Source organism: Magnetospirillum moscoviense (assembly GCF_001650635.1).
GTDB lineage: Bacteria > Pseudomonadota > Alphaproteobacteria > Rhodospirillales > Magnetospirillaceae > Magnetospirillum > Magnetospirillum moscoviense.
Genome location: NZ_LWQU01000124.1, coordinates 1 through 52974, shown reverse-complemented (window position 1 = coordinate 52974; position 52974 = coordinate 1). Strand labels below are relative to the sequence as shown.

Sequence of the window (52974 nt, the reverse complement as noted above, 5' to 3'; positions counted from 1 at the left end):
GGGAAACCAACCCTGTCAGACGGGAGCCTTCGACGTCACATCAGGCTCCAATACCGCGCCAGCGGTTTCGTTCAATCCCCCACGATTCATGGCGTTCGAAATCCGCTCTAATATCACTACCGCGGCGAAAGAAACAGGCGCGACATCACAATTTTTCATACCACTTTGATCTGACGAATACTTCCGCAATTCTCCGTATTGCGCGCCACGACACTCCCGGCGCCGACCCGCTGATGATCCCCGGCGATGCCGTGGACGTTGAGATCGTCGATTATCATTGAGGTCGCCATGACTTATCCCGCCATTGACAACCTGCCCCCGGTTCATCCCGGCGAAATCCTGAGGGACGAACTGGACGCGCTGTCCATGAGCGCCCGCAAGTTCGCAGTCCATATCCAGGTGCCGCCCAACGCGGTCACCGCCATCTTGAACAAAGAGCGGGGCATCTCCGCCAAGATGGCGCTTCGTTTGGGCCAGGCCTTCGGGACCGGCCCAGGCTATTGGATGCGCCTGCAAGACACTTACGACGAAAAATGCGCCCGGGCCGAGTTGGCTGGCACCCTGGACCTGATCACCCCCCTCGCCGGCGGCGAGGGGGGTGATCCCCTCACACGCTGAAATACTTCGCCTGCGGGTGCACCGTCACGATGGCGCTGGTGCTTTGTTCGGGCTCCAGCTGGAACTCGTCCGACAGCGTCACGCCGATGCGGTCGGCACCCAACAGCGCCAGCAATTGCGCCTGATCCTCGATGCGCGGGCAGGCCGGATAGCCGAACGAGAAGCGCGAACCGCGATAGTTCTGCTTCAACAGCTTGTCCATCTCGGCGGCGTCTTCCGCAGCAAAGCCCAGCTCGGCGCGGATACGCTTGTGGACATATTCCGCCATCGCTTCCGCCATCTCGACCGACAGGCCGTGCAGGTACAGGTAATCCTGGTACTTGTCGGCCTTGAACCATTGGTCGGCGATTTCGGTGGCGCGCTTGCCCATGGTCACCACCTGCAGGCCGATGACGTCGCGCACCGGGTCGGAAACCGGCCGGAAGAAGTCGGCGATGCACAGACCACCGTCCTTGCCCTGGCGCGGGAAGGCGAAGCGGGCGGCCTCGGTCTTGCCGTCTTCTTGGAACAGCACCACCGAATCACCGTCCGACGCCGCCTTCCAGTACCCATAGACGCCCTGGGCCTTCAGGATTTCTTCCTTGGCGCAGCGCTTCAGCAGGTCGAGCGCGATGGGCTTCAGCTCCTTGGCGCCCCAGGCCTTGAACTCGTCCAGCGTGCGGCCCTGCTTCTTATAGCCCCAGTGGAACTGGTACAGCATGGTCTCGTTCAGGAACGGAACCAGGTTCTGCAAGGGCACGTTCTCGATGACCTTGGCGCCCCAGAAGGGCGGCTGCGGCGCGGGCACGTCACGATGCAGCTCGGCACGGCGCAGCGCCACCTCGTCCCAATCGACCGGGCGCAGGGTGCTTTCCAGCTTGGGCTGGCCTATGCGCTTGGTATTGCCGGACTTGGGGCCATCGGCACGGGCCTGGACCATGGCGTCGAAGCTGCCATCGGCGACCTTGCTCATCAAATCCAGCCCGTCGAAGGCATCGCGGGCATAGGCGACCCGACCGGCACCATAGGCGGCCCGGCAATCCTCCTCGACATAGCGCCGGGTCAGGGCGGCGCCGCCCAGCAGGACCGGGATGTCGATGCCCTGATTGGTCAGCTCTTCCAGGTTGTCCTTCATGATGACGGTGGACTTGACCAAAAGGCCCGACAGGCCGATGGCGTCGGGCTTGTGCTCGCGCACCGCCTTGATGATGTCGCCGATCGGCTGCTTGATGCCGATATTGTGAACCTTGTAGCCGTTGTTGGTCAGGATGATATCGACCAGATTCTTGCCGATGTCGTGGACATCGCCCTTGACGGTGGCCAGCACGATGGTCGCCTTGGCACTGCCTTGGGCCTTGTCCATGTGCGGCTCGAGCCAGGCGACGGCGGCCTTCATGGTCTCGGCCGATTGCAGCACGAAGGGCAGCTGCATCTTGCCGGAACCGAACAGCTCGCCCACCACCTTCATGCCGTCCAGCAGCAGGTCGTTGATGATGGCCAGCGGCTTCCAGCCTTCCGCCAGGGCGCGGGCCAGGTCGTCATCCAGGCCGGTGCGGTCGCCGTCGATGATGCGGGCCTTCAGGCGTTCCTCGATGGAAGCCGGCAGTTCCTTCTTGTTGTCGGCCGCCTTGCGGTCGCCGAACAGGGCGATCAGCGCCTGCAGCGGGTCGTAGCCCCCCCCCTTCTCGTCTACGCCGCGGCGGTCGAAGATCAGATCCTCGGCGGCCTTGACCTCGTCGGCGGCGATGGTGTGCAAGGGCACGATCTTTGAGACGTGGACGATGGCCCCGGTCATGCCGCGCCGGACCGCATGGTCGCAGAACACCGAGTTCAGCACCTGGCGAGCGGCCGGCTTCAGGCCGAACGAGATGTTGGAAAGACCCAGGACGATGCCGCATTCTGGCAGTTCCTTGGCCAGGCGCTCGATGGCGTCCAGCGTCTCGACGCCCAGTTTGCGGTCGTCCTCGTTGCCGGTGCAGATGGTGAAGGTCAGCGGGTCGAACAGCAGATCGCTGGCCGGCAGGCCGTGCTTGACCACCGCGAAATCGTAAAGACGCTTGGCGATGCGAAGCTTGGCATCGGCATCCTTGGCCATGCCCTGCTCGTCGATGGTCAGCGCCACCACGGCGGCGCCGAACTTCTTGGCCAGGATCAGCCGGTTCTCGGCGTCCTTCTCGCCATCCTCGAAATTGATCGAGTTCAAGATGGCCTTGCCGCCGTAAAGCTTCAGCGCCGCTTCCAGCACCGGCAGCTCGGTGGAATCGACCACCAGCGGCGTGGTGACGGCGCCACGCAGGCGGCTGACCACCTCGGTCATGTCCGACACCTCGTTGCGGCCGACGAAGGCGGTGCAGACGTCCAGGGTGTGGCTGCCTTCCTTGACCTGCTCGCGGGCCATGGCGGTGATGCCGTCCCAATCCTCGGCATCTTGCAGGTCGCGGAACTTCTTCGAGCCGTTGGCGTTGCAGCGCTCGCCGATGGCCAGGAAGGCATTTTCTTGGCGCAACGGCACCTGCGAATAAAGCGACGCCACCGACGGCACCCAATGGAAGCTGCGCTTGGCCGGATTGGGGCGAGTGCCGTTGCCGACCTTCTTCAGCATGGCATGGGTGGCGGCGATGTGTTCCGGCCGGGTGCCGCAGCAGCCGCCCAGCAGGTTGACGCCCATGGAAACGAAACGCTCGTGCCACACCGCCAACTCGTCGGGCAGCAACGGATAGCGGGTCTGACCGTCGACCAGTTCCGGCAGGCCGGCATTGGGCTGGATCGAGATGAAGCCGGGCCAGTTTTCCACCAGCCACTTGACGTGCTCCAGCATCTCTTGCGGGCCGGCGGCGCAATTGAGGCCCATGCTGGGCACGCCCAGCGAATGGACCACGGTGGCGGCGGCGGCGATATCGGCGCCGACCAGCAGCGTGCCGGTGGTTTCCACCGTCACCTGCACCAGGATGGGGATGTCCTTGGCGGCCTGGGCGCAGGCGATCTTGCAGCCATTGACGGCGGCCTTGATCTGCAGCGGGTCCTGGCAGGTCTCGACCAGGAAGGCCGAGACTTGGCCTGCGATCTGGCCGGCCGCCTGGGTGACATAGGCGGCTTCCAACTCGTCATAGCCGATATGGCCCAGGCTGGGCAGCTTGGTGCCCGGCCCGATGGCGCCCAGCACGAAGCGGGCGCGGCCGTCGGCCTTGAATTGCTCGGCCGCTTCCCAGGCCAGCTCGATGGCGGTCTTGTTGAGGTCGAAGGCCTGGTCGGCGATGCCGAACTCGGCCAGCGTCACCGGGCTGGCACCGAAAGTGTCGGCCTCGACCATGTCGGCGCCGGCCTCGAAATACCTGGCGTGGATGCCGCGAATGACGTCTGGGCGGGACTTCACCAGGATCTCGGTGCAGTTTTCCAGCCCCAGGAAATCCTTGTCCACCGACAGGTTCATCGCCTGCACCAGGGCGCCGGTGCCGCCGTCGCACAACAAGACGCGGTCGGACAGATGGTCGAGAATATTGGTCATGGTCGGTTCCTTGCTCGTCACCTCCCCTCGCCCGCGTGCGGGAGAGGGGCCGGGGGAGAGGGCCTTTGCCGGATCGCCTCGGCGATGGTCAGCAAGACACCCTCGATGTTGTCATTCACGTCGTTATTCCAAAATCGAAGAACCTGATAACCCAGGCCCTCGAGAAAGACCGTCCGCTCGGCGTCGGCCGCCGCCTGGGCCTCGAAACCATGCTGCCCGCCATCCAGTTCGACGACCAGGGCCGCCTGCAGACACACGAAATCCACCACATAGGGGCCGATCGGATGCTGGCGCCGCCATTTCCGGCCCTCGAACCGCTTGGCGCGCAGATGGCGCCACATCAGTCTTTCGACGTCGGTGCCGTCGGTGCGTAGCCGGCGGGCCAGAAGGATGTTTCCACGCGGCTTCACTGTGCCTCCGGCCCTCTCCCTCCCCGCTCCCTCTCCCGCGAGCGGGCGAGGGAGAGCCTTTGGTCAGCCCCGCGGCCGAACGCCCAGGATATGCGAGATCGCATAAGCCAGGTCGGCGCGGTTCAGGGTGTAGAAATGGAAGTCCGAAACGCCGTCGGCGGCCAGCGCCCGGCATTGTTCGGCGGCGACGGTGGCGGCGACCAGGCGCCGGGTTTCCGGGTCGTTATCCAGGCCTTCGAACAAGGTGGCCATCCAGCCCGGCACCGAGGCACCGCAGGCGGCCGAGAATTTCTGCACCTGGGCGAAATTGGTCACCGGCAGGATGCCCGGCACGATCGGCACGGTGATGCCGGCGGCGACGGCACGCTCGCGGAAACGCAGGAACACCGCCGGGTCGAAGAAATATTGCGAGATCGCCCGGGTGGCGCCGGCATCGACCTTGGCCTTCAGATTGTCGAGATCGAAGGCGGCCGACGGCGCGTCGGGATGCATCTCGGGATAGGCCGCCACCGAAATCTCGAAATCGGCGATGCGCTTCAGGCCGCGGACCAGATCGACGGCATAGCCATAGCCGCCGGGCGTCGGCACATAGGCCCCCGACCCTTCCGGCGCGTCGCCGCGCAAGGCGACGATGTGGCGGATGCCTTCATCCCAATAGCGCCGGGCGATGTCGTCGACCTCGCCCTGCACATGACCGACGCAGGTCAGGTGGGCGGCCGGCTTCAGGCTGGTCTCGCGGGCGATGCGGACCACGGTGTCGTGGGTGCGTTCCCGCGTGGTGCCGCCGGCGCCATAGGTCACCGAGACGAAGGCCGGCGCCAAGGGCTCCAGGCGCTTGACGCATTCCCACAGGGTTTCCTGCATCTTCTCGGTCTTGGGCGGGAAGAATTCGAAGGAAACCTTGACCGGCTGGGCCGAGGCGACAGCGATGGGAAGGGGTGAGTTCACCGGTTATGCTCCTTGTTTCACGACTTGCCGGGGTTTCACGACTTGCCGGGATTTCACGACTTGATGGCCCGCCACAGGACCACGGTCAATGGGTCGCCCGCCAGGCGGGTCTGGCCGTCGGACCGAAGGCCGGCCGCACTCAGCCAGCCGTCCACCTCGGCATCGGAAAAGCCCAGGCGGCGATGGGCATGCTGGTCGCGCAGCAATTCCAACGCGTGCGGGGCCAGATCGACCAGAACCAGCAGGCCGCCGGGCTTCAGCACCCGGGCGGCTTCCGCCACCACGCGGGCCGGCTCGGCGGCGTAATGCAGCACCTGATGGATGGTCACCGCGTCGGCCGAGGAATCGGCCAGCGGCAATTGGGTGATGTCGCCCTGGCGGACCATGCAATGGCGGCAGCCGGCCCGTTCCAGATTGGCGCGCGCCACCGCCAGCATCTCGCGCGACAGATCGATGCCGACGCCGCGCTGGATGTGGGGGGCCAGCACTTCCAGGATGCGGCCGGTGCCGGTGCCCATATCGACCAGATCGGCGATCCGGCGCCCGGCCATGGTGGCGACCAATGCCTGCTCGACCTGGGCATCGTCGACCTGCAGCGAGCGGATCTGGTCCCAGCGCGAGGCGTTCTCGGTGAAATAGGTCTGGGCCCGGGCCGCCCGCGCGGCGCGCACCTGATCCAGCCGTTGACGATCCAGCGCCAGGGTGGTGTCGCCCGCCGGCAACATCGGCAGCAGCGAGCGGGCCAGGTCGGCGCCGGTTCCGGTGGCGGCCAGCCGGTAGAACACCCAAGCGCCTTCGGGGAAGCGGTCCAGCAGGCCGGAATCGCACATCAGCTTCAGGTGTCGGCTGACCCGGGGCTGGCTTTGGCCAAGGATGTGGGTCAGTTCGCTGACGGTCAGGTCGCCCTGGGCCAGCAACGACAGCAGCCGCAGCCTGGTGGGCTCGGCCGCAGCGCGCAAACCTGACAGGACACGTTCCACCCGACACCTCCGACCCTATCGTCAGAAAGATATAAACATATCTTTATGCGGAATAGAAGCGGAAATGCAGCTAAGACCCGACACGGCTGTTGCCAAAATGCATCGGTGTGGCGAGGGCCTGCCCGGAATCGACTCATCCCCCCTGGCGTTCGGGTTGGGAACGTGTTACCTCAATTGCGCCGGGAACCATTCGACGGCGTTCGCCTGCTTGTGCATTCGTGCACGAGTTCGTAAAACAAGAAGGTCAATCTAGGTATCCGAAGAATCGACATGCCAACCTTCATTCCTCGCGCCGCGCTCTCCCGTATCGCCGTTTCTCTGGTTTCGCTGGCCCTGGTGGCCGGCTGCGCCGCGCCGCCGCCCGCCGACGACAAGGAGGCCGTGGCCGAGTTCGAGCAGTTGAACGACCCGCTCGAGCCGATGAACCGTGCGATCTTCGAATTCAACCAGGTTGTCGACAAGGCGCTGCTGAAGCCGGTCGCCCAGGGTTACCGCCATGTCGTGCCGGCCTTCGGCCGCGACCGCGTCCGCGATTTCCTGAACAATCTCAGAAGCCCGATCATCCTGGCCAACGACCTGTTGCAGGGCCAGCCCGACCGCGCCATGCAGACGGCGATGCGCTTCGCCTTCAACACCGGTTTCGGGGCCGCCGGCCTGTTCGACGTCGCCGCCCCCGGCGGCCTGCCCTTCCATGACGAGGATTTCGGCCAGACCTTCGCGGTCTGGGGCATCGGCGAAGGCCCCTATCTGGTGCTGCCGATCCTTGGCCCGAGCAACCCGCGCGACACCGTCGGCCTGGCCGCCGAATGGCTGGTCGATCCGCTGAACCTGCATTTGGACCATGTCGGCCAGGATTGGGCGATCTGGACCCGTGCCGGCATGTACGGCGTGGACAAGCGCGAGCGTTATCTCGACAAGCTGGACGAGATCGAGCGTGGTTCGCTGGATTATTACGCGTCGCTGCGATCGATGTACCGCCAAATTCGCGCCACCGAGGTCAAGAACGGCACCGTCGATTTGAAGACCACGCCGTCCCGAGAGAAGCGTTGATCCGATGCTGAGCCGTCGTCACCTTCTGGCCGCAATCGTCAGCACTTTCGCCCTGGTGTCGTCGCCGGCCTCGGCTTTCGCCGACCCGGCGGCCGGAGACTTCATCACCAAGCTGGCCGACACCGCCATGACCACCGTGGCGGCGAAGGGCCTGTCGGATGACGAGCGCGCCAAGCGCTTCCGCACCCTGTTCATCGATAATTTCGACCTGCCCGAGATCGGCAAGCTGGTCCTGGCCCGCCATTGGTCGGCCCCCACCACCACCGACGAGCAGCGCACCGAATTCGTGCGTTTGTTCGAGGAAATCCAGGTCCTGACCTGGGCGCGCCGTTTCAAGGACTATTCCGGCGAGAAGCTGGAAATCCTGGCCATCGAACCGGGGACGACCGGCGACCTTCAGGTCGAATCGCGCATCAAGCGCGAGAAGCTTGACCCGATCATGGTCGGCTGGCGCGTGCGCAAGGCCGGCGCCATCTACCGTGTGCTGGACATCAAGGTCGAAGGTGCCTCGATGGCCCAGACCCACCGCGCTGAATATTCCTCGGTGATCCAGGCCAATGGCGGCACCGTCGATGGCCTTCTGGCCGCGATGCGCAAGAAGATCACCCAGCTTCAGGCCGAATCCAAGACCAACTGAGCGGCACGCCGCTTATCTCACCGTCAGGCGCACCGATCCGCGGTTGTTGTCGTAGAATCCCCAGGCATCGTTGGCGTAGGCGTAGAAATAGCCTGATTCCTTCGGCATATAGGTGCAGCCCGCGCCGATCTCGAAGGTCTCGTGCTGGACCGGGGTGCCGGGCTGGCTGCCATTGGCGATGGCCCCCATCAGACAGAACCACGGCGAGGTTTCGTGGCGGCGGGTGCCGCGGAAATCGGCGCTGGGATTGCCGGTCATCGACTTGAAGGCCTCTTCCGCCAGTCCCCACAGGCTGCCGGCGACATGGGCGATCTCGCCCAGTTGGAACTTGCCGTCATTGGTCCCGGCCGGCCCGGCGGTGACCTTGGCGTCCAGCCACTGCCCCTCGGCCGCGAAGGTGTATTTGCGGCCTTTTTCCAGCCAGATTCCGGTCTCGTTCCACGGCTCGCGGGCATAGATCGCAAAGGTCAGTGCATCGCCCGGCTTGAGATCGTGCTGCACCCGATAGGGGGCCTGCTCGATCGGCGGGACCACCAGGCGGTCCAGCGTCGATGGGTGCAGGACCGAATTGGTCGGTTCAAGGCGAGGGACCGCGCGCGGCTGGGTGCCCAGCAGCTTGAACACGCCGTCGCAGGAATCATGGATGACGTCCAGGTGGCTGGCGGTGATCTGCGCGCGCATCGGCGGGGCAAATTCCAGGCCGCACATTTCCGCCTCTTCGATCATCCACAACAGGGCGCCGTTGGCCAGTCCGGCCTCGCGGTACGATCCGCCCACATCGCTGTGCACGCCGGGGAACCACATCTCCGTGGCGTCCTGCTTCGGCGCCGCGACCCAGCGGGTCGGCTGGAAGGTGGCCCGCATCTCGTCCAGAGCGATGGCGTGGCGGGCGACCTCGATGTGGGGATTGAGCGCGGTGTCGTGGAAGGTGTAGTCCTTCAGCCGATCCAGCAGATTCAGGAAGGCCATGTCGTCGGGAATGCCCAGGGCGCCGACGGTGTCCCACACCCCCAGGAAGCGGATGGGAATGTCGGCCTTGGCGGGCTGGCTGCCGCCGGGGCCGTGGAACTGCCATCCGGCGGTGTCCATGGTGCCGCCCTTGCGATAGCCGGTGTCGAACAGGTGTTGCACGCGCCGCCAGGCCACGTCGTCGGCCAGGCCGGACGTATCCAGCAGGCCGCAGCGATTGATCAGGCCAGACAGGCTGCGCACCGTATAGGCGCCGCGGCTGAAGCCGAACAGGAAGATGGAATCGCCGGGCCGATAATGATCGCACAATTCGCGATAGGCGCTTTGGACGTTGCGGTCCAACCCGGCCCCGGCCCCACCGCCCATGGCCTTTTCCCACCAGGTGCCGTCGGTGCCGACGCCGGGATGGTAATATTTGTGCTGGGCGACGCCATTCTTGTCGGCCGGCGCCAGGGCATTGAACAGGCGGACCACGTTGGTCGGCACCGGCACGCCATCGACCCGCTGGTCGGGAGTGTTCCAGGTTCCATCGCAACAGATGACGATATTCTTGCCCATAGCACCCTCCCCCAGCGCATGACAAACAGTCAATGCGCGTTTAGAGGGCCAGCGTATCCCATTACAACCCGCAATGGAAGCGCCTAGCCGCCAAGGGCCGCCAGGTCTTCGGGAGTATCGATGTCGGCCAACACCGCTCGATCGGTCATCTCGACCAGGATGGTATGGGGGCCGCCGATCAGGGCGCGCGCGCCCTGGTCGCCGGACAACGCCGCCAGAGCGGTGAAATGGCTTTTGTCGAACAAGACCGGATTGCCGCGCCGCCCATTGAACACCGGCGCGGCGATGGTGGGGCCGCAGGCATTGTCCAAGGCGGCCATCAGTGCGCGCAAATGGTGCGGCGCGACCAGCGGCATGTCGCCCAGCAACACGAACAATCGATCGGCCCCACCGACAGCCGCCAGCCCACACACCAGCGACGAGGCCTGGCCGTCGCCGGGACGGGGATTGACCATCACCCTGGCTCCGGCCGACAGCAGGGCCGAATCCAGATCGCCGCTTTCCGGGCCGACCACCGCCACCACCGGATCGCAACCGGCCTCGATTGCCGCCATCACCGGCCAGACCGGCAACGGCCGGCCGTTCCATTCCACCATCATCTTGCCGCCGCCCATGCGGGTGCCCAGACCGGCGGCCAGGACCAGGGCGGCGGTCTTCATGACGTCCGCTGCGACGGCTTGCCCCGTCGGGCGGCGATGATCTGGGCCAGGACCGAGACGGCGATTTCTGCCGGATTGGCCGCGCCGATATCCAGGCCGACGGGGGCATGGATGCGGGCCAGCGCTTCCGCGCCCACCCCCAGCCCGGCCAGGCGTTGCAGACGCTTGGCGTGGGTGCGGCGACTGCCCAGCGCGCCGACATAGAAGGCGTCCGAATCCAGGCCGCGGATCAGGGTGGCATCGTCCAGGGCGGCGACATGGGCCAGGGTGACGATGGCGGTGCGGGAATCGAGGATCAGCTCGGGCAGCGCCTCTTCCGGCTGACGACTGATCAAGGTGGCGCCGGGGAAGCGTTCCGGCGTCGCGAACGAGCGGCGCGGATCGACCACCACCACCTTGAAGCCGACCAGTTCGGCCATGGCCACCAGCGACTGGGTGACGTGGACGGCGCCGACCACCACCAGCACGGTGGCCGGTTCGTGGATGCGGGCGAACAGTCCCTCGCTCGGGCAGCCCGACTGGCCACTCGCCAAACGCTGGCCGATATCGGCCATCACCTCGGGCGACAGTGCCAGATGCCCGTGATTGCCGACGGGGTCGACCAGGGTCTGCTGGCCGCTGGCGAGGTCGATCACCAGGGCTGCCGGCTGGCGCTGGGCGGTGCGCTGGGCCAGACGGGCCAGCAAGACGGAATCAGGCCTGATCAGCGCCACCACCACATTGCCGCCGCACGGCAGGCCGGCGCGCCGCGCGGTATCGTCGTCGATGGCGAAATCCATCACCTGGATCGGCCGGCACAGGTCTTGCGCGGCCTCGACCACGGCGGCCTCGATGCAGCCGCCCGAGACCGAGCCGGCAAACAGCCCGTCCTCGCGCACCGCCATGTAAGACCCGACACCGCGCGGCGCCGAGCCCCAGGTCGAGACCACCACCGCCAGCACCACCGGGTTGCCGTCGGCCAGCCAGCCGGCCGCCGCGTCCAGCACCTGTTGGTCATCGGAAGGGGCGTGCCCGATGGCGGTCAGCGACATGATCTCAGTCTTCCCACAACCGGTCGATCAGGCGCTTGGCCAGGCCTTGCGCCACCCTGCGGCGGTACTTGGCGCCCATCACCGTGGTCTTCAAGACCAGGCTGGTCTTGCGCACGCTTTCGGTCAGGACCTTGGCGGCGTCGGCGTCCCAGGCCTTGCCGATCAATCCGTCGGTGGGAACCATGACCGGGGCCGAGTTGGTCCCGGTCACCGCCACCTTAAGCGCGGCGATGGTCGCGCCATCCTTGCGCAACGACACGGCGATGCCGGCCAGCGGGAAATCGACGGCGTCGCGCACCCGGGCCTTTTCATAGGCCGAGCGCAGGCCATCGGCCGGCGGCAGTTGGATGGCGCAAACGATCTCGCCGGGATTGAGCGACAGGTGCTGCGCCCCGGATTCGACGAACAACTGGGCCAGCGGCAGCGTGCGCTTGCCGATGGGGCCTGCGATTTCGGCGGTGGCGCCCAGCACCATCAGGGCCGGGGCGACATCGCCGTGATAGGTGGCGTAGCAGCGGTCGCTTTTGACCACCACATGGCATTTGTCGCCCTTGAGCTTCAGGCAATAGCCGTTGCCTTCCCGCCACCATTCGCTTTGGTTATAGAAGACGCAGCGGGTGTCCTGGCACAGATTGCCGCCCAAGCTGGCCGCCGCCCGATGGGTCGGCCCGGCCACCCCCAGCGCCGCCTGGGCCAGGCCCGGATAGGCGGCCAGCACATCCGGGTTCTCGGCGATGGCTTCCAGGGTGGCGCCGGCGCCCAGCCGCAGGCCGCCATCGGCGGTGGGTTCGATGGCGGCAAAGCCGTCCAGCGCGGTCAGATCGACCAGAACGGCCGGTTCCAACAGACCACGGCGCAGATTGGGCACAAGGTCGGTGCCGCCGGCCACCGCGTGGGCGCTGCCTTCGGTCAGGGCCTTGCAGGCCTCGGGCAGGCTGGCGGGGCGGACGGTCTTCAGGTCGGGCATCAGGTTCATTGGGCGGCCTCCTGGGCGGCGTCCAGCCATTCGGTGATCCGGTCGGGCGTCAACGGCAGGGTGTCGGGGCGGATGCCGACGGCGTCGTACACCGCGTCCATCACGGCGGGCAGGAAGCCGGCCAGCATGCCCTCGCTGGCTTCCTTGGCGCCGAACGGGCCGTTGGGGTCGATGCTTTCGACGATGAACACCTCGATGTCCGGGCTTTCGGCCATGGTCGGCACCCGGTAATCCAGCAGATTGCCGTGCAGCATGCGGCCTTCGTCGTAGCGGGTTTCCTCGCTCATCGCCTGGCCCATGCCCATCCACACGCCGCCCTGGACCTGGCCTTCCACCGCCAGCGGGTTGAGCGCGCGGCCGACATCGACCGCCACCCACACCTTGTGGGCGGTGACCTTGCCGGTCACCTCATCGACGCTGGCCTCGACCACCTGGGCGGCATAGCAAAAGCCCATGGTGGCGCCGATGGCGCTGCCCCGGATCTTCTTGTCGCCCATGAACTCGGTCGGGCAGGTGAAGGTGCCCTTGACGGTCAGGGTGCCGGTGTCGATCAGCGCGGCCTTGACCACCTCTTGGAAGGCCAGGCCCGGGTCCTGGCCGCCGGCGACGCGATAAAGCTCGCCCTCGACCTCGATGTCGGCGGGATGGGCGTCCAGCTTCCTGGCCGCCGCCTCGACCAGCACCTTCTTCAGGGCGCTGGCGGCGTCGATGCCGGCATTGCCGACCATGAAGGTGACGCGCGACGAGTACGACCCGTTATCCTTAGGCGTCAGCGCGCTGTCGGCGGAAATCACCTTCAGGCGGCCCCAATCGACGCCCAGCACCTCGCCGACCACCTGGGCGACCATGGTGTTCGAGCCCTGGCCGATATCGGCGGCGCCGGTCAGGATGGTGATACCGCCGTCGAAATCCAGCTTGAGGTTGACGGTGGCGTGCGGCTCGCCGGTCCAATGCTTCGGCGTCGAGGTGCCCGAGACGAAGTGCGAGCAGGCCAGCCCCAAGCCCCGGCCGCGCCCCAACTTGCCGCGCCGCTCGGCCCACCCCGACGCCGCCACCACCTTGTCGATGCATTCCGGCAGGCCGTAGCTCATCACCTTCTGGGCATAAAGGGTGGTGTAGGGGATGGCGCCGATCAGATTGACCCGGCGCACATCGGCCGGGTCCAGCCCCAGTTCCACCGCCATTTCGTTCATCAGCGCCTCGAAGGCGGCGCGGGGGTCGACGGTGCCGTGGCCGCGCTGGGCGCCGCAGGGCGGCGTGTTGGTATAGACCCGCCAGCCGTCATGCTTGATGTTGGGGATGTCGTAAAGACCGTGCAGCAGCGCGCCGGAATAAAGGATGGTGATGATGCCATAGCCGGCATAGGCGCCGCCGCGCTGGATCACCTCCATATGGCAGGCGGTGATGCGGCCGGCTTCGGTCAGGCCCAGCTTCAGCTTGATCTCGGTGTCGGGGCGGCCGCGATGGGCGATGAAGGTCTCCTCGCGCGTTTGCATCAGCCGGACCGTGCCTTGCGCCTTGCGGGCCAGCAGGGCCGCGATGATCTCGTGGTGCAAGGTCTCGGTGCGTGCGCCGAAGCCGCCGCCCAGGAACGGCTTGATGACGCGGATGCGCGCGGTGTCCATCTCCAGGCATTGGGCCACCTTCAGGTGGACGTAATAGGGAACCTGGGTGGTGGTGGTCAGCGTCAGGGTGCCGCGTTCGGCGTCGAACTCGGCCAGGGTGGCGTTGGGCTCGATATGGGCGTGGTTGATCTCGGCGAAACGGAAGCTTTTCTCGCGCACCAGATGGGCGGCCTTGAATCCGGCCTCGGCATCGCCGAACTCGTTGTGGACGTCGCGCAGCACATTGTTGGGCTTGTCGTCATGCAGCACCGGCGCGCCCGCGGCCATGGCCTTCCTGGCCTCGAACACCGCCGGCAGCGTCTCGTACTCGACGCGGATCAGCTTCAGGGCGCGGGCGGCGGTTTCCTCGTCGATGGCGGCCACCGCCGCCACCGGGTCGCCGCGGTAACGCACCTTGCCCTTGGCCAGCGGATATTCGTTCTCGGCGATCGGCAGCACGCCGTAAGGCTTGTCGCAATCATCGCCGGTGCAGATGGCCACGACGCCGTCCAGGGCCAGGGCGGCCGACAGGTCGATCGACTTGACCAAGGCATGGGGATGCGGGCTTCGAAGAATGCGCCCGACCAGGGCGTCGGTGGCCTTCATGTCGCCGGTATATTTGGCCTTGCCGGTGACCTTCTCGATGCCGTCGATCAAGGGCGTCGGCACCCCGACATTGCCGGTGCGCGCGGCCTTTTCCAGTTTGCGGGCGGTCATGGGCTGACCCCCTTGGCGGCTTCCACCGATTCGACGATCTTCACATAGCCGGTGCAGCGGCACAGATTGCCGGCCAGGGCCGCCTTGATCTGGTCGCGGCTGGGATCGGGGTTTTTGCGCAGCAGGGCCTCGGCCGCCATGATCATGCCGGGCGTGCAAAAGCCGCACTGGGTGCCCAGCTTCTCGTGGAAGGCCTGCTGCAGGGCGCTCATCCGGCCCGAGCGGGTCAGGCCCTCGACCGTCTCGACCCTTTTGCCCGCCACCTGATGGGCCAGGGTCGAGCAGGCCAGGCGCGGGCGGTCGTCCACCAGCACGGTGCAGGCGCCGCACTCGCCGCCGTCGCAGCCCTGCTTGGTGCCGGTCAGGCCGGCGAAATCGCGCAGGTAATCGATCAGCAGCATACCGTCGGGGATCAGGTCCTCGCGGCGGCGGCCATTGACGGTCAGGGCCAGGATGGATTTCAAAGCGCGCTCTCCTTGGGTTGTCAGTCGGCCAGCTGGATCAGCAGGCGGGTCAGTTCCTGGCGATCCTCGGGCGTCAATTTGGCGGCCAGCTCGGCCTCGTGGGCCAGGACCAGCTGCTCCATGCGGGCCAGCTCGGCCCGCCCCAGTTCGGTCAGTTCCAGGCAATGCGAGCGGCGATCGACCGCCGACGGCTCGCGCACGATCAGGCCGCGCGCTTCCAGCTGATCGACCACCTTGACGATGGTCGAACGCTCGACCTCCATCGCCTCGGCCAGGCGGCTTTGCGCCAGGCCGGGATTGGCGGCGATCACCTGCAGCATGCCGAACAGGCCCGGCGTGATACCCGCCACCTGGCCGACCGTGCGGGCGAAATGCTTGAACAGCGACACCTGGGCGCGACGCAGGTGGAAACCCAGCAATCCCGGCAGCATGCCGTAGGACAGCGATCCGGTTTCGATGATGGCGGGCTTGCGACGGGCGGTCATGGGCGGCTCCTGGGTGCGAGGATATTGTTCACCAAGGAAACAAAAGCCGTCAAGGAATTTGTATCCCAGGTGAACAATGCCCTTCAAATTTCCCTGGCCGTGCTATGGCCAAGGGAATACCCTTCCGGATGTATGGCGGCGTAGGGGCGTCACGATGGGTATGCGGCCAATGAAGGGACTGTTGGCGGCTTTCGCCATCTTGGCGATGGCGGCCTTTCCATGGCCCACTGGCGCCGCGCCGGCCTCGATCACCGTGGTGATGGACGACAATTATCCGCCCTATGTCTTCAAGGATGGCGGCGGCAACCTTCAGGGCATCCTGGTCGATGTCTGGGCGCTGTGGTCCAAGAAGACCGGCATTCCGGTCACCCTGCGCGGCCTGGATTGGGGCCAGGCGCTGGCCGAGTTCAACGATGGCAAGGCCGACGCCATCGACACCATCTTCCGCAATCCGGCGCGCGAGAAGATCTACGATTTCTCAGGCCCCTACGCCACCATCGACGTGCCGCTGGTGTTCGACGCCCATCTGTCGGGCATCAAGGACGCCTCGACGGTCAAGGGCTTCACCATCGGGGTCAAGACCGGCGACGCCTGCATCGACGTCCTGGCGGAAAGGGGCATCGACACCGTCAAGCCCTATCCCAGCTACGAGGCGATGGCCGACGCCGCCGCCGCCGCCGAGTTGAAGGTGTTCTGCATCGACAAGCCGCCGGCGATCTATTTCCTGACCAAGAAGGGGCTCGAGCGCCGATTTCTGACCTCGCCGCCGCTTTACACCGGCCAGTTCCATTGGGCGGTCCGCAAGGGCCAGACCGCGACCTTCCGCCTGATCGAGCAAGGCTTCGCCCAGATCACCGCCGCCGAACGGCAAGAGATCGACAAGCGCTGGCTGGGCCAGGGCCTGACCAGCGCCGAGGACGAGGAATGGCAGCATCAGGTGACCGTCGCGGCCGTCGTGGCGGTGGCGGTCGGGCTGGGCCTGGCGGCCTGGGCGTGGTCGCTGAGGCGCCGGGTCCGCATCAAGACCGCCGAGTTGCGGGGCGCCCTGGATCGGCTGGCGATGTCCGAGCAGCGCTTCCGCACCATTTTCGACAACATCAGCGACGCCATCTTCATCCACGATGCCGATACCGGGGCCATCTTGATGGCCAACCAGCGGATGCGCGACATGTACGGCGTGCGCACCGTGGCCCTGGCCGACATTCGCGTCAACGACCTGAGCGAAGGCAACCCGCCCTATGGCGAGGCCGAGGCCATGGCCTGGATCGCCCGCTCGGCCGACGGCCCGCAATGTTTCGAATGGTACGCCCGGCGCCTGGACGGCAGATTGTTCTGGGTCGAGGTCAGCATGCGCCGCGCCTTCATCGATGACGGCCCCGAGCGGCTGCTGGTGGTGGTGCGCGACATCGACGAACGCAAGCAGGCCCAGGACCAGCTGACCCGCACCATCGACGCGCTGAGCCGGTCGAACACCGACCTGGAACGCTTCGCCTATGCCGCCTCGCACGATCTGCGCGAGCCGCTGAACACGGTGGTCCGCTTTGCCCAGTTGCTGGAAAGTCGCTACGCCCCCCAATTGGGCGAGGACGGCGCCGACATCATCGGCTTCGTGGTCCGGGGCGCCAAGCAGATGGTGGCGCTGGTCGATGGCTTGCTGGACTATTCGCGCGTCAACGCGCTGGTCGAGCATTTCGAGCCGGTCAGCCTGGACAAGGTCCTGGCGGTGGTCGGCGACAATTTACGGGCCGCCATCGCCGATTCCGGGGCGCGATTGACCATCCCGGCGCTGCCGGTGGTCACCGGCGACGAAATCCAGCTGATCCAGCTGTTCCAGAACCTGATCGGCAATGCCATCAAGTACCGCAATCCCGAGGCGGCCCCGATCATCGCCCTGGAATGCCGGGCCGAGGGCTTAAGCTGGCATTTCAGCCTGACCGACAACGGCATCGGCATCGCCCCGGAATTTCGCACCCAGGTCTTCACCATCTTCAAGCGGCTGCACACCCACAGCGCCATCCCCGGCGTCGGCATGGGCCTGGCCATGTGCAAGCGCATCGTCGAACGCCACGGCGGACGCATCTGGGTCGACGAGGCGGCAAGCGGCGGCACCGTCTTCCATTTCGTGCTGCGGGCGGAACTGGATCAGCCCGCGCCGCGCGCCTTCGCGTAAAGACCGGGATCGGACAACAGCCGCCGCGCCACGTCCTGTTCCAGACTCTGACCGGCCCGGTTCGACGCCGGGCAATGGCTGCGCTGCTCCAGCCGGGCCACATCGCTGCCCAGGGCGGCCGCGCGCGCTTGTCCGGCCCGGCCATCGTCCAGTTGCGCCAACACCTCCGACACCGTCGAGGCATTGGCGGTGCACAGCGTCGGGATCATCCCGATACCATCGACCCGCCGGCCGTCTGCCGCTTCGATCCGGCCGGTGGTCAGGCGAACCGAGCCATAGGCCCCCATCGGCAACATATCCTGGATGATCGCCTTGGCCGCCGTGGAAACGCCGATCCCCACCGCGCCGGCCTTGGCCTGCAAGTGATCCGCCAACAACTCGCATCCGCCGGCGGTGTAGCGGTCCACCAGCACCACCAGCGGCACGCCACGCCCCAGCCCGGCCAACGACCCGTTTGTCGGCGATGCCGGCCAGGACTGCCTTTGTCGCAGCACGAAGGGCGAAATTCCCGGTTCGAACATGGCGGCAGCGGCCCAAAGATCATGAAGCGAGCCCCCCGCGCAGCCCCGCAGGTCCAGAACCATGCCGTCCGATTTCGGCCCATTGTCCGGGATCGCTTTCTTGATCGCCCCACCGATTGTATGCACCGATCCCTGCTGAAAGGCCTCGGCCGTCACCCAAACCAGGCGATCACGGACATCGACATCGATGGACGCACCATACGCCCGAACCAGCCCGATATTGACCGAGCCTCCGGTCTTGGCCAGCTGGACCGTCAGCGTCACCGTACTCTGAGGCTGGCCGCGCAGGCGGGCTGCCACCTCTTCCCCGGTCCGCCCGCCGACGGGAACGCCGTCCACCGCGACGATCCGATCGCCGGGCGACAATCCGGCCCGGGCCGCCGGCGAACGCGGCTGAACCCGAATGATCAATCCCCCCGTCTGCGTCTGGTCCAGCGCCACACCGACAATTCCCGCTCCCGCCATTTGCTGGACCGAGACCGGAACGAAGCGCGAGCCGGACCCCAAGCCGGACAGGGCCTTGTCGGCCATCTTGGCGAACAAGTCCGTCGGCTCTTGGGCCTTCAATCGCGGCGACGAGGAGATCGCCGCATTGATCGCCGGCTCCCACTCGAGCGGCTCGAGCGGGCGCCCATCCAGTCGCAAGGACGGATCAAGGTCACTGAGCCCGGCCAATCCGTCCGCCACGAAGCGATCCGCCGAGACCGGCTCGAGGTGGATACGAAGAACCGTGTGCATCATCTGGACGAAGTCGCGCCCGATAGTCTCGCGCAGGGCCGGCCGCGTCCTGGGCGCGGGATGGGCGACGGCCTCGAAGACCGGCTTCGGCGCCGCCCCGGCCGCAGCGGGCTTCTCCACCGGAAAGTCCAACCGCGCCACCGGAGACGTGCTGCCAGCGCACGGCAAGGATTGCGGCGGATGGGCGGCCAACATGGCATCGACCATCACTTGCTGGATACGCTCGGGAGGGGCGGCATCTACCGCGCCGGACAGCCGCGCCGCCGACCGAACCAATTCGGCCGAAATCTCTCGCCAGGACGTTTCCCCCAAGCCGCCGACCGCGTTCTTGTCAAAGGGCGGCTTGCCCTTGACCTCGACGCGGACATGATCGCGGGTGCGCGTGAACGACAGATCGGGATCGATCTCGGCCAGCCCATTCAAGCCGGCCAGCGCCAATTGCTCGGCCCGCACCGCCGTCCCATGCGCGCGGACCGTCAGTTCCAGCGCCTGCCCGAACGCGGTGCCCCTTCCGGGCGACGTATCGAAGCAGGCAAGCGGTACCGATTTCTGCGCGCAACCGGCTTGCAGCAAAACCACCAGGAACAGTGCGGCCCGAGAAACGTTCGCCATCGATGCCCCCACGACCGATCCCGGCCATGACACGCATCCGTCAGGCGAATGTCAACAGGGGAACAACCCTTAATGATCGGAGCCGTGCAGGATCTTGTCGGCCAGGCCGGTATCGTAGTCCTGGCCAGCCTTGGTCAGGGTCAGGGCATAGGGGAAGGTGCCGCGGATCAGGCCCTTCCTTTCCAGCGCCACCCACACCGCCTGATTGGCAAGGCCGGTGGCGTCGGCGGTCATCACCACCTTGCGCCCGACATGGAAATGGTTGCCGTGCGGCTGCGGCAGGGTGGTCAGCACCTTGTCGCCGCTTTCCAGCGTGTTGCTGGTCTCGTCGGACCTGGCCAGTTCCTGGAACAGCACCAGGGTCTTGCTCTGCAGGGGATTGAGCTTCAGCGGATTGATCTTCGGCGGCATGGGAATCTCCGGGTCGGGGGTGCGGATTATGCCCCTCTGGGCGGCGTCCGCCAATCCCCGACGATGGCCTGAACCACCGCCAGGGCGGCGATGGCGGCGGTTTCGGCCCGCAGGATGCGCGGCCCCAGCGACACCGGCCGGGCAAAGGCGCAGGTGGCCAACAGGGCGCGTTCCTCGGGGGCGAAGCCGCCTTCCGGGCCGACCAGCACCGCCAGCGGGCCGGATTGCGGCAAGGCCTGGGCCAAGGGCGGGCCCGACCCGCTTTCATCAAGGAACATCAAGGTGCGCGCTGGGTCCCAGCCGGCCAGCACCTTGTCCAAGGCCGCCGGCTCCGCCAGGTCGGGAACGGTCAGGCGCTCGCACTGCTCGGCCGCTTCCATCAGGTGGGCGCGCAGGCGGTCGGTATTGACGCGGGCCGCCACGGTGCGCCGGGTGAAGACCGGCCACAGGCGGCTGACCCCAAGCTCGGCCGCCTTTTCGGCGACCAGATCGGTGTTGTCCTTCTTCAACGGCGCCGCCAGCAGCCACAGATCGGGCTCGGGTGGCTGGGGGCGGGTCTGCGCGCCGATGACCAGCCGCACCGCGTTCTTGCCGACATCGGTCAGTTCGCCCTGCCATTCGCCGTCTCGGCCGTTGAACAGCAGGACCATCTCGCCCAGCTTGGCCCGCATGACATTGGCCAGATAGTGCGACTGGTCCTTGCCCAAGGTCAGGACGGCGCCCGCGGCCAGGTCGGCGGCAACGTACAGGCGGTTCATGCGTCGGCAGCCGTGACGTGCAGGCAATTGCCGTCGATGGCGGTGACCACCACCTTGGTCCCGGCCGGCAGATCGGGGCCGGCGACGCTCCAGGTGGTGTCGCCGATGGTCATGCGGCCGCGACCGTTCTGCAGGGCGCCATCCAGGACGTGGCGGCTGCCGATCAATTGCTCGCCCCGCTTGTTCAGCAGCGGCTGGTCCGAGACCGGCTGGCGCAGGCGAGCGTACAGCCGCCGCCCCAGGACCGCCGACGCCACCGTCAGCACGGCGAAGACCACCCCGTGCACCTCCCAGCCCAGACCGGGAGCCACATAGGCGAGGATGCCGGTCAGGAAGGCGGAGATGCCCGGCCACAGCAGGAAGGTGCCCGGCACCATCGCCTCGAGGGCGATCAGGGCGCTGCCCAGGATCAGCCAGTGCCAGAAGACCGGGACCATCGCTATTCCCCGGCCGGCAGGATCGGACCGCGCGACAGGGACTGCACCGGCCCCGGCTTGCCCAGGGCGTCCTTGGCCAATTCGGCGATGCCGGCGATGGCGCCGATGACGCCCGAGGCCTCGAGCGGCATCATCACCAGCTTCTGGTTGGGGGCGGCGGCGACCTTCTCCAGCGCCTGGACATAACGCTGGGCGACGAAGTAATTGACCGCCATGCCCTGGCCGCCGCTGATGGCTTCCGAGACCATGGACACCGCCTTGGCCTCGGCCTGGGCCTCTCGCTCGCGGGCCTCGGCATCGCGGTAGGCCGCCTCGCGGCGCCCTTCGGCGGCCAGGATCTGGCTTTGCTTCTGGCCCTCGGCCTTCAGCACCTCGGCCTGCTTCAGTCCCTCGGCCTCGAGGATGGCGGCGCGCTTGTCGCGCTCGGCCTTCATCTGACGGGCCATGGCGTCGATCAGGTCGCGCGGCGGGGCGATGTCCTTGATCTCGATGCGGGTGACCTTGATGCCCCAGGGCTGGGTCGCCTCGTCCACCACCACCAAGAGCTGGGCGCTGATGCGGTCGCGCTGCGACAGCAATTCGTCCAGGTCCATGCCGCCCATCACCGTGCGGATGTTGGTCATGATCAGGTTCAAGATCGCCACCTGCAGGTTGGACACCTCATAGGCGGCGCGGGCGGTGTCGAGCACCTGGAAGAACACCACCCCATCGACGGTGACCATGGCGTTGTCGCGGGTGATGATTTCCTGGCTGGGGACGTCGACCACCTGTTCCATGACGTTCAACTGGCGACCGATGCGGTCGATCAACGGGATGATCAGATGCAGGCCCGGCGACAGGGTGCGGGTGTAGCGCCCGAATCGCTCGACGGTGAATTCGAAGCCCTGCGGCACCACCTTGACCCCCAGGACCACCAGAACGACCGCCAGGACCACCACGGCCGCGGTGAAGAGTGCCAAACCGGACATGATTTCCCCCCGATGATCGCGCTTATCGCGAGTATAGGGATAAGTCCGAACTTTTGTCGCCGCAAGTGTTGCCCGCCGGACCGGCTCGGGGCATAACCCAGGCAGGGATCACGGAGGAACAGCATGGACAGCATCGGCATCGTCGGCGCGGGCGCGTGGGGAACGGCTTTGGCGGCCACCATCCGCCGGGCCGGGCGCAACGTCGTGCTGTGGGCGCACGAGGCGGAAGTCGTGGCCGGCATCAACGCCACCCGCACCAACGCCACCTATCTGCCCGGCATCGCGCTGGAATGCGGCATCCGCGCCACCATCGACCTGGCCGAGATCGCCGCCCAAGGGGTGGTGCTGCTGGTCACCCCGGCCCAGCACCTGCGCGCCACCGCGCGCGCCCTGGCGCCGCTGTGGCGCCCCGGCACCCCGGCGGTGATCTGCGCCAAGGGCATCGAGCAGGGCACGCTGGCGATGATGACCGAGGTGGTCGAGGCCGAACTGCCCACCGCCGCCATCGCCGTGCTGTCGGGTCCGACCTTCGCCATCGAGGTGGCGCGCGGCCTGCCGACGGCGGTAACCCTGGCCTGCGCCGACCAAGTGTTGGGCAAACGTCTGGTGGAGGCGGTCGGCACGCCGACCTTCCGCCCCTATCTGGCCGACGATCTGGTGGGCGCCGAGATCGGCGGCGCCGTCAAGAACGTGCTGGCCATCGCCTGCGGCATCGTCGAGGGGCGCGGCATGGGCGACAATGCCCGCGCTGCCCTGATCACCCGCGGCCTGGCCGAGCTGACCCGGCTGGCGGTGGCCAAGGGCGGCCGGCCCGAGACCCTGATGGGCCTGTCCGGCCTGGGCGACCTGATCTTGACCGCGTCATCGACCCAGTCGCGCAATTACTCGCTGGGCTTCGCCCTGGGCGAGGGCCGCTCGCTGGCCGATATCCTGGCCAGCCGCCGGGCGGTGACCGAAGGGGTGTGGAGTGCCGGCGCGGTGGTCGACCTGGCCGGCCGCCTGGGCATCGAGATGCCGATCTGCGCCGGCGTCGATTCGGTGATCAATCGCGGCCAGGACCTGGACCAGGCCATCGCCGCCCTGCTGAACCGGCCGTTTCGGGCCGAGACCCGATAAAACCAAGGAGAGCCCCCATGTATGTCGTTCATTGCCAAGACAAGCCCGGCGCCCTGCAGCTGCGCCAGGACAACCGCGCCAACCACCTGGAATACCTGAAGGCCCATCCGGACAAGGTGGTGATGGCCGGCCCGGTGCAGACCGAGGACCGCACCGGCATGGTCGGTTCGGTGCTGGTGCTCGATTTCGCCAGCCGCGCCGAGTTGGACACTTTCCTGGCCGGCGACCCCTATGCCAAGGCCGGCCTGTTCGAGACGGTCACCGTTCTGCCCTACAAGAAGGTCCTGCCCTGATGGCCCGCTGGCTGGTCAAGTCCGAACCCGGCGCCTGGTCGTGGGACGATCAGGTGCGGGACGGTGTCACCGCCTGGACCGGCGTGCGCAATTACCAAGCCAGCAATTTCCTGAAGGCGATGAAGGTCGGCGACCTGGCGTTCTTCTATCACTCGGTCGATGAGAAGCGCATCGTCGGCATCGTCGAGGTGGCGCGCGAGGCCTATCCCGACCCCACCGCCGAAGACCCGCGCTGGGTGTGCCCGGACCTCAAGGCGGTGCGGCCGGTCCCCCACCCGGTGACCCTGGCCGCCATCAAGGCCGACCCCCGCCTGGCCGACCTGGCCCTGATCAAGCAATCGCGCCTGAGCGTCATGCCCATCGACGACCAATCATGGGACATCCTGTGCGGGTTGGGGGGCGTGGGTCCGTGATCCTGTGCGCCCTGGCCGACCTGCCGAAGAAGGGCGCCAAGGGGCCGTTCCGCCTGACCATCAACGGCCAGGTCGAGGCGGTGTTCGTGGTCCGCCAGGGCCCATCCGTCACCGCCTTCGTCGATCGCTGCCCCCATGTCGGCGCGCCGCTGGAAATGGAACCCGACCACTTCCTCGATTTGTCCAAGACCGAGATTCTATGCTCGCTGCACGGCGCCCGCTTCGACCCGGCCACCGGGCTGTGCCGTCTGGGCCCCTGCAAGGGCCGCTCGCTGGTCGCCGTGCCGGTTTCCATCGAGGATGGAATGGTGGTCGCCCCAGAGTGACCATCCGCTGACAACAGCGTTACAATGTTGCGCTGCAGCACAAGGGAATCTGTCGTTTGTTGCGTCCAGGGGGTTGAGTCATTCCAACAACTTGACCATAATCCCCGCCTGCACCGGGGTTAACAACAAAGCCCGCCTCCCCCTTCCTACGGGCAAAACCATAATCGAGTGGAGACAAACCGACATGGCCGACCTTTTTCCGGTTCCCGCGGAATTCGCCAAGAATGCGCTGATCAACGAGAAGACCTACCAGGAGTGGTATGACCGGTCGGTCAAGGACCCCGATGGCTTCTGGGGCGAGCACGGCAAGCGCATCGATTGGATCAAGCCCTACACCAAGGTGAAGAACGTCAGCTATTCAGGCGACGTCAGCATCAAGTGGTACGAGGACGGCACCTTGAACGTCGCCGCCAACTGCCTGGACCGCCACCTCGAGAAGCGCGGCGACCAGACCGCCATCATCTGGGAAGGCGACGACCCGAACGAATCGAAGCACGTCACCTACCGTGAACTGCACGAGCAGGTGTGCCGCCTGTCCAACGCCATGGAAGGCCTGGGCGTCAAGAAGGGCGACCGCGTCACCATCTATCTGCCGATGATCGTCGAGGCCGCCGTCGCCATGCTGGCCTGCGCCCGCGTCGGCGCCATCCACTCGATCGTGTTCGGCGGCTTCTCGCCCGACGCCCTGGCCGGCCGCATCCAAGATTGCGACAGCTCGCTGGTGATCACCGCCGACGAGGGTCTGCGCGGCGGCCGCAAGGTGCCGCTGAAGGCCAACGTCGACAAGGCGCTGGAGACCTGCTGGTCGGTCAAGAACGTCATCGTCGTCAAGCGCACCGGTGGCAACATCCACATGGTCACCGGCCGTGACAGCTGGTACCACGACCTGACCGAAAAGGCCGCCCCCACCCACAAGCCGGCCGAGATGAGCGCGGAAGATCCGCTGTTCATCCTTTACACCTCGGGTTCGACCGGTAAGCCGAAGGGCGTGCTGCACACCACCGGCGGCTATCTGGTTTATGCCTCGATGACCCATCAGTACGTCTTCGACTATCACGAGGGCGACATCTATTGGTGCACCGCCGACGTGGGTTGGGTCACCGGCCACTCGTACATCGTCTACGGCCCGCTGGCCAACGGCGCCATCACCTTGATGTTCGAAGGCATCCCGACCTACCCGGACGCCTCGCGCTTCTGGCAGGTGTGCGACAAGCACCAGGTCAACATCTTCTACACCGCTCCGACCGCCATCCGCTCGCTGATGCGCGAAGGCGAGGAACTGGTCAAGAAGACCAGCCGCAAGAGCCTGCGCCTGCTGGGCTCGGTCGGCGAGCCGATCAATCCGGAAGCCTGGCTGTGGTACCACCGCGTCGTCGGCGACAATCGTTGCCCGATCGTCGATACCTGGTGGCAGACCGAGACCGGCGGCATCCTGATCACCCCGCTGGCCGGCGCCACCGCCCTGAAGCCGGGTTCGGCCACCCGTCCGTTCTTCGGCGTCAAGCCGCTGATGGTCGATGCCGAGGGCAAGGTGCTGGAAGGTGCCGTCGAAGGCAATCTGTGCCTGGCCGAGCCGGGCTGGCCGGGCCAGATGCGCACCATCTACGGTGACCACGAGCGCTTCGGTCAGACCTATTTCTCGACCTATAAGGGCCTGTACTTCACCGGTGACGGCGCGCGACGCGACGCCGACGGCTATTACTGGATCACCGGCCGCGTGGACGACGTCATCAACGTGTCCGGTCACCGCATGGGCACCGCCGAGGTCGAATCGGCCCTGGTCGCCCATCCGAAGGTGGCCGAGGCCGCCGTCGTCGGCTATCCGCACGAGATCAAGGGCCAGGGCATCTATGCCTATGTCACCCTGATCCAGGGCGAAGAGCCGTCGGAAGACCTGCGCAAGGAACTGGTGGCCTGGGTCCGCAAGGAAATCGGCCCGATCGCCAGCCCCGACCTGATCCAGTGGTCGCCGGGCCTGCCCAAGACCCGTTCGGGCAAGATCATGCGCCGCATCCTGCGCAAGATCGCCGAGAACGATTACGGCACCCTGGGCGACACCTCGACCCTGGCCGATCCGACCGTCGTCGATGATCTGATCGACAACCGCATGAATCGCGGCTAAAACGGTTCCGATGACTGGGAAGGGCCCGCCGCATCGTCGGCGGGCCCTTTTCTTTGAACGGACCCGATGAAAAGGACGCCGTGGGTGATCGTCGAAATCCTGGTGGCGCTGGTCGCGGGTTACCTCGTGCTGGTCGCCGCCACCGCCTTGTTTCAGCGCTCGATGATCTATCATCCCGGCCGCACCCGGCCCGAGCCGGCCGCGGTCGGCCTGCCCGAAATGGTGTCGCTGCAGGTTTCGTCGGCCGATGGCTGGCTGGTCACCGGCTGGTACGCGCCGCCCACCAAGCCCGACCGCGTCACCATCGTCTTCTATCACGGCAATTCGGGCACCATCGCCGACCGCGCCGCCAAGGCGCGGCGCCTGCTGGATGCCGGCCATGGCGTTTTGTTGGCCGGCTATCGCGGCTTTGGCGGCAATCCCGGCAATCCCACCGAGGCCGGGCTGGTCATGGACGGCCGGGCCGCCCTGCACTGGCTGATCGGCAAGGGCATCCCGCAAAGCCGCATCGTCTTGTACGGCGAATCCCTGGGCACCGGCATCGTCACCCGCCTGGCCGGTGAGCTCGAGGACTTGGCCGGCGTGATCCTGGAAGCCCCCTTCACCTGCCTGCCCGACCTGGCGCCGTCCTATCTGCTGCCCGGCCTGGCCCGGCTGCTGATGGCCGATCGCTTCGACAACCGCGTGCAGATCGGTGCCGTCACCGCGCCCTTACTGCTGCTGCATGGCGAGCTGGACGATCTGGTGCCGGCGAGCATGGGCAAGGAAATCCTGGGCCGGGCGCAGTCGGCTCGCGAAAAGCACGGCCTGTTCCTGCCCGAGACCGGGCATAACGACATCTGGGACAAGGGTGGCGCCGACGCGGTGATGGAATTCCTGGCGGAATTGACCCGGTGGTAGCGAGAAGTCGCCGCTGGCCTAGCCTTTTGTATCATGCCATAATTTATTGTGATTTCAGTAGGGAGTGGCCATGGCGGCTGGCGATCTGGCCCGCTCGCGCGAGATTTACGTAGCCTTCGCTTTCGCAGCTGCCGATCTGCTGCTCGAAGTCGACGAATACGGGCGCATCACCTTCGCCGTCGGCGCTGCCATGGCACTGACCAGCAAGCCGGCGCGGGCGTTGACCGACCTGCAATTGGTCAACCTGTTCATCCCCCAGGACAACGAACGCGTCGATCGCGCCCTGGTCCGCATGGACGAGGGCGAGCGGGTCCGCCATCTGCTGCTGCACACGCCCGGCGACCAGAACCGTCCGCCCAAGCCGGTGGCGCTGGCCGGCTATCGTCATCCCGACCAGCCCGGCGCCCGTCTGATCGCCCTGACCCATGCCGCCGCGCTGGAAGTCCCCGACGAGAACCGCAATCCGGTCAGCCGGCTGCTGGGGCGCGAGGATTTCTCGGCGCTGGCGCGGCGGATGATGGACGAAGGCAGCATGGGCGGCGACCCCGACCAGTCCTATCAGCTGACCATGGTCGAAGTGCCGCATGTCGAGCAGGTGCGAGCCGCCGTCGGCACCGTCAAGGCCGACGAATTCGTCGCTGAGTTGGGCGAAAGGCTGAAGGCGGCCTCGGTCGGCGGCGACGCGGCGGCCGAGTTGGGCGAAGGACGCTTCGGCATCATCCATTCGCCGCTGGTCAGCGCCGGCGCCATCGAGAATGCCGTCACCGATCTGGTCAAGGCTTTCCTGCCCGACGACAAGGTCCAGCCGATCCAGGCCATGACCCTGGCTCTGGACGCCGCCGGCATCTCGTCGGAGGAAGCCACCAACGCCCTGCTCTATTCGCTGAACCGTTTCGCCCAGGGCGAAAGCATCAGTCTGGACAGCATGGCCCGCGACGTCCGCACCAGCCTGTCCGACACCGTCAGCCAGATCCGCCAGATCAAGGAAACCATCGACCACGGCCGCTTCGAATTGGTGTTCCAGCCGATCATCGATCTGTGGACCGACGTGGTGCACCATTTCGAATGCCTGGTCCGTTTTCCCGGTCAGGCCTCGCCGTTCGAAACGGTGACCTTCGCCGAGAATGTCGGCATCGTCGGCACGCTGGACATGGCCATCCTGAATCGGGCCATCAATTTCATGCGCTCGCCGCAGGGCCGCCACGACGCGCTGCGCTTCGCCGTCAACCTGTCGGGCCGCTCGCTGTCCCATGCGCCCACCGCCCGGCGCCTGCTGGACGTGGTCGCCTCGTGCGCCGACCTTAGGGGCAGGCTGCTGTTCGAGCTGACCGAATCGGCCGAGGTCGATGATCTGCCGTCGGTCAATGGCGTGCTGCAGACCCTGCGCCGACAGGGCTTTCCGGTCTGTCTCGACGATTTCGGCGCCGGCTCGGCCGCCTTCCATTACCTGCGCGCCTTGCAGGTCGATCACGTCAAGATCGACGGCAGCTATATCAAGGACATCACCGACGAAAGTGCGGCAATGCCGTTCCTGCGCTCGATCGCCGCCTTGTGCGGCGAATTGAAGGTCGGCACCATCGCCGAATATGTCGAAACCCCCAAGACGGTGGCGCTGCTGCGCCTGTTGAAGGTCCGTTTCGGCCAGGGCTACATGTTCTCGAAACCGATGCAGCCGGCCCACGACGATGCCGCCCCCACCAAGGGCTGGGCCATCAACAATCTGGTCTGGCACAACGGCTTGCTGGTCTACCGCCCACCGCCACCGCCGAAGAAGGACCCCGCCAAGACCAATGGCGGCGCCGCCTGATTTCGGCTATTGCTTGGCGCCATGAATGCCCCCGTCTCCCTGAATGGCGACATCCCGGTCGGCAACTGGATCGACCGCTGGATTCCCGCCCCGGCCCGGCCCTATTTGCGGCTGATGCGGCTTGACCGCCCGATCGGCACCTGGCTGTTGCTGTTTCCCTGCTGGTGGAGCAGCGCGCTGGCCGCCGAGGGCTGGCCGGACATCCGCCTGTTCATCCTGTTCGCCGTCGGCGCCGTGGTGATGCGGGGCGCCGGCTGCACCGTCAACGACATCGCCGACCACAAGTTCGACGCCCTGGTCGCCCGCACCCAAGGCCGCCCGATCCCCTCGGGTGCGGTCAGCGTGCCCCAGGCATTGGCCTTCCTGGCGCTGCAATTGCTGGTCGGCCTGGCCATCTTGCTGCAATTGCCGCCCTTCGCCGTGATGGTCGGCGCCGCCTCGCTGCTGTTGGTGTTTCCCTATCCGCTGATGAAGCGCATCACCTGGTGGCCGCAGGCCTGGCTGGGCCTGACCTTCAATTGGGGGGCGCTGCTGGGCTGGGCGGCGGTCACCGGCGAGATCGGCCTGCCCGCCTTGGTCCTCTACGCCGCCGGCATCCTGTGGACCCTGGGCTACGACACCATCTACGCCCACCAGGACAAGGAAGACGACATCATGGTCGGCATCAAGTCGACGGCCTTGCGCCTGGGCGATTCCACGCCCGCCTGGCTGGTCGGCTTCTATGGCGGCACCCTGGCCCTGGTCGGCGTTGCCGGCTGGCTGGCCGGGCTGTCCTGGGCCTTCTGGCCGGGATTGGCCCTGGCCGGGCTGCAACTGGCTTGGCAGGTCCGGACCGTCGATATCGACGACGGCGCCGACTGCCTGGACAAGTTCAAGTCCAACCGCTTCTTCGGCTGGGCGCTGCTGGCGGCGATCATCGGGGGCAAATTGGCATGAGCCTGGACATCGACCATTGCCGGGCCTTGATGGCGTCCGATCCGGCCGCCTTCATCCGCGAGGTGACAGGGGTGGCCAGCCCGCCGGCCTGCCCGGAAATCAAACTGCACCTGGCCACCGAGATCACGCCCTTGTGGCAGGCCACCGAGGACGCGCTGGACGGCATGAACGTGCCGCCCCCCTATTGGGCGTTCTGCTGGGCCGGCGGCCAGGCCCTGACCCGCTATGTGCTGGACCACCCCGAGTTGGTGCGGGGCAAGCGGGTGCTGGATTTCGCCGCCGGCTGCGGGGTGTCGGCGGTGGCAGCCGCCATCAACGGCGCGGCCCAGGTCGAAGCGGCCGAAATCGATGCCCTGGCCGGGGCGGCCATCATGAACAACGCCCGCCTGAACGGCGTCGAGGTGGCGGTGGTGCTGGACGATCTGGTCGGCCAGGCCAATCGCTGGGACGTGGTGGTGGCCGGCGACGTCTGCTACGAAAGGCCGATGACCGAGCATATCTGGCCGTGGCTTCGAAAGCTGGCCGCCGAGGGTGCCATGGTGCTGATGGCCGATCCCGGCCGGGCCTATCTGCCCAAGATGGGCCTTCTCGAGGTCGATCGCAGGAACGTCCAGACCAGCCTGGAGTTGGAAGACAAGACCTCACGCGAGGTGGTGGTCTACCGCATCGTGGGGTAAGATGGCGCCAAGCTCCGCGCGAGGCCGCCCATGTCCCATCTGACCATCGAGCAGATCGCCGTCCTGTCGGACAATTACATCCACCTGCTGCACGAGCCGGAAAGCGGTGCTACGGCGGTGGTCGATCCGGCGGTCGCGCCCCCGGTCCTCGAATTGCTGGCGGCCAAGGGCTGGGGCCTGACCCACATCCTTTGCACCCACCATCACGGCGACCATACCGGCGGCAATCTGGACCTGAAGAAGGCGACCGGCGCCCAGGTTGTGGGCGCGCGCAAGGATGCCGAACGCATCCCCGGCATCGATCTGGAAGTGGGGGAAGGCGACACCTTCCTGCTGGGCCACGCGGCGGCGATGGTGTTCGAGACACCGGGCCACACCAGCGGCCACATCGCCTTCTGGTTCCCGGATTCGGCGGCACTGTTTTGCGGCGACACCTTGTTCTCGCTGGGGTGCGGCCGCCTGTTCGAGGGCACCGCCGACCAGATGTGGGCAAGCCTGGCCAAGCTGCGCGACCTGCCCGATCACACCAATATCTATTGCGCCCACGAATACACTGCCGCCAATGGCCGTTTCGCCAAGGTGCTGGATCGCGACAACCCGGCCTTGAAGGCCCGTATCGAGCAGGTGGCGCGGCTGAACGCCCAGGGCCGGTCCAGCATCCCGACCACCATGGAAGACGAGCGCGCCACCAATCCGTTCCTGCGCGCCGACCGCGCCGACATCGCCCAGGCGGTCGGCCTGCCCCCCGGGACCCCGCCAGCCCAGGTATTCGCTGAGTTGCGCCGCCGCAAGGACGTGTTTTGATCTGACCTCTCGGAGAACCGATGATGAAGCTACGCTATTCCCACACCTCTCCCTACGCCCGCAAGGTGTGGATGACGCTGATCGAGTGCGGGCTGGACCACCGGGTCGAGATGGTCCCGACCAACGCCTGGGCCTCGGAAGCCGATCTGACCGCCGACAATCCGCTGTCGAAGGTGCCGGCGCTGATCCTGGAGGACGGCCAGGCCCTTTACGATTCGCCGGTGATCTGCGAGTACCTGGATTCCTTGCATACCGGCCACAAGCTGTTCCCGGCCGACGGCCAGGAACGCTGGCGCCAATTGAAGATCCAGGCCCTGGCCGACGGCATCCTGGACGCCGCCGTGGCCATTCGCGTCGAAGAGACGCTGCGCCCCGAGGATAAGCGCTGGAGCGGCTGGATCGATCGCCAGAAGGCGGCCATCACCCGCTCGCTCGATCATCTGGAAAAGGATATCGGCCACTGGAGCAGCGTCTTCCTGATCGGGCCGCTGACCGTGGTGGCGACGCTGGGCTATCTGGACTTCCGCGGCGCCGTCGGCGATTGGCGCGCCGGCCGTCCGCACCTGGCCCATTGGTACGCCACCACCCATAACCGCCGTTCGGTCCAGGAAACCGAGCCGAAGGAATGAGCGACCAGGCCGATGCCATCATCGCCCGGCTGGGGCTTCGGCCCCACCCCGAGGGCGGTCATTACGCCGAGACCTTCCGCGATGTCGGCACGAACAGCGGGCGCGGCGCCTGCACGGTGATCCACTTCCTGCTGAAGGCGGGCGAACGATCACACTGGCACCGCGTCGATGCCGCCGAGATCTGGGCCTGGCACGCCGGCGGGCCGTTGAAGCTAAGGATCGACGGCACCGAGCTGATCCTGGGCGGCGACGTGCTGGCCGGCCAGGTGCCCCATGCGGTGGTGCCGGCCCATTCCTGGCAGGCGGCCGAGCCGCTGGGCGAATGGGCGCAGGTGTCGTGCGTGGTGGCGCCGGCCTTTTCCTTCGACGGGTTCGAGATGGCGCCGCCGGGGTGGGAGCCTTAGCGCCTGTCTGAGTTTGGCAGAATCCGACTTTCCTCTCGTCACCCTCGGGCTTGACGGGTGGAGGAATTGTGCCCCAGCCTAGACCAAACAGCCCCTAAAGCGGCAAAAGCCCGCGCCGCGCCGCTGCCAGGATGGTCTGGGCCTTGGCGGTGGTGCCCAGTTTTTTGCCGCAATTGGCTAGGTGGAATTCCACCGTCTTGGGCGAGATCCCCAGGATCGAGGCGGTTTCCCACGCAGTCTTGCCCTGGGCCGCCCACAGCAGCACCTCGCGCTCGCGGCCCGACAGTTCGGGCGCGGCCTGGGCGCCGCCCGTATCCGCCTCGCGGGTGGTGAACACCTTCATGATGCCGCCATCGGCCATGGCCCGGCCCTGGACCCGGATCAGGGTGCCGTCGGGCCGACGCCGGGCATAGCTATCGGTCAGGCTGGCCAGACGTTGGCGCACGATCAGCCGGCTCTCGCCGCTGCCATGCTCGCCGCGCGCGATATTGAACTCGACGAAGGCCAGGAACGGCGTGCCGGGAACCATCATCTCGGTCGGAAAGCCCATCATCTCGATCAGGGCGCGGTTCCACGCCACCAGCCTCAGCTCGGCATCGAAGCGGATGATGCCGACCTCCAACTGGTCCAAGGTGTCTTGCAGGATATCCATCACCATCTGCCTCGGAATCCCCCGGGTGGGCTCGGCCCCCATGGTGGCGCAAACTTGTCCGCGTTGCAAAGGAGGCCCGCGATGAAATCCTCGCCCCAGGTCGGTGACCTCTTCACCTTCGCCTTCACCGTCACCGATGCCAAGACGGTGCCGGCCCTTTACCCGGAATCGCGTTCGTTCACCGCCATGCCCGGGGTGTTCGCCACCGGCTACATGGTGGGATTGATGGAATGGGCCTGCATCGAGGCCTTGGCCCCCCATCTGGACGAAGGCGAGGGCTCGTTGGGTATCGCCATCGCCGTCGACCACACCGCCCCCACCCTGCCCGGCCAGACGGTGACGGTAACCGTCACCTGCGACAGGGTCGATGGCCCCCGGCTGGGCTGGAGCGTGGTGGCCCGTGACGAAATCGACCAGATCGGCGCCGGCCGTCACGACCGTGCGGTGGTGGCGTGGGACCGCTTCAACGGCCGTCTGGCGCAGAAGCGGGCGGCCCTTTCGTCCTGATCCGGGCGCCTGATCCCAGGGCGGCGCCGCCGACGATCAGGGCGGCGGCCGTCATCACCCGGGCGTCCAGCTCCCCCTGGCCGAACAGGGCCAGCAGCAGCGTCGAGGCCAAGGGCGTGCCATAGGCGAGCGTCCCCAGGGTGCGGACGTCGCCATGCTTGACGCCGTAATCCCACACGAAGAAGGCCGCCCCCACCGGGCCGGCCCCCATCAGCACCAGCACCAGCCATTCCGTGCCGGAAGGCGCCACCCAGCTTTCGAAGGCCAGGTGGGCGATGGCGGCCAGCAGGGCGGTGGCGGCGCAAAAGCCGGTGACGGCGTCGGACGGCACGGCAGCATAGCGCCGGTTGGCCACCGAATAGCCGGCCCACACCACGGCGCAGGCCAGGGCGGCCAGATAGCCCGGCCAATGGGCCGGATCGAACGAGGCACCGGTCGTCAGCAGGCCGATTCCGGCAAAACCGGCCAGCGCGCCGGCCAGATGGCGGCCCGACAGGCGCTCGCCCGGCAGCAGGGCCGAACCCAGCACGATCAACAGCGGCCACAGATAATTGATCAGATTGGCCTCGATCGACGGCGCCGTCTTCAGGGCCAGGAAGTAAAGGGCGTGATAGCCGAACAGCCCGCCCACCGACAACAGCCAGGCGCCGGCCGGCTGACGCAGCCGGGCCAGCGGGTCAAGGCCGCGCGCCAGCTGCACGGTGATGCCGATCAGGGCCGCCAGTCCGAAGGTCACCGCCACCATCTGAAAAGGGGGCAAGGCGCCGCTGGCGGCGGTCAGCAGCGCCAGGCTGGACCACAGCGCCAGCGCCGCCGCGCCGACCAGGGTGGGGTTCAACGGCCCAGAAGCTTCAAGATCGCCGCCACCGTGGCGGCGGCGCCGTCGGCGATCTGGCCGATGCTGGCATCCAGCATGTAGCAGGGCGAGGTCACCACCTTGTGGGTCTGATCGACCACCACCTCGGCATGGGTGGTCGGGCAATGGGTGGCGCCCATGGCCTCGATGGCGGCGGCGGTACCCTGGTCGGACCCGATGGTCAGCGACACCTTGCCGCCCAACACCTTGGCCAGCACGGCGGGCGCGATGCACAAAGCGCCGATCGGCTTGCCGGCCTGATGCATGGCATTGATGGCCGCCGCGACATCGGCATCGACCGAACAGCCAGGCCCATCGACGGCGAAGCTTGACAGGTTCTTGGCAGCGCCGAAGCCGCCGGGAAAGATCAGGCCGTCGAAATCGGCGGCCTTGAAGGCCGACAGCGGCGAAATCTTGCCGCGCGCGATGCGGGCCGATTCCACCAGCACGTTGCGGCTTTCGGCGGTGGCCTCGCCGGTCAGGTGGTTGACCACATGCATCTGGGCGCGGTCGGGGGCGAAGCAGGCATACGCGCCGCCGGCCCGGTCGATGGCCAGCAAGGTCAGGACCGCCTCGTGGATCTCGGCGCCGTCATAGACGCCGCAACCCGACAGAACCACGGCGAAATTTGGTTTGGTCATGGACTTGCCCCGTTGCCATCTGTACGAAGGAAGGCAGTGTAGCCAAGGAGCCCCCATGTCCGCCACCCCCGCCACTGGCCGTCTGGAAGCGATTTTCGACAAGGCCGCCACCCTGGGCGAGGCGTTGGCCGTGCTGTCGTGGGACATGTCGGCGATGATGCCGGAAGGCGGCGCCCAGGCCCGGGCCGAGCAGATGGCCCTGATCAAGACCATCATCCACCAGACCGTCACCGCGCCCGAGGTGCAAGACCTGCTGGGCGCGGCCGGATCCGAGGCGCTGGACCCGTGGCGGGCCGCCAACCTGCACGAGATGCACCGCGACTGGGTCCATGCGGCGGCGGTGCCGGCCGAGTTGGTCGAGGCCTTGTCCAAGGCGGAATCCACCTGCGAGATGGTATGGCGCGACGCCCGCCCGGCCGCCGATTTCCAGCGCGTGCTGCCGACCCTGAAGCCGCTGCTGGCCCTGGTCCGCGAGGCCGGCCAGGCCAAGTCCGAGGCCCTGGGGGTCGGCATCTACGACGCCCTGCTGGACCAGTACGAGCCCGATGGCCGCTCGGCCGACATCGACCTTGTGTTCGCCGACCTGGAGACCTTCCTGCCCGACTTCATCGAGCGGGCCTTGTCGGTCCAGGCCGCCCGCCCGGCCGCCCTGGCCCTGCCCGGCCCCTTCCCCACCGCCGCCCAGAAGGCGCTGGGCAAGACGATCATGGAGGTGCTGGGCTTCGATTTCGGCCATGGCCGGCTGGATGAAAGCCTGCATCCCTTCTGCGGCGGCATCCCCGCCGACGTCCGCCTGACCACCCGCTATGACGAGGCCCAGTTCACCAAATCGCTGATGGGGGTGATCCACGAGACCGGCCACGCCCTGTACGAGATGGGCCTGCCGGCAGCACCCTGGCGGCGCCAGCCGATCGGGCGGGCGCGCGGCATGCAGATGCACGAAAGCCAAAGCCTGCTGATGGAGATGCAGGCCTGCCGCAGCCGCGAATTCCTGACCTTCGCCGCCCCCTTGCTGCGCGAGGCCTTCCAGACTGAAGGCCCGGCCTGGGAGCCCGACAATTTGGCCCGCCACTTCACCCGGGTCGAGCGCGGCTTCATCCGCGTCGATGCCGACGAAGCGACCTATCCCGCCCACGTCATCATCCGCTATGGCCTGGAAAAGGCCCTGATCGAGGGGCGGATGGAACTGGACGACCTGCCCGAGGCCTGGGACGCGGGCTACCGGCGCCTGCTGGGCATCACGCCGCCCGACGACCGGCTGGGTTGTCTGCAGGATATCCACTGGTTCGGCGGCGCCTGGGGTTACTTCCCCACCTACACCCTGGGCGCGATGACCGCCGCCCAATTGTTCGACGCCGCCAAGAAGGCGGTACCGGGCATTCCCGCCGCCATCCAGCGGGGCGACTTCGCGCCGCTGCTGCTGTGGCTGCGCGAGCATGTCCACGGCAAGGGCTCCAGCCTATCGACCCGGGGCCTGTTGACCCAAGCCACCGGCCGGCCGCTGGATGCCAGCGTGTTCAAGGCGCATCTGGCGGCGCGCTATCTGGTTTAGGGTACGGTCCGATCGGACCAGGGCGTCGTAGAACCCATAGGCATGATGAACCGCAGCGGAGTGTCGGCTTGGTTTTGGCCATGGCAGCGGGCCTATTCAGGCGCGACAACATTCGTTTCCGAGAAATGGGCGTCAATGTCGCGGTGGCCTTCCAGAATGTTCACCACCTCCAACCAGTCCTCGACGTACCGGAAGAAGATGACGTAGCCCTTGTGGGCGATACTGCGGATATCCGTTCGCAGTTCGGGCCGGGCGCGACCGAGGGTGCCGGGCTTGGAGGCGATAGCGTGGCACCGACCACGAAGCTGGGTGATGACCCCCTGGGCGACGGCCACGCTGCCACTCTCGGCGGCGACATAATTCAGGATATCGAGCAGGTCCTGTCGAACCGAGGCTAGATAGACCAGCCGCCTCACGCCCCAATACCCTTGCCCTTCAGCTCCTCGCTGCGGACCGCAATGGCCTGATCCAGTTCGTCCTCGGTGACCTCACCACCTGCGGCAATGGAAGCGTCAAGGGTGGCACGCAGCGCCTTCAGCTTGGCTTCGCGCTCTTCCACCAGCCGCAGCCCTTCGCGCACAACTTCGCTCGCCGAGCTGTAGCGCCCGGCCTTGACGGCTTGCTCCACGAACTGTTCCCAGCGGTCTCCAATGGATACGTTCATTCCAGCGCACTCCTCGAATGGCACGGAGCCATGATAACATATAATGCGCAGATTGTGTTATCGGGCGCGATGGACATGCCCTCGCGCCGGGACGGGTTCGCGCAGGCACACGGCACTGACAGCTCACTTCCGGCCTTGTCTGCCGCAAGCGACACTGCACTCTAACATATTGAAACGATTGCAGTTCCGGTGACAGCGCACTTAATTGACTCCCTTCCCCCTTTCCGCGACACTGGGGAATGAGCCGTCTTGCCCGCCTCGTCGTTCCCGGGCTGCCGCACCACGTCACCCAGCGCGGCAATGGCCGCGCGCAGGTATTCTTTGGCGACGACGACTACGCGTTCTATCGCGCCCTGCTGGAGGAATCCTGCCGCGCCGCCGAAGTCGAGGCGTGAGCCTGGGTGCTGATGCCCAACCACGTCCACCTGATCCTGGTGCCGACGGACGGGGACGGTCTTCGTAGTTCGCTCGCCCCGGTGCATCGCCGCTATGCCGGCCACGTCCATGCCCGCCTGAAACGCACCGGCCATTTCTGGCAGGGCCGCTTCGGCGACGTCGTCATGGACGAGTCCCACCTGGAGGCGGCGCTGCGCTACGTCGCCCTCAATCCCGTCCGCGCCGGCCTGGCCGAACGACCGCAGGATTGGTCATGGTCCAGCGTCCACGCCCACCTGTCCGGAAACGACGACGGCATCACCGCAATCACCCCCATCTTGAGCCGCATTCCGGACTTCAACACCGTGCGCGAGCTGCTGGGGCACTCGGACTACCAGATGACGCTCCGCTACGCCCACCTGGCGCCCGAGCACAAGGCAGCGGCGGTGGCGAAGCTGGTGGCTGAACCCAACGGAGACTCGGGTAATGCGACCAACTCGTGATACAGTGCAACCCAAGGCCCGGACTGTCGAGGGAGGCCCCATGGCCATCGCCGACCTTATTTATGAGCAGAGCAAGAAGCTTCCCGAGCATCTGGCGCGGGAGGTGCTGGATTTCGTCGGCTATCTGGCGGAACGCCAGGAGCGCGACCAGGGACGCGACCTGATCAACGCCCAGGAATCCGCTCTGAAAGCGGTTTGGGATAATCCCGAGGATCAGGCTTGGGATCGTGTTTGAGCGCGGCGACCTTCTTCTGATCCCGTTTCCCTTCTCCGATCTATCGGCGACCAAGAAGCGGCCGGTGCTGGTGCTGACCCGACCGGACGCCTATGGCGACTTCATTGCCCTGGCGGTGACCTCCCGCCCGCAAACCGACCATGGCATCGCGCTGGCCGCCACCGACCTCGTTCAGGGGAGCCTGCCCCTCGCCAGTTGGATTCGCACCGACCGGGCGGTGATCCTCAACGCCAGTCTGGTGGTCAAGGGGTTCGGGCGGGCTTCGGAAAGGGTCATCGCGTCAGCCTTGGCCCGCCTCTGCGCCTATGTCGAGCAGGGCGGCCCGGAGGCTCAGCCCTCCTCGTCTTCGTAGTCCTCGTCATCCTCGGGCGGGTATTGCGGCGGGGCCTTGCCCTTGCGGGCGGTGACGCGGGGATACTTGCCACCGGCCTCCACCTCTCCGAAGCCCAGCACCTCGACGATGAAACGGTGATCATCGCCGTAATCGAACAGGAACTGCCACTTGTTGCCGGGTGCGGTGAATACCTGCCCGACCTTGGTTCGCTTGACGCTTTTGGCGGGCGGGCCGTCATCCATGAAGCCACCATCGCCCATGTCGGCGAACAGCTCATAGCGCACGGTACTGTCGTGAATGTGATAGCCCAGCGCGTCATAGAACCCATAGGCATGGCCGCCAACTGTTCCGGCAGCAGGATCGCCGCTTCGGTCAGGTGTCTATATCGACTACCTTGTAGTTCCGATCTTCCTCAATTTTTGACCCAGCGTCGTCAAGATCGACGCCGCCAATCCATGCGTACTTTCTAGATCCGATGCGGTAATCAACGTTCGAAGTACGGAGAGAGAGTGCGCGGTTTATAGTGCGGCGATAGCGCGTGCCTTCGCCGCGCGTAGAGGGGTACACGTCCTCGCCGGGCAGGGCGCCGAGTTCGTGGCGCAGGAGAAGTTGGTCGGCGGTGCGCTGGATAAACCCCCGCGTCTGGTCGTCTACGGCGAGCAAGGCGTCGATGTCCACCTCCGCAACAGCAGGGTCGTTAGTCCGCAAGCTGACCGGGGTGATGTGTGCCTTACCGAAGATGGCGACCAGATCGGTGGGAACGCGACGCGCGTAGTAGTAGACGCCTCTACGCTGTCGGAGGTTTTTCAGCCCACGTTTCGCCATCTCTTCCATGCCCAATGTGTAACACCAATGTGGCACACACGGAACCTGGAACCGGCAGAAACCCTAGGGCCCTAGGCGTGGAGCGCCTTTGGGGGTGGGTTGGTGGGCCCGGCAGGACTCGAACCTGCAACCAGACCGTTATGAGCGGCCGGCTCTAACCATTGAGCTACAGGCCCCACCGAATTAGGGTACCTTAACGCGAAGCGGCCGGGCGTCAAGCCCGGCCGATTTACGTCAGGACACCCCTAGGTGTCGAGGAAACTGCGCAGCTTGCGCGAACGGCTGGGGTGCTTCAGCTTGCGAAGCGCCTTGGCCTCGATCTGGCGGATGCGCTCGCGGGTCACGGAAAATTGCTGGCCGACCTCTTCCAGGGTGTGGTCGGTGTTCATGCCGATGCCGAAGCGCATGCGCAGCACACGCTCCTCGCGCGCGGTCAGGGACGCCAGCACCCGGGTGGTGGTCTCGCGCAGGTTGGCCTGGATCGCCGCGTCCAGCGGCAGAACCGCGTTCTTGTCCTCGATGAAGTCGCCCAGGTGGCTGTCTTCCTCGTCGCCGATCGGAGTTTCCAGCGAGATCGGCTCCTTGGCGATCTTCAAGACCTTCCTGACCTTCTCCAGCGGCATCGACAGCTTTTCCGCCAATTCTTCCGGGGTCGGCTCGCGGCCGATCTCGTGCAGCATCTGGCGGCTGGTGCGGACCAGCTTGTTGATGGTCTCGATCATGTGCACCGGGATACGGATGGTGCGGGCCTGGTCGGCGATCGAGCGGGTGATCGCCTGGCGGATCCACCAGGTGGCGTAGGTCGAGAACTTGTAGCCGCGGCGGTACTCGAACTTATCGACCGCCTTCATCAGGCCGATATTGCCCTCCTGGATCAGGTCCAGGAACTGCAGGCCGCGATTGGTGTACTTCTTGGCAATGGAAATCACCAGGCGCAGGTTGGCCTCGATCATTTCCTTCTTGGCCTTGCTGGCCTCGCGCTCGCCACGCTGCACGGTCTGGACGATGCGGCGGAATTCGGAAATCGGCAGCGCCGCTTCGTTGGAAATGCCGCCGATCCTGGTCCGGATCTCGCCGATCTCGGTCTTGTGCTTCTCGGAGAAGTCCTTCCACTGCTTGGACTTGACCGAAACGGTGGCGATCCAGTTGGGGTCCAGCTCGCTGCCGAAATAGCTGTCCAGGAAGTCCTGGCGCTTGACCCGGCACGATTCGGCCAGGCGCAGCAGGCGGCCTTCCTGCATCATCAGCTTCTTGTTGAGCCCGTTCATCTGCTCGACCAGCGATTCGATGCGGGCGTTGTTGAGGTGGACGCCTTCCATCAGGCGGACCATCTCGGTCTTCAGCTTGTCGTACTTCTTCTCGATGCTGGCCGACACCGTCTCGCCCTTGGACAGGGCGGCCAGGCGGTCCTTTTGCACCTTCTCCATCTTCTGATGGGTGGCGGCGATGGCCTCGAGGGTTTCCAGCACCTGCGGCATCAGCTGGGCTTCCATGGCGGCCAGCGAAATACCGCTATCCTCGCCCTCGCCTTCCTCGCCTTCGCCCTCGGCCTCGCTTTCCGGCGCCTCGGGTTCGTCCTCGGCGCCCTCGGCGGCCTCGCCCTCGGCGGGGGCCGCCTCTTCCTCGGGGCCGCGTTCCAGGTCCTCTTCGGTCAGTTCGCCGCCGGGGCCGCTGCCGTAGGTGGCGTCCAGGTCGATGATGTCACGAAGCAGCATGCGGCCGGCCTGCAGGGCATCGTGCCAGTCGACCAGGGCGCGGATGGTGATCGGGCTTTCGCAGATGCCGCCGATCATCATCTCGCGGCCGGCTTCGATGCGCTTGGCGATGGCGATTTCGCCCTCGCGGCTCAAAAGCTCGACCGAGCCCATCTCGCGCAGATACATGCGGACCGGATCGTCGGTGCGGCCCAGATCCTCTTCGTCGACATTGCCGCCGGAATAGGCCTCGGTCTCTTCCTCGTCGGCCTCGGCCGGGGCGGCTTCCTCGCCTTCCTCGCTTTCCACGACGTTGATGCCCAGCTCGGACAGCATGGCCATGGTGTCTTCGATCTGCTCGGACGACACTTCGTCGGGCGGCAGGGCGGCGTTCAATTCGTCATAGGTGACGTAGCCGCGTTCGCGGCCCCGCGCGACCATCTTCTTGACGGCGACACCCAAGGTGTCGAGCAGCGGACCGTCCAGGGTCTCTTCCTGGGTCTCGCTGACTTCCGTCGTATTCTGAGCCTTGGTCGCCATGAACTGCCTTGCTCCTGATCTTTGTCCGCTTATGTCCCGACCGGGTCAGAACCCCTGCCGGTCGTCGTCGTCGTCGTCCTTGTCCTCGGCGATGCCGCTGCCCACCTGCTTCAGGGCGGCAAACCGATCAAACGCGCCGGCCGACATGTCCTGGCCGAGTTTCTCGGCGGCCTGGCCGATGTCGTTCGCCAGGCCTCGTTTCCATGCATAGCGCTTGAAAAGACGATCCCAATGCTGCTTGGCCTCGATGATCGTTTCCGGGCGGCCGATCCTGTATTCGTCGGTGTCCAGCAGATGGTCCAGCACCGGGGTTAAACCGTCCGCCCTCAAATGGTCGCAAAACGCATCCGAGTCAAGGTCGTGGACAGTCTGCAGGTGCTTTAGAATCCCGCGTCGAAGGTTGTCAAGGGCGTTGTCCGAAAAGCCGGTCTCGCCCAGGCTTTCGCAGACCTGTTCCAGCAGGGGCGGCTGGTGCAGCAAAAGCGCAAGCAATTGTATCTCGCAGCTTTTCAACCACAAGGGGTCGCTGTCGCCCGCCGGCGGACGCGGCTTGCCGGCGCCGGGCAGACGTCCATCGGGGGCGCGCAGCGGCGGATCGTTGGGCCGACGCTTGAATTGGGCGCGTTGGCCCATGCCCGGTCCGGGATTGGCCCGCTGCGGCCGCAATATCTCGCGCAGGCGATCGCGGAAGGCCGACAGGTACTGCCAGCGCACCGTCTCGTCGGCGATGGCGAAGGCCTTGTCCTTCAAATCCTTCTCGATGGCGGCGCGTCGTTCCGGGGTATCCAGCGGCCGGCCGGCCACCGTCAGGTCGAACAAAACCTCGAACAGGCCGCGCGCCTGGTCCAGCACCGATTGCATGGCGGCCGGCCCCTTGGCCTTGATCAGCGAATCCGGGTCCTCGGGGTGGGGCAGCAATGCGAAGCGCAGGGACTTGCCGGGCTTCAGGATCGGGACCGCCCGCTCGGCGGCGCGGCCCATGGCCCGCTGACCGGCATTGTCGCCGTCGAAGCACAGGATCGGCTCGTCGGCCAGGCGCCACATTTCCTCGATCTGGGCCTCGGTCAGGGCGGTGCCCAAGGGCGCGACGGCGAAGGTGAAGCCAGCCTGGTGCAGGGCGATGACGTCCATATAGCCCTCGGCCGCCAGCACCACGCGCTTCTCGCGCGCCGATTCACGCGCATGGGCCAGGCCGTACAGGGTCGAGCCCTTGTGGAACAGCGGCGTGTCGGGGGAATTCAGGTATTTCGGCTGGCCGTCGCCCAGGGTGCGGGCGCCGAAGGCGACGATGCGGCCGCGGCGGTCGGTGACCGGGAACATCACCCGACCACGAAAGAAATCAAACGCAGCCCCGTCACCCTCGGGCTTCTTCAGCAGCCCGGCCTCGGTCAGCAGCGATTCCGGCGTCGCCTCGCTCATCAACGCCTTCTTCAAGGCTTCCCGCGAATCAGGGGCCCAGCCCAGGCGGAAGCGGGCGATGGTCTCTTCCGACAGGCCGCGATCGCGCAAATAGGCCAAGCCGTCGCGGCCGGCCGGCCCGCGCAGGGATTTCTCGAAGAATTTGCAGGCCGCTTCCATGACGTCGTGCAACGAGGCGCGTCGCGCTTCTTGCTGGCGTTCCTGCGGCGTCGCCTTGGGGACCTCCAGGCCGCATTCGGCCGCCAGCTTCTCCACCGCCTCGGTGAAGGACAGGTGGTTCGCCCGCATCTCGAAGCCGATGGCGTCGCCATGGGCGCCGCAGCCGAAGCAGTGGAAAAACCCCTTTTCCTCGTTGACGGTGAAGCTGGGGGTCTTTTCGTTGTGGAACGGGCACAGGCCCTGTTGCTCGCGGCCCTTGCGGGTCAGCTTGACGCGGCGGCCGACCACGCCGGTCAGCGGCACGCGGGCGCGCAACTCGTCCAGGAACTGGGGCGGGAAGGCCATGATCCGTCAGCCCCCGAACCGGCGAGGGGCTGGGTTCAGCCCCCCAATTCCTTCTTGGTGGCGGCGCTGGCCTTGGTGAAGTCCATGCTGCCGGCGAAGCGTTCCTTCAAGGCGGCCATCACCCGCCCCATATCCTTCAGGCCACCGGCGCCGACCTCGGCGATCACCGCGCGCACGGCGTCCAGGGTCTCGGCCTCGGACAGCTGGCGGGGCAGGAACCGCTCGATGATGGTGATCTCGTCGGCTTCCTGCTGGGCCAGCTCAAGCCGGCCGCCCTGTTCATAAAGGCTGATGCTCTCGCGCCGCTGCTTGATCATCGATTGCAGCATCGACAGGATCTCGTCCTCGGTGATGCCGTCCATGACGTTGCGCGAACGCGCCGCGATATCGCGGTCCTTCAGCGCCGCCAGGATCAGCCGCACGGTGGAAACGGTCCGCGCGTCCTTGGACAGCATGGCGGACTTCAACGCGTCGTTGAGCTGCTGGCGCAGCATGGGACCTCACGGATGAAACTCGGGAAAGGGGTCAAACTAGCCTGAATCGGCCTTTCTGGCAACACCTTTAATTGCTTGAAAACACTCGATTTTACGCAGGGCAGGGAAGTCTTGACTTGGGCGCCGGTTTTCTATAGACCACGCGAAATTTGCCTGCCGCTTCCCGGGCCGCCGGGGCTCCCGCCGGAGGACGTCGCGTCGAGAAAGACACGAGTCCTTGCGCCCGAGTGCGACCTGTAGGCACCCTTGGATTTCCGCCCTGACCGGGGCCTGCTTTTAGGACCGCCATGACCCGACCGCCCGCGCCGAATTTCGACATCCCCCGCCCCCCCCATGCCGATGCCGCCCTGGTGCTGGCCGACGGCACGGTGCTGTGGGGCAAGGGAATCGGCGCTGCCGGCATGAGCGTCGGCGAAGTGGTGTTCAACACCGCCATGTCGGGCTATCAGGAGACCCTGACCGACCCGTCCTATGCCGGCCAGATCATCACCTTCACCTTCCCGCATATCGGCAATGTCGGGACCAACGGCGAGGACATCGAGACCATCACCCCGGCGGCGCGCGGCCTGATCATCAAGGCCGACATCACCGAGCCGTCCAACTGGCGTTCGGCCCAGCACCTGGATGCGTGGCTGAAGTCGCATTCCATCACCGGCCTGGCCGGCATCGACACCCGGGCCCTGACCCGGCGCATCCGCTCGAAGGGTGCGCCCAACGGCGTGGTGGTCCATGCCCCCGGCGGCGTGCCCGATCTGAAGGCGGCGTGGGAGATGGCCGCTGTCTGGCCCGGCCTGGAAGGCATGGATCTGGCGAAAGAGGTCTCTTGTCGCCAGACCTATGGCTGGGACGAGACCGAGTGGGCCTTGACCACCGGCTATGGCCGCCAGGACAGCCCGCGCTTTCATGTCGTCGCCGTCGATTTCGGCGCCAAGCGCAACATCCTGCGCTGCCTGGCCAGCACCGGCTGCAAGGTGACGGTGGTTCCGGCCGACAGCACCGCCGAAGACGTGCTGAAACACGCCCCCGACGGCGTGTTCCTGTCCAACGGCCCCGGCGACCCGGCCGCCACCGGCGAATATGCGGTTCCGATGATCCAGGGCGTGATCAATGCCGGCAAGCCGGTGTTCGGTATCTGCCTGGGCCACCAGATGCTGAGCCTGGCCCTGGGGGCCAAGACCTTCAAGATGGACACCGGCCATCGCGGCGCCAACCACCCGGTCAAGGACCTGGAGACCGGCAAGGTCGAGATCACCAGCCAGAATCACGGCTTCGTCGTCGATGAGAGTACGTTGCCGGCCGGCATCGAGGTCACCCACCGCTCGCTGTTCGACCAGTCGGTGGAAGGCATCAAGGCCGTCGGCAAGCCGGTCTTCTCGGTGCAGTACCACCCCGAGGCCAGCCCCGGCCCGATGGACAGCCATTACCTGTTCGACCGCTTCGTCGAGATGATCGCGCGTTCGAAGTAACAGCCGCCCTTTTCCCGGCGCCGGCCCCTGCCGCGCCGAACCAGAGAATTCTTGGAAGCCGCCACCATGCCCAAACGTACAGACATCCAGTCCATCCTGATCATCGGCGCCGGCCCCATCGTCATCGGCCAGGCGTGCGAGTTCGACTATTCGGGCGTGCAGGCCTGCAAGGCGCTGAAGGAAGAGGGCTACCGGGTCATCCTGGTCAATTCCAATCCGGCCACCATCATGACCGACCCCGGTCTGGCCGACGCCACCTATATCGAGCCGATCACCCCGGACATCGTCGCCAAGATCATCGAGAAAGAGCGCCCCGACGCGCTGCTGCCGACCATGGGCGGCCAGACCGCGCTGAACACCGCCATGGCTTTGGCCGATCAGGGCGTGCTGGAGAAGTTCGGGGTCGAGATGATCGCCGCCAAGCGCGACGTCATCGCCAAGGCCGAGGATCGGCTGCTGTTCCGCGACGCCATGGACAAGATCGGCCTGGACAGCCCGAAATCGAAGGTGGTCAAGACCCTGCAGGAAGCCCGCGACGCTTTGGATTTCGTCGGCCTGCCGGCGATCATCCGCCCAAGCTTCACCCTGGCCGGCACCGGCGGCGGCATCGCCTATAATATCGAGGAATACGAGACCATCGTCTCGGGCGGCCTGGCCGCCAGCCCGGTCCATGAAGTGCTGGTCGAGGAATCGGTGCTGGGCTGGAAGGAATACGAGATGGAGGTTGTCCGCGACAAGAAGGACAACTGCATCATCATCTGTTCCATCGAGAACGTCGATCCGATGGGCGTCCATACCGGCGATTCCATCACCGTCGCGCCGGCGCTGACGCTGACCGACAAGGAATACCAGATCATGCGCAACGCCTCGATCGCGGTGCTGCGCGAGATCGGCGTCGATACCGGCGGCTCGAACGTGCAGTTCGCGGTCAACCCGAAGGACGGCCGCATGACCGTCATCGAGATGAATCCCCGCGTGTCGCGCTCGTCGGCGCTGGCCTCGAAGGCCACCGGCTTCCCGATTGCCAAGGTCGCCGCCAAGCTGGCGGTCGGCTATACCCTGGACGAGCTGGCCAACGACATCACCGGCGTCACCCCCGCCAGCTTCGAGCCGACCATCGATTACGTCGTCACCAAGATTCCGCGCTTCACCTTCGAGAAGTTCCCCGGTGCCGACCCGAACCTCACCACCTCGATGAAGTCGGTGGGCGAGGCGATGAGCATCGGCCGCACCTTCCAGGAAAGCCTGCAAAAGGGCCTGCGCTCGATGGAGACCGGCCTGACCGGCTTGAACGAGGTGGAAATCCCCGGCGCCTCGGCCGCCGACCGCAAGGACGCCGTCAGGAAGGTGCTGGCCCGGCCGCGCCACGACCGCCTGCTGGTCATCGCCCAGGCCTTCCGCCTGGGGCTCACCGTCGCCGAGGTGCAGTCGGCCTGTTCCTACGACCCGTGGTTCCTGGAGCAGATCAAGGCCCTGGTCGAGGCCGAGGAAGAGGTCCGCGCCAAGGGCCTGCCCATCGACGCGCCGGGCATGCTGCGCCTGAAGAAGATGGGATTCTCGGACCAGCGTCTGAGCCAATTGTCGGGCAAGACCCTGGTGGAAACCACGTTCCGCCGCGAGGTGTTGAACGTCAAGCCGGTGATGAAGCGCATCGACACCTGCGCCGCCGAGTTCCCGTCATCGACCGCCTATATGTATTCCTGCTACGAGGGCGACGGCATCAACCCGGCCGAATGCGAATCCGATGTCTCGGACCGCGACAAGGTGATCATCCTGGGCGGCGGGCCGAACCGCATCGGCCAGGGCATCGAGTTCGATTATTGCTGCGTCCATGCCGCTTACGCCCTGGATGATGCCGGCAAAGAGACCATCATGGTCAATTGCAACCCGGAAACGGTATCCACCGACTACGACACCTCGGACCGCCTGTATTTCGAGCCGCTGACCGCCGAAACGGTGATCGAGCTGGTTCGCAAGGAACAGACCCGCGGCCGGGTGCTGGGCTGCATCGTCCAGTTCGGCGGCCAGACGCCGCTGAAGCTGGCCCATGCGCTGGAGCAGGCCGGCATCCCGATCCTGGGCACCAGCCCCGATTCCATCGACCTGGCCGAGGACCGCGAGCGCTTCCAGCTGCTGCTGCAGGAGCTGGGCCTGAAGCAGCCGCCCAACGGCACCGCCCGCTCGCTGGACGAGGCCAAGGCGGTGGCCGACCGCATCGGCTATCCGGTGGTGATTCGTCCCAGCTTCGTCCTGGGCGGCCGCGCCATGCAGATCGTCTATGATCACGAGGCGCTGGAACGCTATATGAAGGAAGCGGTGGTGGTGTCGGGCGACGACCCGGTGCTGATCGATTACTACCTGAAGGACGCCATCGAGGTCGATGTCGACGCCCTGGCCGACGGCACCGACGTCTATGTCGCCGGCATCATGCAGCATATCGAGGAAGCCGGCATCCATTCGGGCGATTCCGCCTGCTCGCTGCCGCCCTATTCGCTGGACGCCAAGACCCAAGCCGAGCTTGAGGCCCAGACCATCAAGCTGGCCCGCGCGCTGAACGTGGTCGGCCTGATGAACGTGCAGTACGCGGTCCAGGACGGCACCATCTACATCCTGGAAGTCAACCCGCGCGCCAGCCGCACCGTGCCCTTCGTCGCCAAGGCCACCGGCATTCCGATCGCCAAGATCGCCGCCCGCGTGATGGCCGGCGAGACCCTGGCCAGCTTCAACATCAAGAAGGAAAAGCTGGATCACGTCGCCGTCAAGGAAGCGGTGTTCCCGTTCGCCCGCTTCGCCGGCGTCGATATCCTGCTTGGCCCGGAAATGAAGTCCACCGGCGAGGTGATGGGCATCGACCGCGATTTCGCCCTGGCCTTCGCCAAAAGCCAGCTGGGTGCCGGTTGCGTGCTGCCGACCAAGGGCTGCGCCTTCATCTCGGTGCGCGAAGGCGACAAGCCGGCCATGGTCGAAGTGGGCCGACGCCTGCTGGCCATGGATTTCTGCCTGATCGCCACCGAAGGCACCGCCAAGTATCTGCGCGGCCACGGTCTGACGGTGGATATCGTCAACAAGGTGCTGGAAGGCCGGCCCCATTGCGTCGATGCGATGATGAACGGCCAGGTGCAATTGGTGGTCAACACCACCGAGGGCAGCGTGGCGGTGAAGGATTCCTTCTCGATCCGCCGCACCGCGCTGCAGCTCAACATCCCGCACTACACCACGGTCGCCGGGGCTCGGGCGGCGGTCGAGGCGATCGAGGCGCTTCGCACCGGAGCGCTTGATGTCGCGCCGTTGCAATCGTACTTTAAAAGCTCGTTCTGACGCGGGGGCTTTGAGACGTATGGAAAAAATTCCGATGACTCCGGGTGGGCTGATCCAGCTGGAGGACGAATTGCGGACCCTGAAGTCGGTGGAACGGCCGGCGGTGATCAAGGCCATCGCCGAGGCGCGTGAGCACGGTGACCTGTCGGAAAACGCCGAGTACCACGCCGCCCGCGAGCGCCAGAGCTTCATCGAGGGCCGGGTCGCGGAACTGGAAGACATCATCAGCCGCGCCCAGGTGATCGACGTCACCCAATTGTCGGGCGATCAAGTGCGTTTCGGCGCCACCGTCACCCTGGCCGACGAGGATGCCGAGGACGAGGTGGTCTACACCATCGTCGGTGCCCACGAGGCCGACATCAAGTCGGGCCGCATGAGCGTGCACTCGCCGCTGGCCCGCGCCTTGATCGGCAAGCATATCGGCGACACCGTCGAGGTGACCGCGCCGGGCGGCTCGAAGTCCTACGAAGTCATCGACGTCAAGTTCGTCTGACGCACCTGCGATCGAGGGGCGGGGGATCATGAAGCCCGAAGAGATTTTTGGCAACCTGACGGCGTTCCAGCATGCCCTGGCCGGCCATTTCGATTGGCTGCACCGCTGGTATCAGGCGATCCTGCACCGGGATTCCGGCGCCACCATCCCTGACGCCGCCGCCGCCGTCTGCCCGTTCGACCAGTGGCTGCGCCGGGCCGAGCGGACCGAGTTCGCCGCCTTTCCCGGTTTCGTCAGCCTGGGGGTCCAGCACGAGGCGGTGCACGACAAGGCCGAGCAATTGTCGGTCCGCGCGCGGGCCGGCCAGACCGTCACCACCTCGGATTACGAGACCTTGATGGTGTCGGTGCTGGATTTCGGCGCCACCGCCCAGGCGCTGGAACGCGAGGTATGGACCGCGCTGGCCACCGTCGATCCGCTGACCGGGCTGGGCAACCGCCAATCGATGCGCACCCACCTGATCGGCGAGCGCGACCGCGCCATCCGCCAGAAGCAGCCGCTGTCCCTGGCGCTCACCGACATCGACCATTTCAAGCGGGTCAACGACACCTTCGGCCACGCCCAGGGTGACAAGGTCCTGCGCGAGGTGGCCCAGGTGCTGCGCAACACCGTGCGCCCCTATGACGTGGTCTACCGCTATGGCGGCGAGGAATTCCTGATCTGCCTGCCCGGCACCAGTGTCGAGGTCGGCGCCCAGGTGCTGGAACGCATCCGCACCAACATCGAAGCCCTGCAACTGGACGACGACAAGGGTGCGCCCATCCCGGTCACCGCCACCTTCGGCATCGCCGCCATCACCGCCGAGACCTCGATCGAGGACGCCATGGAGCAGGCCGACAAGGCCCTGTACGACGGCAAGCGCGGCGGCCGCAACCGCGTGGTGATCTACGACGGCGACTGACCATCCGGTCCTTGCCGTGGCGGCGGGAATTGCCTACCCTTTGGTTGCAGGACCAAAGGAGCGGGTGTATGGAGTGGCGGAATCTTGATCTGTGGGCCGGGCTGAACCTGCCAGACGACCATCCTTTGCGACGATTGGTCGTCAGCGTACTGGAAAAGGCCGTCCCGGTCGCCGATGCGCAGATCCTTGACGACTTCACATTGCATGATTCCGGCCATGCCGCCCGCGTGGCGGCCCGAATGTGGCAGTTGATGCCTCCGGCCACGCAGGCCGGCCTGCACGCCGAGGAACGCGCCCTGCTGCTGTTGTCGGCCTATCTGCACGACATCGGCATGAGCCCCAATCACGGGCTGGTGCGCAGCCTGTACAGACATCTTCGCGACGGCACCGACGCGCCCGAGGACGAGGCTGACGCCCTGCGTCGATGGATGGACGAACACGCCCCGGACGAGGAAATCCCGCTGATCGAAAAAGAGGGGGCCTCGCCCCTGGACCGGGTCGCGCTGCTGGTCACCCATTACTGCCGCTCGCGCCATGTGGCATGGAGCGAGACATGGATCGCCGCCCACGTCACGGACTGCGACTTCGCTCCCGGCTTTCGCGAGGCACTGACCAAATTGTGCGCCAGCCATCACTGGGACGGGGCCGAAGTGGTCAGCCTGGACCCGCTGCCGCTGCCCGGCGAAGGGGCTCGCCAGGCCAATCTGCGCTACATGGCGACATTGCTGCGGGTGGCGGACGTGCTAGAGATCAGCCCCGACCGCGTCCCGCCGGTGATCCGCGACCATAACGCCATCTCGCCGGGAAGCGCGCTTTACTGGGCCAAGGACCTGTGTTCCGCCGTCACCTGCCGGCAGAGCGAGACCGGGGCCGAGGTGGTGTTGGCCGCCAATCCCGACCATGCCCGCGTGCACCGGGCCATCCTCGAGACCTGCGACCAGATCGACACCGAATTGGCGCAGGCCAAACGGCACGCCGATGGCGGCGAACTGACCGCCAAGCTGACCGACGCCCCCGGACGCTATCAATGGCCATGGCCGCTGGCCACCACCCGGCAGATCCATCCTTTGCGCGATGCCTATCGCTATATCGACGGCAGTTTCCGGCCCGATGTGCCGCGCCTGCTGTGGATTCTGGCCGGGACCGATTTGTATGGCGACCCGCTCGCCGCCATCCGCGAATTGCTACAAAACGCCTTCGACGCGGTGCGCTGGGCCATCGCCCAGACGGTGTGCGACGGACTGGATGCCGATCCCGGACTGAACGCCGAGGAAGAACGCGCCAACCAGGCCGCCGCCCATCGGGTGACGCTGAAACTAGAGGGGGGTGGAAAGGACCCACTGTGGCTGGTCTGCACCGATGACGGCATCGGCATGACCGCCGATCAGATCGAACGCCGCCTGCTGGTCAGCGGCTCGGCCCGCCGCCCGGACCAAAGCGCGCTGGAACGGCGTTACCGCGCCCACGGCTTCTCGGCCGAACTGACCGGCCAGTTCGGCATCGGCGCACTCAGCTATTTCATGCTGGCCGACCGGGTCGAGATCACCACCCGCTCGCTGGTCAGCGCCACCGGCGCCTGGACCTTCGTCACCGAAGGGATCGGCGATTTCGGCGAATTGCGCCCGTCGTCCCGAACCGCCATCGGAACCGAGGTGCGCTTGCGCCTGCGGCAAAAGCTTACCCGTGACGGCGGCGATGTCCCCCTTACCGACGCGACCACCGTCGCCGCCGCCATCGGGACCTATCTGTTGGAAACGGTGATCCACACCCCATGCGCCGTCACCTGCCCCGGACAGGACGGCAAACCGCGGCACGCCCGCCCCGGCTGGTTCCGTCCACTGGATTGGTATGGGCCGACCGTGGTTTCACATTTTGATGATGTCGGTCCATTGTTCGACGCAAATGACAATGATGGAAGTCCCCGTGCGAGCGAACGCCGCGAGGCCATCAGACTCATGCGCCAGCGTGTGTTAGCGGGCCTGACATGGGAGGAGGAATCGTGGGCGATCTCCAGTGCTGAACACGGTGTAGCACTGAGAATCCGAGCTTTGCGACCTATGTTCCAGTCGTCGGCGGGACCAATTCCCGTTTGGATTGACGAAGAGGACGACATTGTCCTTGACTATCGACACATGACGCCAACAGCAACGGTATCAACCGCTTGGCGCGGGATGGCTATCGCTTCCATATGGGAACAAGACGGGGATGGAGATGACTATTTGGACGAGTGGTGGCACCTAGCAGCCTGTCGGACTCGAGCTTTCGGCGGAGTACGTGGGGCGGTAGTTCCGTTGGATCGCCTGGGACTGGGGCGTGACCGTCTGGCCGGGTGGATGCTGGGGAGATCGCCCGGCGCGCCCGGTTTTGTA

The 52974-nt window shown here is 66.2% G+C and carries 53 protein-coding genes and 1 tRNA gene; 27 read left to right on the top strand and 27 right to left on the bottom strand.

The genetic code is table 11. From position 1 onward, the window contains the following. The first annotated feature begins 288 nt into the window (after positions 1-288). Entirely contained in the window at positions 289-618 is a 330-nt protein-coding gene (locus tag A6A05_RS07000) for a HigA family addiction module antitoxin (protein ID WP_068498818.1), read from the top strand. Here the strand turns inward: A6A05_RS07000 and metH are convergent. The 4 genes from metH to A6A05_RS06980 all read right to left on the bottom strand — a co-directional run bounded on the left by metH (position 608) and on the right by A6A05_RS06980 (position 6440). Next, positions 608-4102, bottom strand: coding sequence for a methionine synthase (gene metH / locus A6A05_RS06995; protein WP_068498816.1), 3495 nt, complete (start codon positions 4100-4102; stop codon positions 608-610). The genes A6A05_RS07000 and metH overlap by 11 nt on opposite strands. A 17-nt stretch (positions 4103-4119) precedes the next feature. Then, positions 4120-4512 (bottom strand): endonuclease domain-containing protein, encoded by a 393-nt coding sequence (locus A6A05_RS06990; RefSeq protein WP_068498814.1) that lies wholly within the window; start codon positions 4510-4512, stop codon positions 4120-4122. A 63-nt stretch (positions 4513-4575) separates the two neighbouring features. Beyond that, positions 4576-5460, bottom strand: coding sequence for a methylenetetrahydrofolate reductase (metF, locus tag A6A05_RS06985; protein ID WP_068498810.1), 885 nt, complete (start codon positions 5458-5460; stop codon positions 4576-4578). A gap of 53 nt (positions 5461-5513) precedes the next feature. Next, positions 5514-6440 carry an ArsR/SmtB family transcription factor gene (locus A6A05_RS06980; RefSeq protein ID WP_068498808.1) on the bottom strand — a complete coding sequence of 309 codons (927 nt, stop codon included), beginning with the start codon at positions 6438-6440 and terminating at the stop codon, positions 5514-5516. A 270-nt stretch (positions 6441-6710) separates the two neighbouring features. Between A6A05_RS06980 and A6A05_RS06975 the strand changes: the two genes are divergently transcribed. Together A6A05_RS06975 and A6A05_RS06970 are read left to right on the top strand one after the other, a co-directional pair. Continuing rightward, positions 6711-7490, top strand: a complete 780-nt coding sequence (locus A6A05_RS06975; protein WP_082910765.1) for an MlaA family lipoprotein — start codon at positions 6711-6713, stop codon at positions 7488-7490. A gap of 4 nt (positions 7491-7494) precedes the next feature. Next, a complete protein-coding gene (locus tag A6A05_RS06970; protein ID WP_068498807.1) occupies positions 7495-8127 on the top strand; it encodes an MlaC/ttg2D family ABC transporter substrate-binding protein in 633 nt (210 codons plus the stop codon). Between the two features lie 12 nt (positions 8128-8139). Here the strand turns inward: A6A05_RS06970 and A6A05_RS06965 are convergent, their stop codons facing one another. From A6A05_RS06965 to A6A05_RS06935, 7 genes are all read right to left on the bottom strand, one after another. Beyond that, positions 8140-9654, bottom strand: a complete 1515-nt coding sequence (locus A6A05_RS06965) for a DUF2235 domain-containing protein (protein WP_068498805.1) — start codon at positions 9652-9654, stop codon at positions 8140-8142. 83 nt (positions 9655-9737) lie between these two features. Continuing rightward, positions 9738-10313 (bottom strand): nucleotidyltransferase family protein, encoded by a 576-nt coding sequence (locus A6A05_RS06960; protein WP_068498802.1) that lies wholly within the window; start codon positions 10311-10313, stop codon positions 9738-9740. Then, positions 10310-11344: an XdhC family protein gene (locus A6A05_RS06955; RefSeq protein WP_068498800.1), complete on the bottom strand. Its 1035-nt coding sequence runs from the start codon at positions 11342-11344 to the stop codon at positions 10310-10312. The genes A6A05_RS06960 and A6A05_RS06955 overlap by 4 nt, the downstream gene beginning before the upstream one ends. Positions 11345-11348: 4 nt before the next feature. After that, positions 11349-12320: a 4-hydroxybenzoyl-CoA reductase subunit beta gene (hcrB, locus tag A6A05_RS06950; protein WP_068498799.1), complete on the bottom strand. Its 972-nt coding sequence runs from the start codon at positions 12318-12320 to the stop codon at positions 11349-11351. Further along, positions 12317-14641, bottom strand: a complete 2325-nt coding sequence (hcrA, locus tag A6A05_RS06945; RefSeq protein ID WP_068498797.1) for a 4-hydroxybenzoyl-CoA reductase subunit alpha — start codon at positions 14639-14641, stop codon at positions 12317-12319. The genes hcrB and hcrA overlap by 4 nt, the downstream gene beginning before the upstream one ends. Further along, positions 14638-15105 carry a 4-hydroxybenzoyl-CoA reductase subunit gamma gene (hcrC, locus tag A6A05_RS06940; protein WP_068498795.1) on the bottom strand — a complete coding sequence of 156 codons (468 nt, stop codon included), beginning with the start codon at positions 15103-15105 and terminating at the stop codon, positions 14638-14640. The genes hcrA and hcrC overlap by 4 nt, the downstream gene beginning before the upstream one ends. A gap of 20 nt (positions 15106-15125) precedes the next feature. After that, complete coding sequence (locus A6A05_RS06935; protein WP_068498793.1) at positions 15126-15590, bottom strand: MarR family winged helix-turn-helix transcriptional regulator; 465 nt, start codon at positions 15588-15590, stop codon at positions 15126-15128. Between the two features lie 169 nt (positions 15591-15759). On the opposite strand from A6A05_RS06935, the gene A6A05_RS06930 reads away from it, so the two are divergent. Beyond that, positions 15760-17760, top strand: a complete 2001-nt coding sequence (locus A6A05_RS06930) for an ATP-binding protein (RefSeq protein ID WP_068498791.1) — start codon at positions 15760-15762, stop codon at positions 17758-17760. Here A6A05_RS06930 and A6A05_RS06925 read toward each other — a convergent pair. From A6A05_RS06925 to A6A05_RS06905, 5 genes are all read right to left on the bottom strand, one after another. Continuing rightward, positions 17733-19631, bottom strand: coding sequence for a S41 family peptidase (locus tag A6A05_RS06925; protein ID WP_068498789.1), 1899 nt, complete (start codon positions 19629-19631; stop codon positions 17733-17735). The two genes, A6A05_RS06930 and A6A05_RS06925, sit on opposite strands and share 28 nt — an antisense overlap. Before the next feature lie 69 nt (positions 19632-19700). Further along, positions 19701-20042 (bottom strand): hypothetical protein, encoded by a 342-nt coding sequence (locus A6A05_RS06920; protein ID WP_068498787.1) that lies wholly within the window; start codon positions 20040-20042, stop codon positions 19701-19703. A 26-nt stretch (positions 20043-20068) separates the two neighbouring features. After that, positions 20069-20800 (bottom strand): 16S rRNA (uracil(1498)-N(3))-methyltransferase, encoded by a 732-nt coding sequence (locus A6A05_RS06915; RefSeq protein ID WP_068498785.1) that lies wholly within the window; start codon positions 20798-20800, stop codon positions 20069-20071. Beyond that, positions 20797-21237 carry an NfeD family protein gene (locus A6A05_RS06910; RefSeq protein WP_068498782.1) on the bottom strand — a complete coding sequence of 147 codons (441 nt, stop codon included), beginning with the start codon at positions 21235-21237 and terminating at the stop codon, positions 20797-20799. Before A6A05_RS06910 ends, A6A05_RS06915 begins: the two co-directional genes overlap by 4 nt. Positions 21238-21239: 2 nt before the next feature. Continuing rightward, positions 21240-22205 carry an SPFH domain-containing protein gene (locus A6A05_RS06905; RefSeq protein WP_068498780.1) on the bottom strand — a complete coding sequence of 322 codons (966 nt, stop codon included), beginning with the start codon at positions 22203-22205 and terminating at the stop codon, positions 21240-21242. Between the two features lie 123 nt (positions 22206-22328). Here A6A05_RS06905 and A6A05_RS06900 point away from each other — a divergent pair, with 123 nt between their 5' ends. The 12 genes from A6A05_RS06900 (at position 22329) to A6A05_RS06845 (ending at position 32632) form a co-directional block, all read left to right on the top strand. Beyond that, positions 22329-23321, top strand: coding sequence for an NAD(P)H-dependent glycerol-3-phosphate dehydrogenase (locus A6A05_RS06900; protein ID WP_068498778.1), 993 nt, complete (start codon positions 22329-22331; stop codon positions 23319-23321). A gap of 17 nt (positions 23322-23338) precedes the next feature. Beyond that, complete coding sequence (locus A6A05_RS06895) at positions 23339-23614, top strand: YciI family protein (protein ID WP_068498776.1); 276 nt, start codon at positions 23339-23341, stop codon at positions 23612-23614. Further along, complete coding sequence (locus A6A05_RS06890) at positions 23614-24027, top strand: EVE domain-containing protein (RefSeq protein WP_068498774.1); 414 nt, start codon at positions 23614-23616, stop codon at positions 24025-24027. The genes A6A05_RS06895 and A6A05_RS06890 overlap by 1 nt, the downstream gene beginning before the upstream one ends. Next, a complete protein-coding gene (locus A6A05_RS06885; protein ID WP_068498773.1) occupies positions 24024-24353 on the top strand; it encodes a Rieske (2Fe-2S) protein in 330 nt (109 codons plus the stop codon). Before A6A05_RS06890 ends, A6A05_RS06885 begins: the two co-directional genes overlap by 4 nt. Positions 24354-24537: 184 nt before the next feature. Continuing rightward, positions 24538-26475 carry an acetate--CoA ligase gene (acs, locus tag A6A05_RS06880; RefSeq protein ID WP_068498770.1) on the top strand — a complete coding sequence of 646 codons (1938 nt, stop codon included), beginning with the start codon at positions 24538-24540 and terminating at the stop codon, positions 26473-26475. Positions 26476-26559: 84 nt separating this feature from the next. Then, on the top strand, positions 26560-27375 hold the full coding sequence (locus A6A05_RS06875) for an alpha/beta hydrolase (RefSeq protein WP_245644215.1): 816 nt from the start codon (positions 26560-26562) through the stop codon (positions 27373-27375). A gap of 70 nt (positions 27376-27445) precedes the next feature. Next, on the top strand, positions 27446-29182 hold the full coding sequence (locus A6A05_RS06870) for an EAL domain-containing protein (protein WP_068498766.1): 1737 nt from the start codon (positions 27446-27448) through the stop codon (positions 29180-29182). 21 nt (positions 29183-29203) lie between these two features. Beyond that, positions 29204-30118 carry a 4-hydroxybenzoate octaprenyltransferase gene (gene ubiA / locus A6A05_RS06865; RefSeq protein WP_068498765.1) on the top strand — a complete coding sequence of 305 codons (915 nt, stop codon included), beginning with the start codon at positions 29204-29206 and terminating at the stop codon, positions 30116-30118. Next, positions 30115-30795 (top strand): class I SAM-dependent methyltransferase, encoded by a 681-nt coding sequence (locus A6A05_RS06860; protein WP_245644214.1) that lies wholly within the window; start codon positions 30115-30117, stop codon positions 30793-30795. The genes ubiA and A6A05_RS06860 overlap by 4 nt, the downstream gene beginning before the upstream one ends. A 30-nt stretch (positions 30796-30825) precedes the next feature. After that, positions 30826-31599: a hydroxyacylglutathione hydrolase gene (gene gloB / locus A6A05_RS06855; protein ID WP_068498762.1), complete on the top strand. Its 774-nt coding sequence runs from the start codon at positions 30826-30828 to the stop codon at positions 31597-31599. 20 nt (positions 31600-31619) lie between these two features. Further along, positions 31620-32228, top strand: a complete 609-nt coding sequence (locus tag A6A05_RS06850) for a glutathione S-transferase N-terminal domain-containing protein (RefSeq protein WP_342670016.1) — start codon at positions 31620-31622, stop codon at positions 32226-32228. Further along, complete coding sequence (locus A6A05_RS06845) at positions 32225-32632, top strand: cupin domain-containing protein (protein WP_068498760.1); 408 nt, start codon at positions 32225-32227, stop codon at positions 32630-32632. The genes A6A05_RS06850 and A6A05_RS06845 overlap by 4 nt, the downstream gene beginning before the upstream one ends. A 94-nt stretch (positions 32633-32726) precedes the next feature. On the opposite strand, the gene A6A05_RS22085 is transcribed toward A6A05_RS06845, so the two are convergent. Further along, entirely contained in the window at positions 32727-33284 is a 558-nt protein-coding gene (locus A6A05_RS22085) for a PAS-domain containing protein (RefSeq protein WP_172822213.1), read from the bottom strand. An 81-nt stretch (positions 33285-33365) separates the two neighbouring features. On the opposite strand from A6A05_RS22085, the gene A6A05_RS06835 reads away from it, so the two are divergent. Continuing rightward, positions 33366-33791 (top strand): thioesterase family protein, encoded by a 426-nt coding sequence (locus A6A05_RS06835; protein ID WP_068498756.1) that lies wholly within the window; start codon positions 33366-33368, stop codon positions 33789-33791. Here the strand turns inward: A6A05_RS06835 and yddG are convergent. After that, positions 33748-34629 (bottom strand): aromatic amino acid exporter YddG, encoded by an 882-nt coding sequence (gene yddG, locus A6A05_RS06830; protein ID WP_068498755.1) that lies wholly within the window; start codon positions 34627-34629, stop codon positions 33748-33750. The genes A6A05_RS06835 and yddG overlap by 44 nt on opposite strands. Continuing rightward, positions 34626-35288, bottom strand: coding sequence for an isoprenoid biosynthesis glyoxalase ElbB (elbB, locus tag A6A05_RS06825; RefSeq protein WP_068498752.1), 663 nt, complete (start codon positions 35286-35288; stop codon positions 34626-34628). Before elbB ends, yddG begins: the two co-directional genes overlap by 4 nt. 55 nt (positions 35289-35343) lie before the next feature. Here elbB and A6A05_RS06820 point away from each other — a divergent pair, with 55 nt between their 5' ends. After that, complete coding sequence (locus A6A05_RS06820) at positions 35344-36840, top strand: carboxypeptidase M32 (RefSeq protein ID WP_068498751.1); 1497 nt, start codon at positions 35344-35346, stop codon at positions 36838-36840. Positions 36841-36932: 92 nt separating this feature from the next. Here the strand turns inward: A6A05_RS06820 and A6A05_RS06815 are convergent, their stop codons facing one another. Both A6A05_RS06815 and A6A05_RS06810 read right to left on the bottom strand, forming a co-directional pair. Further along, a complete protein-coding gene (locus tag A6A05_RS06815) occupies positions 36933-37256 on the bottom strand; it encodes a type II toxin-antitoxin system RelE/ParE family toxin (RefSeq protein WP_068498749.1) in 324 nt (107 codons plus the stop codon). Continuing rightward, positions 37253-37504 (bottom strand): type II toxin-antitoxin system ParD family antitoxin, encoded by a 252-nt coding sequence (locus A6A05_RS06810; protein WP_068498747.1) that lies wholly within the window; start codon positions 37502-37504, stop codon positions 37253-37255. The genes A6A05_RS06815 and A6A05_RS06810 overlap by 4 nt, the downstream gene beginning before the upstream one ends. 239 nt (positions 37505-37743) lie before the next feature. On the opposite strand from A6A05_RS06810, the gene A6A05_RS21465 reads away from it, so the two are divergent. The 4 genes from A6A05_RS21465 to A6A05_RS06795 are packed head-to-tail and all read left to right on the top strand — an operon-like array spanning position 37744 to position 38969. Further along, the gene (locus tag A6A05_RS21465) at positions 37744-37899 is read left to right on the top strand and encodes a hypothetical protein (protein ID WP_216635769.1); all 156 of its coding nucleotides are present in this window, start codon (positions 37744-37746) and stop codon (positions 37897-37899) included. Positions 37900-37911: 12 nt separating this feature from the next. Next, on the top strand, positions 37912-38382 hold the full coding sequence (locus tag A6A05_RS21460) for a transposase (protein ID WP_216635768.1): 471 nt from the start codon (positions 37912-37914) through the stop codon (positions 38380-38382). Between the two features lie 40 nt (positions 38383-38422). After that, positions 38423-38617 carry a DUF2281 domain-containing protein gene (locus A6A05_RS06800; RefSeq protein WP_068498745.1) on the top strand — a complete coding sequence of 65 codons (195 nt, stop codon included), beginning with the start codon at positions 38423-38425 and terminating at the stop codon, positions 38615-38617. After that, positions 38610-38969, top strand: coding sequence for a type II toxin-antitoxin system PemK/MazF family toxin (locus A6A05_RS06795; protein WP_068498743.1), 360 nt, complete (start codon positions 38610-38612; stop codon positions 38967-38969). Before A6A05_RS06800 ends, A6A05_RS06795 begins: the two co-directional genes overlap by 8 nt. Here A6A05_RS06795 and A6A05_RS06790 read toward each other — a convergent pair. The 6 genes from A6A05_RS06790 to A6A05_RS06765 all read right to left on the bottom strand — a co-directional run bounded on the left by A6A05_RS06790 (position 38948) and on the right by A6A05_RS06765 (position 44427). Then, on the bottom strand, positions 38948-39250 hold the full coding sequence (locus A6A05_RS06790) for an IS1096 element passenger TnpR family protein (protein ID WP_342670017.1): 303 nt from the start codon (positions 39248-39250) through the stop codon (positions 38948-38950). The two genes, A6A05_RS06795 and A6A05_RS06790, sit on opposite strands and share 22 nt — an antisense overlap. A 73-nt stretch (positions 39251-39323) precedes the next feature. Continuing rightward, positions 39324-39776, bottom strand: a complete 453-nt coding sequence (locus tag A6A05_RS06785) for a DUF6538 domain-containing protein (RefSeq protein WP_216635767.1) — start codon at positions 39774-39776, stop codon at positions 39324-39326. 100 nt (positions 39777-39876) lie between these two features. Next, positions 39877-39952, bottom strand: a tRNA-Ile gene (locus tag A6A05_RS06780). Positions 39953-40021: 69 nt separating this feature from the next. After that, positions 40022-42010 carry an RNA polymerase sigma factor RpoD gene (gene rpoD / locus A6A05_RS06775; protein ID WP_068498737.1) on the bottom strand — a complete coding sequence of 663 codons (1989 nt, stop codon included), beginning with the start codon at positions 42008-42010 and terminating at the stop codon, positions 40022-40024. A gap of 45 nt (positions 42011-42055) precedes the next feature. Continuing rightward, complete coding sequence (gene dnaG / locus A6A05_RS06770) at positions 42056-43933, bottom strand: DNA primase (protein ID WP_068498734.1); 1878 nt, start codon at positions 43931-43933, stop codon at positions 42056-42058. A gap of 35 nt (positions 43934-43968) precedes the next feature. Further along, complete coding sequence (locus A6A05_RS06765) at positions 43969-44427, bottom strand: GatB/YqeY domain-containing protein (protein ID WP_068498732.1); 459 nt, start codon at positions 44425-44427, stop codon at positions 43969-43971. 287 nt (positions 44428-44714) lie between these two features. On the opposite strand from A6A05_RS06765, the gene carA reads away from it, so the two are divergent. The 5 genes from carA to A6A05_RS06740 form a co-directional block, all read left to right on the top strand. Continuing rightward, entirely contained in the window at positions 44715-45893 is a 1179-nt protein-coding gene (gene carA, locus A6A05_RS06760; RefSeq protein ID WP_068498730.1) for a glutamine-hydrolyzing carbamoyl-phosphate synthase small subunit, read from the top strand. A gap of 66 nt (positions 45894-45959) precedes the next feature. Further along, positions 45960-49211: a carbamoyl-phosphate synthase large subunit gene (gene carB, locus A6A05_RS06755; RefSeq protein ID WP_068498728.1), complete on the top strand. Its 3252-nt coding sequence runs from the start codon at positions 45960-45962 to the stop codon at positions 49209-49211. Positions 49212-49230: 19 nt separating this feature from the next. Continuing rightward, on the top strand, positions 49231-49704 hold the full coding sequence (gene greA, locus A6A05_RS06750; protein WP_068498726.1) for a transcription elongation factor GreA: 474 nt from the start codon (positions 49231-49233) through the stop codon (positions 49702-49704). Positions 49705-49732: 28 nt separating this feature from the next. Continuing rightward, positions 49733-50605: a diguanylate cyclase gene (locus tag A6A05_RS06745; RefSeq protein ID WP_068498725.1), complete on the top strand. Its 873-nt coding sequence runs from the start codon at positions 49733-49735 to the stop codon at positions 50603-50605. Between the two features lie 68 nt (positions 50606-50673). Further along, positions 50674-52974, top strand: a 2301-nt coding sequence (locus A6A05_RS06740; protein WP_156520943.1) for an HD domain-containing protein, incomplete at its 3' end; no start/stop codon positions are given.

What these genes read in the sequence shown, in the direction of transcription:
- A6A05_RS06835 (WP_068498756.1), top strand. Translation starts at nt 33,366, where the DNA reads ATGAAATCCTCGCCCCAGGTCGGTGACCTCTTCACCTTCGCCTTCACC.
- hcrA (WP_068498797.1), bottom strand. Translation starts at nt 14,641, where the DNA reads ATGACCGCCCGCAAACTGGAAAAGGCCGCGCGCACCGGCAATGTCGGG.
- A6A05_RS06930 (WP_068498791.1), top strand. Translation starts at nt 15,760, where the DNA reads ATGAAGGGACTGTTGGCGGCTTTCGCCATCTTGGCGATGGCGGCCTTT.
- A6A05_RS22085 (WP_172822213.1), bottom strand. Translation starts at nt 33,284, where the DNA reads ATGGATATCCTGCAAGACACCTTGGACCAGTTGGAGGTCGGCATCATC.
- A6A05_RS06965 (WP_068498805.1), bottom strand. Translation starts at nt 9,654, where the DNA reads ATGGGCAAGAATATCGTCATCTGTTGCGATGGAACCTGGAACACTCCC.
- A6A05_RS06915 (WP_068498785.1), bottom strand. Translation starts at nt 20,800, where the DNA reads ATGAACCGCCTGTACGTTGCCGCCGACCTGGCCGCGGGCGCCGTCCTG.
- acs (WP_068498770.1), top strand. Translation starts at nt 24,538, where the DNA reads ATGGCCGACCTTTTTCCGGTTCCCGCGGAATTCGCCAAGAATGCGCTG.
- greA (WP_068498726.1), top strand. Translation starts at nt 49,231, where the DNA reads ATGGAAAAAATTCCGATGACTCCGGGTGGGCTGATCCAGCTGGAGGAC.
- A6A05_RS06975 (WP_082910765.1), top strand. Translation starts at nt 6,711, where the DNA reads ATGCCAACCTTCATTCCTCGCGCCGCGCTCTCCCGTATCGCCGTTTCT.
- A6A05_RS06765 (WP_068498732.1), bottom strand. Translation starts at nt 44,427, where the DNA reads ATGCTGCGCCAGCAGCTCAACGACGCGTTGAAGTCCGCCATGCTGTCC.
- A6A05_RS06955 (WP_068498800.1), bottom strand. Translation starts at nt 11,344, where the DNA reads ATGTCGCTGACCGCCATCGGGCACGCCCCTTCCGATGACCAACAGGTG.
- gloB (WP_068498762.1), top strand. Translation starts at nt 30,826, where the DNA reads ATGTCCCATCTGACCATCGAGCAGATCGCCGTCCTGTCGGACAATTAC.
- A6A05_RS06910 (WP_068498782.1), bottom strand. Translation starts at nt 21,237, where the DNA reads ATGGTCCCGGTCTTCTGGCACTGGCTGATCCTGGGCAGCGCCCTGATC.
- hcrB (WP_068498799.1), bottom strand. Translation starts at nt 12,320, where the DNA reads ATGAACCTGATGCCCGACCTGAAGACCGTCCGCCCCGCCAGCCTGCCC.
- A6A05_RS06920 (WP_068498787.1), bottom strand. Translation starts at nt 20,042, where the DNA reads ATGCCGCCGAAGATCAATCCGCTGAAGCTCAATCCCCTGCAGAGCAAG.
- A6A05_RS06870 (WP_068498766.1), top strand. Translation starts at nt 27,446, where the DNA reads ATGGCGGCTGGCGATCTGGCCCGCTCGCGCGAGATTTACGTAGCCTTC.
- A6A05_RS06925 (WP_068498789.1), bottom strand. Translation starts at nt 19,631, where the DNA reads ATGGCGAACGTTTCTCGGGCCGCACTGTTCCTGGTGGTTTTGCTGCAA.
- carB (WP_068498728.1), top strand. Translation starts at nt 45,960, where the DNA reads ATGCCCAAACGTACAGACATCCAGTCCATCCTGATCATCGGCGCCGGC.
- A6A05_RS06960 (WP_068498802.1), bottom strand. Translation starts at nt 10,313, where the DNA reads ATGAAGACCGCCGCCCTGGTCCTGGCCGCCGGTCTGGGCACCCGCATG.
- elbB (WP_068498752.1), bottom strand. Translation starts at nt 35,288, where the DNA reads ATGACCAAACCAAATTTCGCCGTGGTTCTGTCGGGTTGCGGCGTCTAT.
- A6A05_RS06820 (WP_068498751.1), top strand. Translation starts at nt 35,344, where the DNA reads ATGTCCGCCACCCCCGCCACTGGCCGTCTGGAAGCGATTTTCGACAAG.
- A6A05_RS06890 (WP_068498774.1), top strand. Translation starts at nt 23,614, where the DNA reads ATGGCCCGCTGGCTGGTCAAGTCCGAACCCGGCGCCTGGTCGTGGGAC.
- A6A05_RS06850 (WP_342670016.1), top strand. Translation starts at nt 31,620, where the DNA reads ATGATGAAGCTACGCTATTCCCACACCTCTCCCTACGCCCGCAAGGTG.
- A6A05_RS06785 (WP_216635767.1), bottom strand. Translation starts at nt 39,776, where the DNA reads ATGGCGAAACGTGGGCTGAAAAACCTCCGACAGCGTAGAGGCGTCTAC.
- rpoD (WP_068498737.1), bottom strand. Translation starts at nt 42,010, where the DNA reads ATGGCGACCAAGGCTCAGAATACGACGGAAGTCAGCGAGACCCAGGAA.
- A6A05_RS21465 (WP_216635769.1), top strand. Translation starts at nt 37,744, where the DNA reads ATGAGCCGTCTTGCCCGCCTCGTCGTTCCCGGGCTGCCGCACCACGTC.
- dnaG (WP_068498734.1), bottom strand. Translation starts at nt 43,933, where the DNA reads ATGGCCTTCCCGCCCCAGTTCCTGGACGAGTTGCGCGCCCGCGTGCCG.
- A6A05_RS06800 (WP_068498745.1), top strand. Translation starts at nt 38,423, where the DNA reads ATGGCCATCGCCGACCTTATTTATGAGCAGAGCAAGAAGCTTCCCGAG.
- A6A05_RS06745 (WP_068498725.1), top strand. Translation starts at nt 49,733, where the DNA reads ATGAAGCCCGAAGAGATTTTTGGCAACCTGACGGCGTTCCAGCATGCC.
- A6A05_RS06900 (WP_068498778.1), top strand. Translation starts at nt 22,329, where the DNA reads ATGGACAGCATCGGCATCGTCGGCGCGGGCGCGTGGGGAACGGCTTTG.
- A6A05_RS06935 (WP_068498793.1), bottom strand. Translation starts at nt 15,590, where the DNA reads ATGACCGCCCGTCGCAAGCCCGCCATCATCGAAACCGGATCGCTGTCC.
- ubiA (WP_068498765.1), top strand. Translation starts at nt 29,204, where the DNA reads ATGAATGCCCCCGTCTCCCTGAATGGCGACATCCCGGTCGGCAACTGG.
- A6A05_RS06810 (WP_068498747.1), bottom strand. Translation starts at nt 37,504, where the DNA reads ATGAACGTATCCATTGGAGACCGCTGGGAACAGTTCGTGGAGCAAGCC.
- A6A05_RS06970 (WP_068498807.1), top strand. Translation starts at nt 7,495, where the DNA reads ATGCTGAGCCGTCGTCACCTTCTGGCCGCAATCGTCAGCACTTTCGCC.
- A6A05_RS06860 (WP_245644214.1), top strand. Translation starts at nt 30,115, where the DNA reads ATGAGCCTGGACATCGACCATTGCCGGGCCTTGATGGCGTCCGATCCG.
- metH (WP_068498816.1), bottom strand. Translation starts at nt 4,102, where the DNA reads ATGACCAATATTCTCGACCATCTGTCCGACCGCGTCTTGTTGTGCGAC.
- A6A05_RS21460 (WP_216635768.1), top strand. Translation starts at nt 37,912, where the DNA reads ATGCCCAACCACGTCCACCTGATCCTGGTGCCGACGGACGGGGACGGT.
- A6A05_RS07000 (WP_068498818.1), top strand. Translation starts at nt 289, where the DNA reads ATGACTTATCCCGCCATTGACAACCTGCCCCCGGTTCATCCCGGCGAA.
- A6A05_RS06905 (WP_068498780.1), bottom strand. Translation starts at nt 22,205, where the DNA reads ATGTCCGGTTTGGCACTCTTCACCGCGGCCGTGGTGGTCCTGGCGGTC.
- carA (WP_068498730.1), top strand. Translation starts at nt 44,715, where the DNA reads ATGACCCGACCGCCCGCGCCGAATTTCGACATCCCCCGCCCCCCCCAT.
- A6A05_RS06895 (WP_068498776.1), top strand. Translation starts at nt 23,339, where the DNA reads ATGTATGTCGTTCATTGCCAAGACAAGCCCGGCGCCCTGCAGCTGCGC.
- A6A05_RS06845 (WP_068498760.1), top strand. Translation starts at nt 32,225, where the DNA reads ATGAGCGACCAGGCCGATGCCATCATCGCCCGGCTGGGGCTTCGGCCC.